The organism is Haloparvum sedimenti (genome assembly GCF_001462205.1).
Taxonomy (GTDB): Archaea; Halobacteriota; Halobacteria; order Halobacteriales; family Haloferacaceae; genus Haloparvum; species Haloparvum sedimenti.
On the sequence record NZ_LKIR01000062.1, the window covers coordinates 13,143 to 69,955 of the forward strand.

The 56,813-nt window shown below is 69.9% G+C and carries 47 protein-coding genes and 1 pseudogene (1 of these 48 only partly in view); 24 read left to right on the forward strand and 24 right to left on the reverse strand.

Features of this window, described 5'->3' with window-relative positions; translation table 11 throughout:
- The 6 genes and pseudogenes from AN233_RS17875 to AN233_RS03600 form a co-directional block, all read right to left on the reverse strand.
- A pseudogene (locus AN233_RS17875) lies at nucleotides 1-171 on the reverse strand (thiamine pyrophosphate-dependent enzyme); the annotation flags it as partial.
- A 3-nt stretch (nucleotides 172-174) separates the two neighbouring features.
- Nucleotides 175-2,070 (reverse strand): 2-oxoacid:acceptor oxidoreductase subunit alpha, encoded by a 1,896-nt coding sequence (locus AN233_RS03580; RefSeq protein ID WP_058365479.1) that lies wholly within the window; start codon nucleotides 2,068-2,070, stop codon nucleotides 175-177.
- A gap of 173 nt (nucleotides 2,071-2,243) precedes the next feature.
- Nucleotides 2,244-3,431 (reverse strand): chorismate synthase, encoded by a 1,188-nt coding sequence (gene aroC / locus AN233_RS03585; RefSeq protein ID WP_058365480.1) that lies wholly within the window; start codon nucleotides 3,429-3,431, stop codon nucleotides 2,244-2,246.
- Nucleotides 3,432-4,152: 721 nt separating this feature from the next.
- Nucleotides 4,153-5,451, reverse strand: coding sequence for a UDP-glucose 6-dehydrogenase AglM (gene aglM / locus AN233_RS03590; protein ID WP_058365481.1), 1,299 nt, complete (start codon nucleotides 5,449-5,451; stop codon nucleotides 4,153-4,155).
- A 90-nt stretch (nucleotides 5,452-5,541) separates the two neighbouring features.
- On the reverse strand, nucleotides 5,542-5,865 hold the full coding sequence (locus AN233_RS03595) for a hypothetical protein (protein ID WP_058365482.1): 324 nt from the start codon (nucleotides 5,863-5,865) through the stop codon (nucleotides 5,542-5,544).
- A gap of 74 nt (nucleotides 5,866-5,939) precedes the next feature.
- Nucleotides 5,940-6,743, reverse strand: coding sequence for an enoyl-CoA hydratase/isomerase family protein (locus AN233_RS03600; protein ID WP_058365483.1), 804 nt, complete (start codon nucleotides 6,741-6,743; stop codon nucleotides 5,940-5,942).
- Between the two features lie 84 nt (nucleotides 6,744-6,827).
- On the opposite strand from AN233_RS03600, the gene AN233_RS03605 reads away from it, so the two are divergent.
- Complete coding sequence (locus tag AN233_RS03605) at nucleotides 6,828-7,292, forward strand: halocyanin domain-containing protein (protein WP_058365484.1); 465 nt, start codon at nucleotides 6,828-6,830, stop codon at nucleotides 7,290-7,292.
- A gap of 131 nt (nucleotides 7,293-7,423) precedes the next feature.
- On the opposite strand, the gene AN233_RS03610 is transcribed toward AN233_RS03605, so the two are convergent.
- Complete coding sequence (locus tag AN233_RS03610; protein WP_058365485.1) at nucleotides 7,424-8,533, reverse strand: mandelate racemase/muconate lactonizing enzyme family protein; 1,110 nt, start codon at nucleotides 8,531-8,533, stop codon at nucleotides 7,424-7,426.
- A gap of 15 nt (nucleotides 8,534-8,548) precedes the next feature.
- Nucleotides 8,549-9,481, reverse strand: coding sequence for a 1,4-dihydroxy-2-naphthoate polyprenyltransferase (locus AN233_RS03615; RefSeq protein WP_058365486.1), 933 nt, complete (start codon nucleotides 9,479-9,481; stop codon nucleotides 8,549-8,551).
- A 60-nt stretch (nucleotides 9,482-9,541) separates the two neighbouring features.
- Here AN233_RS03615 and AN233_RS03620 point away from each other — a divergent pair, with 60 nt between their 5' ends.
- A complete protein-coding gene (locus AN233_RS03620) occupies nucleotides 9,542-10,129 on the forward strand; it encodes a carboxymuconolactone decarboxylase family protein (RefSeq protein ID WP_058365487.1) in 588 nt (195 codons plus the stop codon).
- A 46-nt stretch (nucleotides 10,130-10,175) separates the two neighbouring features.
- Here the strand turns inward: AN233_RS03620 and AN233_RS03625 are convergent, their stop codons facing one another.
- The 3 genes from AN233_RS03625 to AN233_RS17125 form a co-directional block, all read right to left on the reverse strand.
- A complete protein-coding gene (locus AN233_RS03625; protein ID WP_058365488.1) occupies nucleotides 10,176-12,962 on the reverse strand; it encodes a PAS domain S-box protein in 2,787 nt (928 codons plus the stop codon).
- Between the two features lie 376 nt (nucleotides 12,963-13,338).
- On the reverse strand, nucleotides 13,339-14,250 hold the full coding sequence (locus AN233_RS03630) for a 1,4-dihydroxy-2-naphthoyl-CoA synthase (RefSeq protein WP_058365489.1): 912 nt from the start codon (nucleotides 14,248-14,250) through the stop codon (nucleotides 13,339-13,341).
- A gap of 65 nt (nucleotides 14,251-14,315) precedes the next feature.
- Nucleotides 14,316-14,483 carry a hypothetical protein gene (locus AN233_RS17125; RefSeq protein WP_176696633.1) on the reverse strand — a complete coding sequence of 56 codons (168 nt, stop codon included), beginning with the start codon at nucleotides 14,481-14,483 and terminating at the stop codon, nucleotides 14,316-14,318.
- Nucleotides 14,484-14,567: 84 nt separating this feature from the next.
- Between AN233_RS17125 and kynU the strand changes: the two genes are divergently transcribed.
- From kynU to AN233_RS03670, 8 genes are all read left to right on the forward strand, one after another.
- Nucleotides 14,568-16,040, forward strand: coding sequence for a kynureninase (gene kynU / locus AN233_RS03635; protein ID WP_058365490.1), 1,473 nt, complete (start codon nucleotides 14,568-14,570; stop codon nucleotides 16,038-16,040).
- A gap of 371 nt (nucleotides 16,041-16,411) precedes the next feature.
- Nucleotides 16,412-17,323 (forward strand): 4-hydroxy-tetrahydrodipicolinate synthase, encoded by a 912-nt coding sequence (gene dapA / locus AN233_RS03640; RefSeq protein WP_058365491.1) that lies wholly within the window; start codon nucleotides 16,412-16,414, stop codon nucleotides 17,321-17,323.
- Nucleotides 17,320-18,150 carry a 4-hydroxy-tetrahydrodipicolinate reductase gene (dapB, locus tag AN233_RS03645; RefSeq protein ID WP_058365492.1) on the forward strand — a complete coding sequence of 277 codons (831 nt, stop codon included), beginning with the start codon at nucleotides 17,320-17,322 and terminating at the stop codon, nucleotides 18,148-18,150. The genes dapA and dapB overlap by 4 nt, the downstream gene beginning before the upstream one ends.
- Nucleotides 18,151-18,180: 30 nt before the next feature.
- Nucleotides 18,181-19,020 (forward strand): 2,3,4,5-tetrahydropyridine-2,6-dicarboxylate N-succinyltransferase, encoded by an 840-nt coding sequence (locus AN233_RS03650; protein ID WP_058365493.1) that lies wholly within the window; start codon nucleotides 18,181-18,183, stop codon nucleotides 19,018-19,020.
- On the forward strand, nucleotides 19,017-20,459 hold the full coding sequence (lysA, locus tag AN233_RS03655) for a diaminopimelate decarboxylase (protein WP_058365494.1): 1,443 nt from the start codon (nucleotides 19,017-19,019) through the stop codon (nucleotides 20,457-20,459). The genes AN233_RS03650 and lysA overlap by 4 nt, the downstream gene beginning before the upstream one ends.
- On the forward strand, nucleotides 20,456-21,367 hold the full coding sequence (dapF, locus tag AN233_RS03660) for a diaminopimelate epimerase (RefSeq protein ID WP_058365495.1): 912 nt from the start codon (nucleotides 20,456-20,458) through the stop codon (nucleotides 21,365-21,367). Before lysA ends, dapF begins: the two co-directional genes overlap by 4 nt.
- Nucleotides 21,364-22,614, forward strand: coding sequence for a M20/M25/M40 family metallo-hydrolase (locus AN233_RS03665; protein ID WP_080508335.1), 1,251 nt, complete (start codon nucleotides 21,364-21,366; stop codon nucleotides 22,612-22,614). Before dapF ends, AN233_RS03665 begins: the two co-directional genes overlap by 4 nt.
- 116 nt (nucleotides 22,615-22,730) lie before the next feature.
- Nucleotides 22,731-23,390: a cyclase family protein gene (locus AN233_RS03670; protein WP_058365496.1), complete on the forward strand. Its 660-nt coding sequence runs from the start codon at nucleotides 22,731-22,733 to the stop codon at nucleotides 23,388-23,390.
- Between the two features lie 39 nt (nucleotides 23,391-23,429).
- Here the strand turns inward: AN233_RS03670 and AN233_RS03675 are convergent, their stop codons facing one another.
- Entirely contained in the window at nucleotides 23,430-24,383 is a 954-nt protein-coding gene (locus tag AN233_RS03675; RefSeq protein ID WP_058365497.1) for a hypothetical protein, read from the reverse strand.
- Nucleotides 24,380-27,472, reverse strand: coding sequence for a PKD domain-containing protein (locus AN233_RS03680; RefSeq protein ID WP_058365498.1), 3,093 nt, complete (start codon nucleotides 27,470-27,472; stop codon nucleotides 24,380-24,382). Before AN233_RS03680 ends, AN233_RS03675 begins: the two co-directional genes overlap by 4 nt.
- A gap of 149 nt (nucleotides 27,473-27,621) precedes the next feature.
- On the opposite strand from AN233_RS03680, the gene AN233_RS03685 reads away from it, so the two are divergent.
- A complete protein-coding gene (locus AN233_RS03685; protein ID WP_094192400.1) occupies nucleotides 27,622-28,458 on the forward strand; it encodes an SDR family oxidoreductase in 837 nt (278 codons plus the stop codon).
- Between the two features lie 30 nt (nucleotides 28,459-28,488).
- On the opposite strand, the gene nreA is transcribed toward AN233_RS03685, so the two are convergent.
- Nucleotides 28,489-29,748: a DNA repair protein NreA gene (gene nreA, locus AN233_RS03690; protein WP_058365500.1), complete on the reverse strand. Its 1,260-nt coding sequence runs from the start codon at nucleotides 29,746-29,748 to the stop codon at nucleotides 28,489-28,491.
- A gap of 158 nt (nucleotides 29,749-29,906) precedes the next feature.
- Here nreA and metG point away from each other — a divergent pair, with 158 nt between their 5' ends.
- On the forward strand, nucleotides 29,907-32,069 hold the full coding sequence (gene metG, locus AN233_RS03695; protein ID WP_058365501.1) for a methionine--tRNA ligase: 2,163 nt from the start codon (nucleotides 29,907-29,909) through the stop codon (nucleotides 32,067-32,069).
- A 62-nt stretch (nucleotides 32,070-32,131) separates the two neighbouring features.
- On the opposite strand, the gene AN233_RS03700 is transcribed toward metG, so the two are convergent.
- Nucleotides 32,132-33,832, reverse strand: coding sequence for an acyl-CoA mutase large subunit family protein (locus tag AN233_RS03700; RefSeq protein ID WP_058365502.1), 1,701 nt, complete (start codon nucleotides 33,830-33,832; stop codon nucleotides 32,132-32,134).
- Nucleotides 33,833-34,696: 864 nt separating this feature from the next.
- On the opposite strand from AN233_RS03700, the gene AN233_RS03705 reads away from it, so the two are divergent.
- Complete coding sequence (locus tag AN233_RS03705) at nucleotides 34,697-35,806, forward strand: aldo/keto reductase (RefSeq protein ID WP_058365503.1); 1,110 nt, start codon at nucleotides 34,697-34,699, stop codon at nucleotides 35,804-35,806.
- 198 nt (nucleotides 35,807-36,004) lie between these two features.
- Here AN233_RS03705 and AN233_RS17130 read toward each other — a convergent pair whose 3' ends face one another.
- Entirely contained in the window at nucleotides 36,005-36,175 is a 171-nt protein-coding gene (locus AN233_RS17130; RefSeq protein ID WP_176696634.1) for an HVO_0758 family zinc finger protein, read from the reverse strand.
- A 194-nt stretch (nucleotides 36,176-36,369) separates the two neighbouring features.
- Here AN233_RS17130 and AN233_RS03710 point away from each other — a divergent pair, with 194 nt between their 5' ends.
- From AN233_RS03710 to AN233_RS03725, 4 genes are all read left to right on the forward strand, one after another.
- On the forward strand, nucleotides 36,370-37,527 hold the full coding sequence (locus tag AN233_RS03710) for an MFS transporter (protein WP_058365504.1): 1,158 nt from the start codon (nucleotides 36,370-36,372) through the stop codon (nucleotides 37,525-37,527).
- An 86-nt stretch (nucleotides 37,528-37,613) separates the two neighbouring features.
- Nucleotides 37,614-38,711: a hypothetical protein gene (locus AN233_RS03715; RefSeq protein WP_058365505.1), complete on the forward strand. Its 1,098-nt coding sequence runs from the start codon at nucleotides 37,614-37,616 to the stop codon at nucleotides 38,709-38,711.
- Entirely contained in the window at nucleotides 38,708-39,265 is a 558-nt protein-coding gene (locus AN233_RS03720; RefSeq protein ID WP_058365506.1) for a DUF7109 family protein, read from the forward strand. The genes AN233_RS03715 and AN233_RS03720 overlap by 4 nt, the downstream gene beginning before the upstream one ends.
- 117 nt (nucleotides 39,266-39,382) lie before the next feature.
- A complete protein-coding gene (locus AN233_RS03725; protein ID WP_058365507.1) occupies nucleotides 39,383-39,982 on the forward strand; it encodes an NUDIX hydrolase in 600 nt (199 codons plus the stop codon).
- A 466-nt stretch (nucleotides 39,983-40,448) separates the two neighbouring features.
- Here AN233_RS03725 and AN233_RS03730 read toward each other — a convergent pair whose 3' ends face one another.
- Nucleotides 40,449-41,099: an FAD-dependent oxidoreductase gene (locus tag AN233_RS03730; RefSeq protein ID WP_058365508.1), complete on the reverse strand. Its 651-nt coding sequence runs from the start codon at nucleotides 41,097-41,099 to the stop codon at nucleotides 40,449-40,451.
- A 357-nt stretch (nucleotides 41,100-41,456) separates the two neighbouring features.
- On the opposite strand from AN233_RS03730, the gene AN233_RS03735 reads away from it, so the two are divergent.
- The gene (locus tag AN233_RS03735) at nucleotides 41,457-43,214 is read left to right on the forward strand and encodes a 2-oxoacid:acceptor oxidoreductase subunit alpha (protein ID WP_058365509.1); all 1,758 of its coding nucleotides are present in this window, start codon (nucleotides 41,457-41,459) and stop codon (nucleotides 43,212-43,214) included.
- 2 nt (nucleotides 43,215-43,216) lie between these two features.
- A complete protein-coding gene (locus AN233_RS03740) occupies nucleotides 43,217-44,080 on the forward strand; it encodes a 2-oxoacid:ferredoxin oxidoreductase subunit beta (protein ID WP_058365510.1) in 864 nt (287 codons plus the stop codon).
- A gap of 95 nt (nucleotides 44,081-44,175) precedes the next feature.
- Here AN233_RS03740 and AN233_RS03745 read toward each other — a convergent pair whose 3' ends face one another.
- Nucleotides 44,176-44,790, reverse strand: coding sequence for a DUF6517 family protein (locus AN233_RS03745; RefSeq protein ID WP_058365511.1), 615 nt, complete (start codon nucleotides 44,788-44,790; stop codon nucleotides 44,176-44,178).
- A 138-nt stretch (nucleotides 44,791-44,928) separates the two neighbouring features.
- Between AN233_RS03745 and AN233_RS03750 the strand changes: the two genes are divergently transcribed.
- Together AN233_RS03750 and AN233_RS03755 are read left to right on the forward strand one after the other, a co-directional pair.
- Nucleotides 44,929-46,161 (forward strand): digeranylgeranylglycerophospholipid reductase, encoded by a 1,233-nt coding sequence (locus AN233_RS03750; protein WP_058365512.1) that lies wholly within the window; start codon nucleotides 44,929-44,931, stop codon nucleotides 46,159-46,161.
- A gap of 89 nt (nucleotides 46,162-46,250) precedes the next feature.
- Nucleotides 46,251-46,988: a hypothetical protein gene (locus tag AN233_RS03755; RefSeq protein WP_058365513.1), complete on the forward strand. Its 738-nt coding sequence runs from the start codon at nucleotides 46,251-46,253 to the stop codon at nucleotides 46,986-46,988.
- Between the two features lie 50 nt (nucleotides 46,989-47,038).
- Here AN233_RS03755 and AN233_RS03760 read toward each other — a convergent pair whose 3' ends face one another.
- The 4 genes from AN233_RS03760 to lonB all read right to left on the reverse strand — a co-directional run bounded on the left by AN233_RS03760 (nucleotide 47,039) and on the right by lonB (nucleotide 53,403).
- Complete coding sequence (locus AN233_RS03760) at nucleotides 47,039-47,395, reverse strand: four-helix bundle copper-binding protein (protein WP_058365514.1); 357 nt, start codon at nucleotides 47,393-47,395, stop codon at nucleotides 47,039-47,041.
- Between the two features lie 184 nt (nucleotides 47,396-47,579).
- Nucleotides 47,580-50,183 (reverse strand): DNA topoisomerase I, encoded by a 2,604-nt coding sequence (locus AN233_RS03765; RefSeq protein WP_058365515.1) that lies wholly within the window; start codon nucleotides 50,181-50,183, stop codon nucleotides 47,580-47,582.
- A gap of 164 nt (nucleotides 50,184-50,347) precedes the next feature.
- The gene (locus AN233_RS03770; RefSeq protein WP_058365516.1) at nucleotides 50,348-51,121 is read right to left on the reverse strand and encodes a CPBP family intramembrane glutamic endopeptidase; all 774 of its coding nucleotides are present in this window, start codon (nucleotides 51,119-51,121) and stop codon (nucleotides 50,348-50,350) included.
- A gap of 44 nt (nucleotides 51,122-51,165) precedes the next feature.
- Complete coding sequence (gene lonB, locus AN233_RS03775; protein ID WP_058365517.1) at nucleotides 51,166-53,403, reverse strand: ATP-dependent protease LonB; 2,238 nt, start codon at nucleotides 53,401-53,403, stop codon at nucleotides 51,166-51,168.
- 170 nt (nucleotides 53,404-53,573) lie between these two features.
- On the opposite strand from lonB, the gene AN233_RS03780 reads away from it, so the two are divergent.
- Nucleotides 53,574-54,089: a nicotinamide-nucleotide adenylyltransferase gene (locus AN233_RS03780; protein ID WP_058365518.1), complete on the forward strand. Its 516-nt coding sequence runs from the start codon at nucleotides 53,574-53,576 to the stop codon at nucleotides 54,087-54,089.
- 2 nt (nucleotides 54,090-54,091) lie between these two features.
- On the forward strand, nucleotides 54,092-54,904 hold the full coding sequence (locus AN233_RS03785; protein ID WP_058365578.1) for an SAM hydrolase/SAM-dependent halogenase family protein: 813 nt from the start codon (nucleotides 54,092-54,094) through the stop codon (nucleotides 54,902-54,904).
- 63 nt (nucleotides 54,905-54,967) lie between these two features.
- Here the strand turns inward: AN233_RS03785 and AN233_RS03790 are convergent, their stop codons facing one another.
- Entirely contained in the window at nucleotides 54,968-55,471 is a 504-nt protein-coding gene (locus AN233_RS03790; protein WP_058365519.1) for a universal stress protein, read from the reverse strand.
- An 87-nt stretch (nucleotides 55,472-55,558) separates the two neighbouring features.
- Here AN233_RS03790 and AN233_RS03795 point away from each other — a divergent pair, with 87 nt between their 5' ends.
- Nucleotides 55,559-56,380 (forward strand): helix-turn-helix transcriptional regulator, encoded by an 822-nt coding sequence (locus AN233_RS03795; protein ID WP_058365520.1) that lies wholly within the window; start codon nucleotides 55,559-55,561, stop codon nucleotides 56,378-56,380.
- 175 nt (nucleotides 56,381-56,555) lie between these two features.
- Here AN233_RS03795 and AN233_RS03800 read toward each other — a convergent pair whose 3' ends face one another.
- On the reverse strand, nucleotides 56,556-56,813 hold the final stretch of the coding sequence (locus AN233_RS03800; protein WP_245625997.1) for a hypothetical protein. The gene runs 504 nt beyond the window's last position; 258 of the gene's 762 nt are visible here — the last part of the coding sequence; the start codon falls outside the window, past its right edge — the gene reads right to left on this strand; it ends in the stop codon at nucleotides 56,556-56,558.

The window sequence follows — 56,813 nt, forward strand, 5'->3', positions numbered from 1 at the left end:
GAGCAGCGTCTCCTCGGGGGAGCGACCGACCTCCGGGAGCGCCTGCTTCAGCGACTTGAGGACGCTGAAGTCGCCACAGCCCGGACACCACGTGGGCTGCGGCTCCACGCTCGGGGTGTACTCGTCGCGGTCGACCTCTCGCTCCTCGCCGATTGCTGAGAATGCGCTCATGGGTTAGTCACCTGCCGCGGGGACGAAGGTGGTCTCGTTGCCGGGAATCTCCGCGTCGCCGTCGACGACGACGCGCTCGAACCCGTCGACGATCTCGTCGGGCTCGAAGGGGTTCCCGTTGTACTTCAGCAGGCTCGACAGCTGCTCTCCGTAGCGGCCGAGGTTCTTCTGGACGAGCCCGCGGAACTGTCCGGAAGCGGTCATCTCCACGACGAGCACCTCGTCGACGCTCTCGACGAACTCCGCGACCTCGTCGGTCGGGAACGGAAGCATGTCCGAGACGCCGAGCGACTTGACCGAGTGACCGGCCTCGTTGAGTCGGTCGACGGCCTCCTCGACGGTTCCCTGCTGGCTGCCGAACGTCATGATGCCGTACTGGGCCTCGTCGGGGCCGTGATACGTCTGCGTGGACTCCGTGTCCAGGTCCGCGCGGATCGCCTCCAGCTTCTGCGTGCGGCGGTCGATCTGCGCGACGCGGTTGTCCGGGCTCTCCGCGATGTGGCCCGTCGGGTCGTGCTCGTTGCCCGTCGCGAGGTAGCGGCCGCCCTTCTGGCCCGGGACGGACCGCGGGGAGACGCCGTCCTCCGCCTCGTGCTGGAAGCGGTGGAACTTCCCGTCCTCGCTGTGGGGCTGCTCCGCCAGCAGGTCCTCCGAGAGCGTCTTCCCGAGCGTCGGGTTGGGCTCGCGGTCGAAATGGCTCTTGGAGACGCTGACGAGTTCGCCGCCGAGCTTCTGGTCGTACAGCAGGATCGTCGGGATCTGGTACTCGTAGGCAAGCCGGAACGCGAGCCGCGACTGCTCGTACGCCTCCGCGACTGTGCCGGGTGCCAGCACGACGCGCTGGGAGTCACCCTGCGAGGTGTAGAGGACGTGTTCGAGGTCGGACTGCTCCGGCTTCGTCGGCATCCCGGTCGAGGGACCGGCACGCATCGCCTCCACGAGGACGACCGGCGTCTCGGTCATCTCCGCGAGGCCGAGCGGCTCGGACATCAGCGCGAAGCCGCCGCCCGAGGAGCCGGACATCGCCTTCACGCCGGCGTGGGAGGCCCCGACCGCGAGCGCGGCCGCCGCGATCTCGTCTTCCACCTGCTCGGAGATCCCACCCAGTTCGGGCAGGTTCTTCGTCATGATGGTGAACACCTCGGTCCACGGCGTCATGGGGTAGCCGGCGATGAACCGGCACCCCTCGTCGATGGCGCCGTAGGAGATGGCGTCCGAACCGGACATCAGGAGCTGTTCCTCCTCGTGCTCGCCGGTCGGGACGGACACGTCGTGGGCGTCCACGTCGTACTCCTCGCGGACCTGGTCGTACGCGGTCTGCAGGATCTCGAGGTTCGGCTCGAGGATCTTCTCCGGCATCGCGTCGCGCATGAGGTCCTGGACGTGGTCTAAGTCCATCCCGGTCAGCGCGCAGGTCGCGCCGACGCCGGCCGTGTTCCGCATGACCTCGCGGCCCTGCTCTCGCGCGAGGCCCCGCAGGTCGAGCGGGTAGACGTGCCAGTCGTTCTCCTCGGCGCGCTCCTCGAAGTCCGGGATCTCGGAGGCGTCGAGCAGGCCCTCGTCGTAGACGATGACCCCGCCCTCGCGCAGCTCGTCGAGGTTCTCCGAGAGCGGCTTGATCTCCTCGTTCCCGTAGACGGCACCCTCCGAGGGGTTCCGGGCGAAGGAGTCGCCCAGCGCCAGGAGGAAGTTGTAGCCGTCGCCGCGGGACTTCACCTCGTCCGCGGACGCGCGGATCTCCGTGTAGGTGTGGCCGCCACGGATCCGCGACGGATAGTGCCGATGCGTGAACACGTGGAGCCCCGACCGCATCAGGGCTTTTGCGAAGTTCTGGCTGGTCGAAGCGATCCCGTCGCCGGACCCCCCCGAGATTCGCCAGATGAGTTCGTCGGTAGTCATATTGTGCCTGGCCCTCCGTAGGCCTAGTGTCTCAGGGTTTCGCCGCGCCCGTAATAGGGCTTGCTATGGATTCACAATGAACGATTGTGGGGGATTCCGATCTGCACAAAAATTGCGCCGCCGGCCACGGCTTCCGGACTCCCGGATACTCCGCGCGAACGGGCGGGACTCGCCTACTCGCCGTCCGGCCGCTCCGCGTGGTAGTCGGTGTCGTACTCACCCGGTCGGCCGTCCAGCCGGTCCGGGTTGATCCGCCCGGCGAGCAGCATGAAGTCGAGGACGGTGCAGTAGATCATCGCCTCGACGACCGGGACCCCGCGCGGGGGCAACACGGGGTCGTGGCGGCCGACGACCTGAATGTCCTTCTCCTCGCCCGTCTCCCAGTCGACCGTCGTCTGCTCGCTCGGGATGGAGGTGGGGGCGTGCAGCGTCACCTCGCCGTAGATCGGCTCGCCGGTGGTGATACCGCCCTGCAGCCCGCCGTGGGCGTTGCCGACCGGGACCGGGTCGCCCTCCTCGCTCGCGGTCTCGGGGTGTGACTCCCCGTCGTCGAACTCCCAGTCCTCGTTGCGCTCGGTGCCGGGGACCGACGCGGCCTCCCGTCCGAGGCCGAACTCGAAGGCGGTGGTCGCGGGGACCGCCATCAGCGCCGCGCCGAGCCGCGAGGGGAACGAGTCGAACCGCGGCGCGCCGAGCCCGCGAGGGACGCCGCGCGCCTCGAAGTAGATGGAGCCGCCGATGGAGTCGCCCTGCCGCTGGTACTCCTCCGCGAGCTCCTGCATCTCCGCGGCCGCCTCGGGGTCCGCACAGCGCACGTCGTTCTCCTCGCTTTCCTCCAGGAGCTGCTCGAAGCTCACGTCGTCGGTCTCCACGTCGCCGATGCGGTTGACGTGCGCCTTGATTTCCACGTCGTGCTCGGACTGTTCGAGCACCTGCTTCGCGACCGCGCCCGCCGCGACCCAGTTCACCGTCTCGCGCGCCGACGACCGGCCGCCGCCGCCCCAGTTGCGCGTGCCGAACTTCGCGGAGTAGGTGTAGTCGCCGTGCGAGGGCCGCGGTGCGGTGACGTACGGCTCGTACTTGCCCGAGCGCGCGTCCTTGTTCTCGATGGTCATCCCGATCGGCGTGCCCGTGGTGTAGCCGTCCTGGATCCCCGACCGGATCTCGACCGCGTCGGGTTCGCCCCGCGAGGTGGTGATCATCGACTGGCCCGGCTTCCGCCGGTCGAGGTCGCGCTGGATCGCCTCCGTCGAGAGGTCGACGCCCGCGGGACACCCCGACACCGTGACGCCCATCGCGTCCCCGTGGCTCTCCCCGTAGGTGGTCACCTGAAAGAGGCGACCGAACCGGTTGCCGTTCATTACCTCGTCGTTGGGACGCGGGCATTTAGGCGTTGCACTCCGTGCAAGCGGGCGGCCGCGGTCGTGCGCGCACGGTGGCCCGGGCGGACTCGGACGGAACTGCGGCTCCCCTGCTGTGGCGGTTGCGGGCGGTTACGGTGCCATGGCGGTGATTGTGGGGTTGCAGGCAGTTCCAGGCAGTTGCGGAGCGGTGCTGTGCGGTCGGCGCGCGCCGCGGCGACCGCGAAGCGTGTCGCCGCGACCGCGCGAGGGAGGCGGTGGCGCGGCCGCCTGCTGTGCGTTGCGGTTCGCGGCCGCGCCGCCGCCGAGGCTGGGGAGGTGCGAGGCCTGCGGTGCGGTTGCGGTGCCGGGTGGGACTGAAAGGGGCAGTCGGCTCGATCCGGCCCCGACGACGTAAGCACCGCAGCGGGCGTTGCGGAGAGCGAGGAGCGCAGCGAGGCGCGGTCGGTCGAGCCGACTGGGGCTTTCTGGGTGGTGCTGTCTCAAGCAGCAGGATCAGGAATGAACACGGCAGCGTATGAGGGAGAGCCGGCTGGGGCTTTCGGGAAGTCTCCAGCCCGAGCAGCAGGACCAGCAGCAGTCACAGAAAACCCAGACACGTCGCAGGGGAAGTCGGCTGGAACGTTCAACGCGGCCCCACCTCGGTCACGACGCAGCGACCGCTGACGGGGCTCGCCGTCACGATCACCGCGGTCCCCGCATCGATCAGTCCCGAATCACGCTACCACGTCAGCCCCTCGTAGGTGATGCCGTCGCGGCGCTCGACGATCCGGCGGCCGTCGACGACGACGGACTCGGCCATAGCGTCGAACTCGTCGTCGAGGGCGGCGAACTCGTCCCAGTCGGTGACGACGACCGCGCCGGCGGCGTCCTCGAGCGCCGCCGCGGCGGAGTCGGCGTAGGAGACCTCGCCGTCCGAGAACCGCTCGCGCATGTTCGCGGTCGCGACGGGGTCGTAGGCGACCACCTCCGCACCGCGGGCGAGCAGGCCCTCGATGACGGGGATCGCCCGCGAGTTCCGCACGTCGTCGGTGCCGGGCTTGAACGCGAGTCCGAGCACCGCGACGCGTCGCCCGCTCACGTCGACGTGGTCGTCCAGCAGGTCGAGCAGGCGCTCCGGCTGGCGGTCGTTCACCGCGGTCGCGGCCTCCAACATCGCGGGGTCGTAGCCGGCCGCCTTCGCGGCCGCCGTGATGGCCGCCACGTCCTTCGGGAAGCAGCTTCCGCCCCAGCCGACTCCCGACCGGAGGAACCGCGACCCGATGCGGTCGTCGAGGCCGACGGCGTCCATCACCTCGTAGGCGTCGACGCCGAACTCCTTGCAGACGTTGCCGAGGTCGTTCGCCAGCGACACCTTCGCCGCGAGGAAGGCGTTGTTGGCGTACTTGATCAGCACGGCCGTCTTCGGGTCGGTTCGGACCACGTCGGGGTCCTCGCTCGCGATAAGCGGCTCGTAGACCGCCTCCAACCGCTCCAGCGCCCAGGTGCCGTCCGTCCCGAAGACGACCTTGTCCGGCTGCTGGAAGTCCTCGACGGCGGTCCCCTCACGCAGGAACTCGGGGTTCGTCGCGACGCCGACGCGGTCGGCGGCCTCGCCCGCGCCCGCGAGGACGGCCTCGCGGACTTCCTCGACGCCGGGCGGCGTGACGGTGCTCTTGACGACGACGAGGTGGCGCTCGTCGGGACCGAGCCTCGCGAGCGCCTCGCCGACCATCTCCCCGGCCGCGGTCAGCCCTCCCAGATCGATACTGCCGTCCGCGCGCGAAGGCGTGCCGATGGCGAGGAACGTCACCTCGGCCGCGGCGAGGTCGTCGTAGGACGTCGTCGCGCGCAGGCGGTCGCCGACGTGTTCCGCCAGCAGCTCGTCGAGTCCGGGCTCGTGGATCGGCGCGCTGCCGTCGTTGATCGCCGCGACGACCGCCTCGTCGATGTCGATCGCGGTCACGTCGTGGCCCATCTCGGCCAGGCAGGCCGCGAGCGTCGTCCCGACGTAGCCGCTCCCGACGACGTTGATCTGCATACGCGAGGAAACCGCGCCGGGCCTCAAGAGTGTTGCTCGACGGAACGGGACGCGAACACGCCGTGGCCGGTCGCTTCGTGAACCGCGCCCTCAAAACGGCAGCAGGTCCCGCAGCCGCGCGATCGGACCACCGCCCTGCCGGCGCCGGCGCTCGAAGACGGGATGCAGTTCGTCGAGCAGTTCGGTCCGCGTCTCGAACCGGTCGGCGTCGGCCTCCGCGAGCGCCGCGTCGAGCGTGAGGGTGTGCCCCGACGCGTCGTACGGGACCTCCGCGTTCCTGACCGCGGCGCGGACCTCCTCGGCCGTCGCGGGGAACTGGAGGTCCGTCTCGTCGAGGCGGGCGTCCAGCGCCGCGATCCCGAACTCGATCGCGTCCGGTTCCTCGGTACCCCCGGTCGGCGGTCTGGCTGCCATCGGGGAAGCGTGTGGCCTCCGGCCTCAAAAATCCGGCCCCGTCGGCTCTCCGACGCCGCCCGCTCGCGAGCCCCTTAGCGCCCCTCGAACTCGGGCTCCCGCTGCTCGACGAACGCCGCGATGCCCTCGGCGTGGTCGTCGGAGTCGAGTACCGCCGCCTGTGCGGCGGCCTCGTTCTCGATGGCGGCGTCGAGGCTCCCGTCCGGCCCGTGTCTGAGCAGGCGCTTCGAGGTGCGGAGGGCGACGCTCGGTCCCTCGGCGATCTCCGCGACGAAGGCCTCCGCCTCCGTCTCGAACTCGTCGTCGGGATAGACGTGGTTCGCGAGCCCCAGGTCGAGCGCGCGTTCGCCGGCGACGAGTTCGCCGGTGAAGACGAGCTCCCGGGCGACGTTGTCGCCGACGAGCCGCGGCAGGAGGTACGAGGTGCCCGAGTCGACCGCGAGGCCGACGTTTCTGAACCCGAAGCCGATCGACGCGGATTCGGAGAGGAGCTGGATGTCGCAGGCGATCGCGAGATTTCCGCCCGCGCCGAACGCGGGGCCGTCGACCTTCGCGACGGTGGGGAACTCACACTCCGCGACGCGCCGGACCGCCCGGCCGGTGTCGCGGACGACGTGGCGGACCGCGTCCTCCAGCGGCTCGTCGCCCTCGTGGCGGTCGACCATCATCGACACGTCGCCGCCGGCACAGAAGGCCGCCCCCTCGCCCTCCAGCACGACGACGCGCGCGTCGGACCCCTCCACGGCGTTCACCGCGTCGACGATCCCGCGGGCCATGTCCACGCTCAGGGCGTTCCGGCGCTCGGGCGCGGTCAGTACGACCCGGGCGATCCCGCCCTCACGCTCCAGCCGCACCGTGTCGATGTCGAGTTCGGTCATGGTCCGGACCTTTCGCGGCCGGCATATAGCCGTTTCCCGCCGGCGGAGCGCGGTGCTTTACCGTCCCCTCCACCAAGACCGACCATGGACGAGACGACGCGACGGCGGGTGCTCGCGGGTGCGGCCGGTCTCGGCGCGGTCGCGACCGCGGGCTGTCTGGGCGGTTCGGACGGCGGAGACGACGAGGCCGAGGAGCTGTACGGCGACTGGTTCTCGGGCGTCGGGAACTTCGATGGCACCGAGAACGTGCTGGGGCAGGACGCCATCCGGATCGCGGTCGGCGCGGCCGGCGGGCTGGCGTTCGCACCGCCAGCGGTCCGGGTCCGAACCGGAACCCGGGTCGTCTGGGAGTGGACCGGCGAGGGCGGCACCCACGACGTGACCGAGGAGAACGGCGTCTTCGAGTCCGACTCCTACCGCGACTCCGGCAGCACCTTCGAGCACACCTTCGAGGAGACGGGCGTCTACCGGTACGTCTGTACCCCCCATCAGGCGAGCGGAATGCGCGGCGCCGTACACGTCGTGGACGAGGAGTACGAGGCCGAGTAGTCGAGCACCCGAGACGACAGATTTCTGTCGGCGGTATTCGGTGGTGGATTTCTGTCGGCGGTATTCGGTGGTGGATTTCTGTCGGCGGTATTCCGTCGGCGAGTTCCGTTCCCGGCCTCCGTCGCGCCCGTTCAGAACACGAGGTCGTCGAACGCCTCGCCGGCGACGCCCGGGTCCTCCGGGACCCCGATCGCCCCGCCGGCCGCGGGCGCCGGGTCAAGTGCCAGGTCCTCGGCGAGCAGGTCCGCGGTCGCGAGCCCGCAGGCGGACACGTCGGGGATCGCGGCCGCCACGTGGACCGCTGCGGTCCTGGCGACGACCGCGTCGACGGTCGTGGTGACGACCGGCTCGACGCCCGCGTCCCGGGCGCGGACCGCCGCCGACAGCGCGCGGTCCGGTCCTCCCAGCGCCATGGGCTTGAGCACGACCGCGTCCGCGGCGCCCGCCGACAGCACCGCGTCGAGACCGGCCGCGGCCAGCGACTCGTCGAGCGCGACGCCCACGTCGAACCCCTCCCGGAGCGCAGCGTGCCCGGCGAGGTCTTCCGGCGGGAGGGGTTGCTCGACGGACGCGAGGTCGATCTCGGGAGCGGCGGTCGCCGCGAGCGCGCGTTCCGCCGTCTCTCGGTCCCATGCGCCGTTGGCGTCGGCACGGAGGGCGACGCGAGGAGGAACGGCCTCGCCCGCGGTCTCCGCGGCGTCGTCGACCGTCTTTCTGACGGCGCGCAGGCGTTCGAGATCCGCACCGAGGTCGCGAGCGCCGACTTTCACCTTCACCGTTCGGAACCCCGCCTCGACCGCCTCGCGGGCCGCGGCCGCGGTCGTCGCCGGGTCGCTGTCACCGACGGTGGCGTTGACCGGGACCGCGTCCGTGGGTGCGGGCAGGCCCTGACTCGCGGCGAGGCGGTCGGCGAGGGACTCACCTGCCGCCCGCGCGTCGGCGTCGAGGCGTGCGAGCGATACCGCGTGACGCGCCGCGGGCGCGTCCGAAAAGCGCTCGGCGTCGAGGTCGGGCGGGCTCGCGTCCGGGCTCGCCCGCTCGGCCGCGGCCTCCAGCGCACGCTCGCACGCCGCGAGCGACTCGGTCCATCCCGGGAGCGGCGTCGCCTCGCCCACGCCGCGGGACGGGACCGCGTCCGCCTCCGGCTCGACGCCGACGACGAACCCCTCGCGCTCCGCGATCTCACCCCGGGCGGTCCCGAGCGGACGTGCGAGCGGAAGCGAGAAGCGCCGTGCGTGCATGATCAGGCGATCACCTCACACCGCCAGCCCGACCGCGAACAGGCCCGCGTAAGCCGCGAGCAGCTTTCCGGTCGCCTCCAGCGCCGGGTTGAGCGCCTCGCCGCCCGTCTCGGTCAGGACCGTCCGGCTCACGCTCGCCGCGAGCGGGAGCGTGAGAAGCGGTGCGAGCACCGGGAGGTCGTAGCCGTCCCGGAGTATGAACCAGACGGGCGTCAGGTACGCGAGCGCGAGCAGGGCGAGGAACTGGGCGCGGGAGAAGCGGTAACCGAACCGGACCGCGAGCGTCCGCTTGCCGGTCTCGGCGTCCTCCTCCAGGTCGCGCACGTTGTTCACCACGAGGATGTTCGTGGAGATCGCCGCGACCGGGAGGCTGGCGACGACCGCCGCGAGGGTGACGGTCCCCTCAGGGATCCCGGTGGGGAACGGGCCGGCGAGGAGAGCCGCCGCCTGCACGTAGTAGGTGCCCGTCACCGCGACGACGCCGAAGAAGACGAAGACGAACAGGTCCCCGAGGCCGTGGTAGCCGAGGGGGTAGGGACCGCCGGTGTATGCGACGCCCGCGGCGACCGACAGGAGGCCGATCACGAGGATCGGGATTCCGCCGACGTAGACGAGGTAGGTCCCCACGAGGATCGCGGCCGCGAACGTCAGCCACATCGCCCGCTTCACCGCCGGCGGCTCGATGATCCCCGCGGCCGTGACGCGGGTGAACCCCTCCCGGTCCTCGGTGTCCGCGCCCTGCACGGCGTCGTAGTAGTCGTTCGCGAAGTTCGTCCCGACCTGGATCAGCGCGGCCCCCACGAACGCGAACAGCGCGGGCAGCGGGGCGAACACGCCGTCCGAGACCGCGAGGCCGACGCCGACCGCGACCGGCGCGGCCGCCGCGGGGAGCGTCTGCGGGCGGGCCGCCATGACCCACGCCCGCGTCCGCGACACCTCAGTGCTCATTGGCGGTGGTTGGCCCGAGTGCCCCCTTAAGGTTACCATCGGGGCCGCCGTATCGCCGGCATGGCTCGCGTACCCTACGTCGACCCCGCGGACGTGCCCGCGGAGCACCGCGACCTGCTGAACTCCCGCCTGCAGGGGAAGCCCCTGAACCTCTACCGCGCGCTGGGCAACGCGCCCGCCGTCCTCGTGGGCTTCAGGGGCCATCTCGAGGCGCTCTGGTCGGAGACGGGACTCACCGAGCGCGAGCGCGAGCTCGTCATCCTCGCGAGCGCGGCCGCGGTCGGGAGCCGGTACGAGTGGCACCAGCACGTCAACATCGCCCGCGACGCGGGGATCGACGACGAGGCCATCTACGCCGTCACCGCGTTCGCGCGCGAGGACCCCGAGACGCTCGCGGACGCCGACGCGCTCGCGGACGCGGGGCTTGACGCCGACGAGCGCGCGCTGGTGGCGTACGTTCGTGCGGTCGTTCGCGGGGAGACGGACGACGCGCTCCACGCGGCGCTCGCGGAACACTACCCAACGGACACCGTCGTCGGCGTCGCGGTCATCGCTGGCACGTACACCGGTCTCGCGCACGTCATTGACGCGTTGAAGCTGGACCTGGAAGCGGACGAGGAGCCTCTCTCCGGGTGGGACCCGCGGTGAGGGTCGGAGCCGCCACACGCGATTAGCACACTCCCGTGGGTCCGACCTACGCGTCGCCGGCCGTGTCGACCCCGGTCACCTCGACGCGCGCGCCGCCGCTCTCGCCTTCGACCAGCCTGACCCCCCAGTCGTGGGCCTCCGCGATCCCCTGGACGATGGAGAGGCCGAACCCGGTGCCGTCGGAACTCGTGGAGTGGCCCGCCTCGAAGACCGTCCCGCGGTCCGTCTCCGGGACGCCGACTCCGTCGTCCTCGACGTAGAAGCCGTCCGGCAGGTCGCCCACCGTCACCGTCACGTGGGGTCCCCCGTGCTCGACCGCGTTGGCCATCAGGTTCTCGAGGAGCTGCTGGAGCCGGCTCCGGTCGGCCCGGACCGTCCGATCGGTTTCGACGACACACGCGGCCGCATTCGTCTCGCCGACGTTCTCCCAGCAGCCCGCGGCGAGCGCGGCGAGGTCGACCGACTCCGGATCCCCGACCGCTTCCCCGTTCCGTGCGAGCGTCAGGAGGTCGTCGATCAGCTCGCCCATCCGGTCCAGCGCCCGCGAGACCGGCGGGAGGTGCTCGTTGTCGGTCTCCTCGAGCGCGAGGTCGAGACGCCCCTGTGCAACCGTGAGGGGGTTCCGGAGGTCATGGCTGACGACGTGGGCGAACTCCTCGAGCCGCTCGTTCTGGCGCTTCAGCTCGTCGCGGCGCTGTCGGAGTTCGTGCTCGCGTTCCAGTTCGTCGAAGGCCGTCTCCGTGGCGGTCGCGAGGATGCGCGCGAGGAACTCGTCGGTGGCGTCGAACGCGTTCGGCTCCGTCTCCCCCACGGAGATCGTTCCGTGATCGCCGATCGGGAGGACCATCAGGCTCCGGAGGCCGGTCCCGCGGTCGACCGCCCCCACGCCGTCCTCGATGTCGTCGTAGACGCCGACCGTGCCCGCTTCGTAGCACTTCCAGTTGAGGCTGCCCGACTCCGGCGTGAACACCTCACGCTCCGGGAGCGTGTCGCTCACGGAGTCCGACTCCGCGATCGGGACTAGGCCGTTCGCCTCGGGATCGTAGAGCCGGACTACCGTCGCGGAGAACCCGAGGATCTCCTCGGCGGCGGCGACGGCGCAGTCCGCGATCGCGTCCCGCGACTCGGCCCGGATCAGGTCCCGGGTCGCGTCGTGGAGCTGTCCGAGCCGGTCCTCGCGGGTTCGCAGCGTCTCCTCCCGCGTCACGCGCTCGAGCGCGGTCTCGAGGTGGTTCGCGAGGATCTCGACCAGGAAGCGGTCCGTCTCGGTGAACGCGTACGCCTCGGGCGAGGAGATGATGAACAGCCCGCGGTCGCCGATCGGATGCAGTAGCACGCTCTCGGCGGGCGTCTCCTCGTCGAGTCGGGGCGAGGCGGACGCTTCGGGGAGATAGATAGATTCCTCGCCCTCGAACGCTTCCCAGGCGAGGGCGGCGCGGCTCCCGCCCGGCGACCCGCGATCGTAGGAGGGAGGGTCCTCGAACATGTCCGGAACGGAGTCGCCGAGTGCGACCGGTTCGAGCACCGTTCCCGCCTCGTTCAGGAGGTGGACGCCGCTCAGCGTCGCGCCGATCAGCTCGTCCGCGGCCTCGTTCGCCAGTCGCGCCGTCTCCGCCGTGGACTGCGTGTGGTTGAGCTCTCGCGTCCACTCGCGAAGCTGTTCCAGCTTCCGCTCGCGGCGCTTCCGGTCGGCGATGTTCCGGCTGTTCACGATGAACCGCTCCTCGCCGTCGAGGTCGAGCCGGCGAACGTGGACCTCGACCGGGAACGTCGAGCCGTCGCGGCGCTCGTAGACGGTCTCCAGTTCCAGCCGATCGCCGACGGGGATGTCCCGCCAGATCTCGTCGGTGTCTTCCGGGTCGATCCGGCGGTCGAGGTCCGCAACGGTCATGTCGGTGAGCTCGGCCTCGTCGTATCCCGTCTCCCGACAGAGGCGGGGGTTCGCGTCGAGGATGTTTCCCTCGACGTCGTGGACGTCGATCATGTCCGGGGAGTCCTCGAACAGCGCCTCGAGCCGGGCGGTCGTCCGCTGGAGGCGTTCCTCGCGCCGCTTGCGGTCGGTGATGTCGGTGATGAACCCCTCCAGCGCGACGAGTTCGCCGTCGTCATAGACGCCGCGTCCGCGCTCCCAGGCCCATCTGGTCGCTCCATCGGCGGTGACGATCCGGTAGGTCACCTCGAAGCTCCCGTCCGTGTCGAGGGCGTCCTGCACCGCCGCCCACATCTCCTCGCGGTCGTCCGGATGGAGCACGTCGGTCCCCCACTTGACCTCGTTCCGCTCCAGCGTCGCCGCGGAGTAGCCGGTGAGCGCCTCCACTTCGCCTCCAACGGTCATCATGGGCCAGTCGGGCTCGTTCCGGCAGCGGTAGATCATCCCGGGGAGGTTGCTGATCAGGGTCTCCAGCCGGCGCGTCCGCTCGGACAGCTTACGGCGGGCCTGCGTGGCGTCGACGGCGTTGTCGATCCGGTTCGCGAGCAGTTCGTACTGTTCGGTCGCGGTCCCCTTCTGGAGGTAGTCGGTCACGCCGGCGGAGATTGCCTCTCCGGCGACCTCCTCGGACCCCTTTCCGGTGAAGAGGATGAACGGCAGGTCGGGGTGGTCCTCGCGGACGGCTCGGAGCAACTCGATGCCGTTCAGTCCGGGCATCTCGTAGTCCGAGACGACGCAGTCGAACGCGGACGCGGACAGCAGCTCCAGCGCCTCCTCGGCGTCCGCCGCGGATCGCACCCGGATCCGGTCGTCCTCGCGCTCGAGGAACGCCCCCGCCATCTCCGCGAACTCGGGGTCGTCCTCGACGTGGAGCACGCGGATCGACGCGTCCTGATCGCTCATTCATCCGACGTTTCGAAGCGCGCCAGCATAAGTGTGTGACACAATCGTACGCGCACGGTGCGGGGAAAAACCGGTGGCAGCCTGCGAGGCACCCTCTCCGGTCACGATGCGGTGCTGTGGCGGTGTGGCGGTTGCGGTGCTGTGGCGGTGTGGCGGTTGCGGTGCTGTGGCGGTGTGGCGGTTGCGGTGCTGTGGCGGTGTGGCGGTTGCGGTGCTGTGGCGGTGCTGTTTCTGTCGAGATTTTTGTACCGCGGCGGCGCGAGGGCGCGCAGCGCCCGCAGCGCCGACCGCGGCCCCTTTTTGATCGACATTTTTCAAGGAGCGGTGAGCGCGGCGCTCTGCGCCGCGCGAACCCGACGCAGAAAAAGGTCGAGGTTCAGTAGTGCCAGGGGTAGTCGTCGAACTCGGGGTCCCGCTTCTCGAGGAAGGCGTCGCGGCCCTCCTGGGCCTCCTCGGTCATGTACGCGAGGCGCGTGGCCTCGCCGGCGAACACCTGCTGGCCGACCATGCCGTCGTCGGTCATGTTGAACGCGTACTTCAGCATCCGCATCGCGGTCGGGGACTTGCTCGTCATCTCGTCGACCCACTCCAGGGCCACGTCCTCCAGCTCCTCGTGGGGGATCGCCTCGTTGGCCATGCCCATGTCGACCGCCTCCTCGGCGGAGTAGGTCTTGCCGCGGAAGAACACCTCGCGGGCCTTCTTCTGTCCGACCTGCTTGGCGAGGTACGCGGAGCCGAAGCCGCCGTCGAAGGAGGCCACGTCGGGGTCCGTCTGGAGGAACTTCGCGTGCTCGTCGCTCGCGAGCGTGAGGTCACAGACGACGTGCAGCGAGTGGCCGCCGCCGACCGCCCAGCCGGGGACGACCGCGACCACGGGCTTGGGCATGAAGCGGATCAGCCGCTGGACTTCGAGGATGTGGAGCCGGCCGGCGCGCGCTTGGCGGACCAGTTCGTCGTCCTCGTCGCCCGCCTCGTCGTCGTCGCGGTACTCGTACCCGGAGCCGCCGCGGACGGACTGGTCGCCGCCGGCGCAGAAGGCCCAGCCGCCGTCCTTCTCCGAGGGGCCGTTGCCGGTCAGGAGGACGCAGCCCACGTCCGCCTGCTTGCGGGCGTGGTCGAGCGCGGCGTACAGCTCGTCGACGGTGCCGGGCCGGAAGGCGTTGCGCACGTCAGGGCGGTCGAAGGCGATGCGGACGGCGGGGACGTCGACCCCGCGGTGGTAGGTCACGTCGTCGAACTCGTCGGTCACTTCCTCCCACGCGTCGGGGTCGAACAGCTCCGAGACCATACCCGCGCTTGCACGGGGGCGCTCATAAATGACCGCGGGTCGCGACGCGGCGTGGTCGACGAGAACTACGCCCCGTCTTCGCGCTCCTCGACCGCCTCGCGCAGCGTCGCGACGTGGGTCTCCACCAGTTCGAGCGTGGCGTCCGCGTCGGCGTACCCTTGATCGTACTCCTCCTTCGCGCGCTCGTACTCGGTCAGAAACGTCTCGACCGCGTCGTCGAGGTTCTCGGACATGGGGAGGACTCCGTCCGCCGCCGGCTTATAAGGACCGACGACCGCCTCCGGAACCCCTAATGTCCCGCGACCGCCCCCTCGCGCATGGACGATTCGGAGCCGAGCGCGGACGGACCGGAGACGACCGCGGGTGACCGCGCACCCGATCATCCGTACGCCGGCGCGGCGGATCCGGGACCGGAGCCGGCCGCGACCGCGCGCGAGTTGGACGCGGCCGACCCGCTCGCGGGGTTCGCGGACCGGTTTCACCTTCCGGAGGACGCGCTGTACATGGACGGCAACTCGCTGGGGCCGGCCGCCGACGCCGCGCTGGCGAGCCTCGACCGCGTCGTCGACGAGTGGCGGGAGCTGTTGATCGGCGGCTGGACCGACGCCGAGCCGCCGTGGTTCGAGTACGCCGAGCGCGTCGGCGACGCGATGGCGCCGCTCGTGGGCGCCGCACCCGAGGAGGTCGTCGTCGGCAACTCGATCACCGTCAACGTCCACACGCTCGTCGGGACGTTTCTGGACGAGCTGCTGGCCGGGAACGGCCCCGATATCGAGGGCCACGCGGCCGCGGATGGGACGTGGGGATCGGGTTCCGGGGACGCGGTCGGCGGAGACGCGGTCGGCGGAGGCGACGCCGCCCGCCCCGCGCCCGCGGTGCTGGTCAACGAGCTCGACTTCCCCTCGGACCACTACGCGGTCCGCGCGGCCCTGCGGACTCGAGGGATCGACCCCGACGAGAAGTGCCGCGTCGTGGAGAGCCGCGACGGGCGCACGATCGACCCCGCGGACGTGGAGGCGGCGCTGGAGCGACACGACGACGTGGGGATCGTCTACATGCCGACCGCGCTCTACCGCTCCGGACAGCTGTTCGACGTGTCGCGGATCGCGGCGGCGGCCCACTCCCACGGCGCTTACGCCGGCTTCGACGCGGCTCACACCGCGGGCGTCGTTCCCCACGAGTTCTCGGCGGCGGGCGTCGACTTCGCGACGTGGTGCACCTACAAGTACCTCAACGCCGGTCCCGGATCCATCGCCGGGCTCTACGTCGCCGAGCGTCACCACGGCCTCACCCCGGCGCTGGCGGGGTGGTGGGGTCACGAGAAGGCGACTCAGTTCGAGATGAACATGACCTACACGCCCGCCGACTCCGCCGGCGCGTGGCAGATCGGGACGCCGCCGATCCTCGCGACGGCGCCGCTGGACGGTGCGCTCAAAGTCGTCCGGGAGGCGGGGATCGACTGCGTCCGCGCGAAGTCGCTGGCGCTGACGGACTTCCTCGCCGCGCTCGTGGACGCGCGGCTGCCGGCGGTATCGGTTGGAACTCCCCGCGACCACGACGCCCGCGGCGGTCACCTCGCGCTGGAACACACCGACGCGGAGCAGCTGAGCCTCGCGCTGAAGGACCGCGGCGTCGTGGTCGACTTCCGGCCGCCGAACGTGGTTCGGGTCTGTCCCGCGCCGCTTTACACGAGCTTCGGGGACGTGGTGGAGGTCGTCGCCACCCTCGAAGCGATACTCACGGACGACGCTCACGAGGCGTTCGACCCGACCGGCGACGGCGTCACCTGATCCCGGACGGCGAGGCCGGTCCACGACCTCCGAGGGAGGACCCCGACACCCGCCGCGGCCCTCCCTGCCGAAGTAGTTCGGCCGCGGACGCAACGTATAAGACGCTCTCGGCCGCACGGGCGAACGTGACACAGACCGCGTCCACGACCTGCTCCGCGGCTCCCGAAGCGGCGCGGCTCTTCTCGAAAAAACGCGCGTGACGCGTCCGCAGGCGGGAGTGGCGACCCCGTCACGGACGACCCCCGGCACCGGGCAGCACCCGGACGCGCTCGTGCGCGTGCTTCGTTCCGACTCGCGACCGACACCCGACAGTCGACACCCACCCGCGGCACCATCCGCGGGACCCCACACGACACACACCGACACACCCCATGACCGACATCACGCTCGACGGCGTCTTCCCCGCGATGACGACGCCGTTCACGGACGACGGCATCGACCACGACCAGCTTGCGGCCAACGCGCAGTACCTCGAAGCGGCGGGCGTCGACGGACTCGTTCCCGTCGGCTCCACCGGCGAATCGGCGACGATGACCCACGACGAACACGTCGAGGTGATCGAGACCGTCGCGGCCGCGGTCGAGGACGTGCCCGTCATCGCCGGCACCGGATCGAACAACACCGCGGAGGCGCTCTCGCTCTCCCAGCGCGCGGCCGATGCCGGCGCGGACGGACTCCTGCTCATCTCGCCGTACTACAACAAGCCCGAACCCGCGGGCTTCCTCGAACACTACCGCACGGTGGCTGACGCGGTGGACCTCCCGCAGATCGTCTACAACGTCCCCTCGCGGACGGGGCAGTCCATCCCCGCGGACGTGACCGTCGAACTCGCCGACCACCCCAACGTCGCGGGCTACAAGGCGGCCTCCGGCGACCTCAACCTGATCTCCGAGGTCGTCGAGCGCACGCGAGAGAAGGAGTTCTCGGTCCTCTCGGGCGACGACGGGCTCACCCTCCCCATCCTCTCGGTCGGCGGCCGCGGCACCATCAGCGTCGTCGCCAACGTCGAACCGGAGCGCACCTGCGCGATGGTCGGCGCAGCGCTGGCGGGCGACTACGATCGCGCCCGCGAGCTCCACCACGAGCTCGGGCCGCTGACGCGCGCGCTGTTCACGGAGACGAACCCCATTCCGGTGAAGGAGGCGATGCACCTCCGCGGGATGGGCTCGCCGAGAGTCCGCCCGCCGCTCACGCGGCTCTCGGAGGAGCACCGCGAGGAACTGGCCGACCTGCTCGCGGAGTACGAGGGCGGCGAACCGGACGTCGCGGAGGCGACGCGATGAGCGGGCGCGGCTCGGACGCGGGCGACGCTGACGGTGCGGACGACGCCGAACCGGTCCGCATCGCCGTCACCGGCGCGGGCGGACGAATGGGCGGCGAGGTGATCGAGGCGGCGACCGAGCGCGCGGACGTGCGCGTCGTCCTCGCGGTGAACCGCTCCGAGACGGAGCCGATCGCGGGCGTGGCGGTCGACCCTGCCGAGGACCTCGACCGACTGCTCGCGGACGCGGACCCGGACGTGCTGGTCGACTTCACCGGTCCCGACTCCGCGGCCGACTACGCCGAGGCGGCCGCCGAGGCGGGCGTCGCGGTCGTCACCGGCACCACGGGCTTCGACTCCTCGGGGACGCGACGGCTCCGCGAGGCGAGCGAGGCGGTTCCGCTGTTGAAGGCGTCGAACTTCTCGCGGGGGGTGCTGGCGCTCCGCCGGGCCGTCCGCGAGGCGGTGCGTGCGGTCCCGAGCTACGATGTCGAGCTGACCGAGACGCATCACAACGGCAAGCGCGACGCCCCCTCCGGCACCGCGAAGACGCTCCTCGACGATATCGAGGATGAGCGCGACGACCTCGACGCGCGGACACACGGTCGCGAGGGCGAGGCGCCGCGTGACCCCACAGAAATCGGCGTCCACGCCCGCCGAGCGGGCGACGTGACCGGCGAGCACGAGGTGCTGCTGGCGGGCAACCGCGAGACGCTGGAGCTGACCCATCGGGCGGGCGACCGCGCCGTGTTCGCGATCGGCGCGCTCGACGCGGCCGTCTGGCTCGCCGACCAGCCCTCCGGCCGCTACGAGTTCGCGGACGCGGTCGATGCCGCAACCGACGAGTAAAAACGACCCACTCCCTTCACACGACACAACATGACGCTCGAAACCGACATCGAGGACCTCTGGCGGCGCTACGACCAGGGACTGACCGCGACCGACACGACGGCGGACGACGAGGCGACGCTGGACGCGTTCCTCGACGCGCTGGAGGCCGGCGAGGTCCGCGCGGCCGAGAAGACCGGCGACGACGTGACCTCCTGGACGGCCAACGAGTGGGTCAAGCGAGGCATCCTGCTCAACTTCGGCCTCCGGCAGACCGAGGCGCGCGAGTACGGCGGCGTCACCTACCACGACGTGCTCCCGCTGCGCGACACCGCCGATCTGGCGGAGCGCGGAACGAGAAACACGCCGGACGGAACCGCGATCCGGCGCGGCGCCTACCTCGGCAGCGACTGCATCATGATGAGTCCCTCGTTCGTCAACATGGGCGCGTACGTCGGTGACGGCACGCTCGTCGACTCGTGTGACACGGTCGGCTCCTGTGCCCAGCTCGGCGAGGGCGTCAAGCTCGGCGCGAACACGCTGATCGGCGGCGTGCTCGAGCCGGTCGAGGACGCCCCCGTGGTCGTCGAGGACAACGTCTCGCTCGGCGCTGGCTGTCGGGTCACCTCCGGCTTCCGCGTGGGAGAGAACTCCGTCGTCGGCGAGAACACCCTGCTGACGCCGCGCATCCCGGTGTACGACCTCGTGGAGGAGGAGGTCCTCTACGGCCACCTGCCGTCGGACCGCCGCGCGTTCACCCGGATGGTGGAGTCCTCGGTCGGCGACCACGACCTCTTCGAGGGCGGCGCGTACAAGCCCGCGGTCGTCGCGACCGACGTGGAGGAGCGCACCCTCGAGGCCACCGAGCGGGAGGAGGCGCTCCGGGAATGAGCGACGCCACCGCCGGGGACGCCGCGACGGACGCCGCCTCCGCGCCCGCCTCCGATCTCGGCCCCGACGTACGTCGAGTCGCGGACTGGGACGCGGACCGGCTCCGCGACCTCGCCGCGACGCACGACACGCCGCTGTACGCCATCGACCTCGACCGCGTGCGGGAGAACTGCGCGCGGCTTCGCGCCGCGTTTCCCGACGCGGACGTTCGCTACGCCGTGAAGGCCCACACTGGACGGGCCGTCCTCGAGACGGTCCGCGAGGCGGGCCTCGACGCCGAGTGCGCCTCCGCCGGGGAGCTCCACCGCGCGCTCGCGGCCGGCTTCGCGGGCGACCGGCTCCACTACACCGCGGTCAACCCGCCGGCCCGCGACCTCGACTACGTCGTCGACGAGGCGTGGACCGACAACCCCGACCTGACGGTCACCGCGGGCGCGGTCGACACCCTCGACCGCCTCGCGGAGCGCGGGTACGACGGCCGCGTCTGCGTCCGCGTCAACCCGGGCGTCGGCGCGGGCCACCACGAGAAGGTCCGCACCGGCGCGAACGCGAAGTTCGGCGTCCCGTACGACCGCGCGGCGGAGGTCGTCCGCGACGCGACGGAGCGGTTCGAGGTCGTGGGCATCCACGCCCACGCCGGCTCCGGTATCGACCCGAGCCAACTCGACAGCCACCGCGAACTCGTCTCTCGGATGGGGGAGCTGGCGCGGACGCTGACCGCGCCGAGCGCGGACGACGCCGACGGGACCGGCGACGCGGCCGCCCCCGTCGACCTGGAGTACGTCGATGTCGGCGGCGGCTTCGGCGTCCCCTACGAGGAGGACGCGCCGGCGCTGGACCTGGACGCGGTGGCGGCCGCGACCCGCGAGGCGCTCGGCGAGGTCCCCCGACCGCCCGCCGCGGGGGGCGGTTCCGGCGAGGGCGAAACCGCCGGCCTCGCGGTCGAGCCCGGTCGCTACGTCGTCGCGGACGCGGGCGTCCTGCTGACGCGCGTCAACACGGTGAAGCCGACGCCGGAGACGGTCGTCGCGGGCGTTGACGCCGGCATGACCGACCTGCTCCGCCCGGCGATGTACGACGCCTACCATCCCATCCGCAACCTCGGCGGAGGATCGTCGGCGGCGGCCGACGCGGACCCAATGGACCGCGAGACGGTCGGCGTCACCGTCACCGGCCCGATCTGCGAGAGCGCCGACGTGTTCTGCGAGAACCGACCGCTCCCGGAGCCCGAGCGCGACGACCTGCTGGCGCTGGGCATTGCGGGCGCGTACGGCTACGAGATGGCGAATCAGTACAACTCCCGGCCGCGGCCCGCGGAGGTCGCGCTCGGAGGGGAAGACGCGAACGGCGGGGACGCGAGCGACGCCGAACCGGACGCCGACGCCCGCGTCGTCCGCCGCCGCGAGACGCTCGCTGACCTGACGGAGGTGGAGGCGTGAGCCGCGCGACGAGCGCCGTGGAGTTCACGAAGTACCACGGCACGGGCAACGACTTCCTCGTCGTCGACGCCACCGATCCGGTCCCGGACCGGGCCGCCTTCGCTCGCACGCACTGCGACCGCGAGACGGGCGTGAGCGTCGGGGAGTCGTCGCGGAACGGCGGCACGAGCGCAGCGACCGGGCGTCGGGGCGCCGATGGCGTGCTCTTTCTGGACGTGACCGAGCGCTACTCCCCGGCTCGCGTCGTGATGACGCTGGTCCAGCCGGACGGCTCGACCGCCTCGATGTGCGGCAACGGCGCGCGGTGTGCGGCCGCGTGGGCCCAGGAGCGCACCGGCGAGACGGAGTTCATGATCGACACGCAGGCGGGGACCAGACACGCGCACGTGAGCCCGGACGACGACTACGTCGAGATCGAGATGGGGACGCCCGCGTTCGACCCCAAGCGCGTCCCGGTCGAGCACGACGGCCCGCTGATCGAGACCGAGGTCGAGGGGCTGACCGTCACCGCCGTGAACACGGGCGTCCCGCATGCGGTCGCGTTCGTCGAGGACGTGGACGCACACGACCTCGCGGCGGTCGCGGAGCCGGTCCGTCACGCGGCGATCTTCCCCGAGGGCACGAACGTCAACCTCGCGTCGCCGGCCGGCGAGACGGAGGAGGGGGTCCCGGTGTTCGCGCAGCGCACGTTCGAGCGCGGCGTCGAGGACGAGACGCGATCCTGCGGGACCGGCGGCGTGGCCATCGGCGCGGCCGCGGTCCACACGGGCCGCGTCGACGGCGAGGAGGTCCACACCACCCCGCCCGGCGGTCGGCTGGAAGTGACGGTCCCGGACGACGCCCCGGCGTGGCTGGCCGGTCCCGTCGAGGTGGAGTACGAAGGGACGCTCCCCGCCGATCCGCGATGACCGGACCTCCGGACGGAGTCGGACCGGTCGACGTGGCCGACCTCGACGCGTCTCCTCCGACCGATCCCGAGGCCTACGACCCCGTCTCGTTCCTCGTCGAAATGGTGCGGCTTCCGTGCCACGAGGACGTGACGGATGCACGAGACCTGCTGGTCGCGACGCTCGCGGAACACGGCGTCGACGCCGCGGTTGACGACGCCGGAAACGTCCTCGCCACGCGAACGCCCCCTGGAGAGTCTGCGGACGCCGACCCCCACGTCGTCCTGAACACGCACCTCGACACGGTCTCGCCCGACGTGCCCTTCGAGCGCGACCGTGACGCGGTCGTTGAGGACGAGGCGGGCGTGGACGTGATCCGCGGGCGGGGCGCCTGCGACGCGAAAGGACCGCTCGCGGCGCTGGTGGGAGGGTTTCTGTCCGCCGATGTCGACCGCGGTCGGCTCACGCTCGCGATCACGCCCGACGAAGAGGTGCTCTCGCTCGGTGCCGCGGCGCTGACGGGGAAGCTGTCGGGCACCGCGGACGCGCTCGACGGCGACCTGTTTCTGGTCGGGGAGCCGACCGGGCTGGATGTCTGCACCGCCGCCAAGGGGCGCTTCGAGGGGACGGTCGAACTCGCCGGCGAGAACGCCCACGCCGCCGAGTTCGCGGGCGTCAACGCCGTCGCGGCCGCGGAGGACGCGCTCGCGGCGATCCGGACCTTCGACGCGGACGCCGAGGCGCACCCACAGCTCGGCCCGCCGAAGCTCACGCCGACCGCCATCGAGGGCGGCGGCGCGACGAACCAGGTGCCGGACCGGTGTGCGGTGACGGTCGACCGGCGGAGCGTGCCCCCCGAATCCGTGGGTGGGTTCCGAGACGAGCTCGAAGCGGACGTGCGCGCGGCGGTCGACGACGCCGTGGGCGTCGCGGTGTCGCTAACCGAGCGCGACTCGCCGTTCCTGGAGGCGTTCGCCACCGACCCCGACCACCGACTCCCTCGGACGCTCCGGCAGGCCGTCGACGGCACTCGGCCCGCGGGCGCCGCCGCCGAGCGCGGCGCGGAGGCTCGCCCCTTCTCCGCGGCGACCGAAGCCTCGTACTTCGCGCCCGCCCCGACGGTCGTCTTCGGCCCCGGCGACCTCGCTGACGGCGACGGTGCGGTCGCGCACGCCGAGCGCGAGTACGTCCGCGTCCGCGAGGTCGAGTGGGCGACCGCGGCGGTCGAACGCGCGCTCTCGGCCCTGCTGGGACCGGTGGAGGCGTAGTCGGGTTTTACGACCGGCCGTGCTTCTGCCTTTTTTGTCACCGGCCGTGCTGAGGCCGTTTTTCTGCCGCGGCGTCGCGTGACCGCACTTTTGAGACCCCCCGCCGATGGACGACCATGTACCGCGACCTCTCGCACCCCCTCCGGACGGGCGCGCCGACCTACCCCGGCGACCCGGACGTGTCGGTCGAGCCGGCCGCGACCCACGAGGCGGACGGTTACTCGGTTCACTCGGTCGAGCTCGGCAGCCACGCCGGCACCCACGTCGACGCGCCGCGACACACCGAACCCGACGGCGCGACGCTCGACGACGGCGGGGTCGGCGAGTGGGTGTTCGACGCGCGCCTCCTCGACCTGACGCCGTGTGAGGCCCGGGAGGGGATCGAACCGGCCGCGTTCCCCGACGACCTCGACCCCGAGATCGACCTGCTCGTCGTCCGCACCGGCTGGGCCAATGCGTGGGGAACCGACGCCTACCGCGACCACCCGTTTCTGACCCCCGCGTTCGCGGAGCGATGCGTCGACGCGGGCGTCGGTGTCGGTATCGACGCGTTCGGTCCCGACCCGACCGCGCCCGCGGAGCCGACCGACCACGAGCCCGGCGACGAGCCGACTGGCTTCCCCGCCCACCACGCGCTGCTCGGCGCGGACCGGCCGATAGTCGAGAACCTGCGGAACCTCGCCGGCCTGCCCGACCGGTTCACCGTCTACGCTTTCCCGCTCCCGCTCGCGGAGGGCGACGGCGCCCCGGCACGAGTGGTCGCGGAGACACGGTAGGCGGTCGGGCTCTGGCTCCGGTCACCGCCTCCGATGCGGTCAGTATCGCCGGCGTGCGCCGACCGCGAGGATGCAGCCGATCGCGAGCGTCCCGGCGCCGAGGAACCCCGCCGCCAGCAGCGCGTCCCCGGAGAGGGACCCGCCGCCCGGGACGCCGACGCCGTCATCGTCGTCCGAACCCGTTCCCGACGGTTCGTAGTGGTAGTTCGGGTGAATGGGCTCGTACGTCCGGTTCTTCACGGTGAGGTTGCCCTCGGGTTCGCCCGCGAACTCGACCATGTCGAGGCTGTCGTTCATGTCCGAGTAGTCGTTCGTGTACAGCCGAACTTCCCCGCGGACGACCGCGTCCGGCGGCTCGTTCAACTCGATGACCGCGGTCCCCGTCTCGTTGGGCCTCGCCTCCGGCCGTCCGACCGCGTTCCCGGTCTCCTCCGTCGAGACGACGACGTGCTGGCGATGCGCGTGCGGAGTCGGGTTCTCGACCGTGACGTGGAGTTCCGTCCGCGGATCCGCGGCCGTCCCGTTCGCCACGAGGTCGACGTTCGTTATCTGCGGGAGCGGCATGTCGTCCGCGTCCGCGGCCGTGGGCGTGGCGTTGTAGGTGTGCTGGATGGTTGGGCCGAAGGTTCCGACTTTTACCGTTTGCTGATGTTCGGAGGGGTCCTGCATAACCGCGAGATCGAAGGTCCAATACCCGGTTTCCCCCGGTTGGAGGTCCTCGCCGACATGCCGGATCGTCGTTCTGACGACCTGAAGTGCGAATGACGCCTCCCGGGTTTGTCTATTGAGGTTCAGTGACGAGACCTCCAACGTCATGTTCGAGTAGAAGTCAGCGGTGATCTGGAAGCCCCGTTCCGTTTGTATCGTCTCCGAGTGGACGATCTCTCCTCCCTCGTTGGCTCCGTTCCCTTCATCCGCCAGTCCAGGTGCTGCCATTGTACCGATCGTTCCGATCAGTAACATCCCGATGAGCAGCACTCGTCCGTCGATCATTTCACACCACATCCCGCGCCACGGCAATCGTCTCGCTCCGCCGGATCGCGGTTTCTGAAGCGCTCTATCATCTCTCGCTCCGAGACAAATCCTTCTTCGACTATCGTTTGTTTGAACACATCGACCTTTCGGATGTTTCTTTCGACCGCGTCGGTACCGGGCGAGTAGTACACGGTGTCACCTTCGACCGTTAGTTCGGACTGAGTGACCGTCTCCGGATCAGCTACTTCATCCGTCGTCTCCGAACGCGTTCCGACCTGTTTTCGCAACGTCCACGTGGTCGACGTGGTTGTTCGACCGACTCGGTACTCATCACTCCTGACGTGGTTGTCCACCACCAGACGGTCGGAGGTCTCCATGTAGTCTCGCCACTCCGAGATGCTCGGTCGAACGACAACCTGCTTACTCGCCACGTACGTGTACTCGGTGACCGTCGTGGTCTCCGTTTCTTTGTGCTGGTACTCCGTCTCAGTCACTCGGTCACGAACCTTGACCGAGCGGGAAGATCCACTCCGACGATCCCAGGGACTGTAAGCGTGTGACGACCAGTACGTCCCCCCATACCTGCTTCGATACTGATATTCTGTCCGATACTCCGCGGACTGGATCGTTCGCGTCCGCTGCCGGCCGGTGTATCCAGAGGAGATCGACGATCGCCACTCGTACGATGTCGTCACTTTTTGCCGCCTCGTCGAGGTTCGTCCCGACTTATGCCACCCGTCAGATCGGCGGACGAAATGGCGTCGCATGAGTGAACTATCGAACTCTTTACTCTTCGTTTCAATAATTGCATCCTGTTCGTGGTGGCGCTGGATCGTGTAGACCGTGTTCTGCTTCGTCTCGGTTACTGAGTATCCACGATCCTGACTCGCGCTCTTCAGATGCTCGGACGAGACAGACACCTCGTCGTACACCGGGGATTCCACCTCGTAGCGCGAATCCGTCACGTCGATGTTGTAATAGAACTTTCCAGTTCTGCTGAGTGTCGGGAGAGGTAATCTGAAGCTCCGTTCCGTTTGCTCTGGATGTTCTGCATTATACACGCGTAGGGCAACGGGATCGTTTAGATAGGATCCCAGAGTAGTTTCGATGTCCCCGATCCAGCGGTTTTCCTGTTCTGCCGGGTCTTTTGTCGTCTCGACCTGACCAGGGCCATTGATCAGTTCAAATCGAACGTCCGCTTTTTCGAAGTTCTCTTCCTTCAAATAGAATTGTTCTGTTTTGAAGCTCAGACCGAGTGTCTCGTAGGGATCGTACTCCGTTTGACTGTGCGTAATCAGGTCGATTGTCGGCGAATAGTACTCGTCCAGCGTCGTCGTTTTTCTGACCTCTTGGTCGTGTCCGTCAGTGATCGAGAGGGTGATCGTGCTTTTGACGTTTTTTACGCTAGATGAGAATACGGGGCTTTCCTCGACGAGGTCAGGTAACCACGTGAATGCGAGTTCCGTCCCGTCCGGGTCGAATGAATCACTAGCGTCGATTACGATCCGGGGAACGTGGTTGTTCTTTTCGTGCTCAACGTGGACATTCAACCTTGCTTCGGGTTTACTTTCGACGACGTCAATGTATGTCACATCATTATCGACGACGAGATTCTGCCGCCGATCAAGGAGCAGAAGCTCCTCCTCGACCTGGTAGAGATATGGTGATGTGTAGGCGACGTTGATGGTCTTAACGAGGGTTTCATTCGATATTTCTTTTGTATCGACATTCAATTCTTTCTCATTTTCTCTTTGGTATCTGGTCTCCATCCCGACCCCCTCAATCGGGTAGCCGTTCAGGTCCACGGTCACCTTCATCGTCGCGGTGTAGCGTTCGGGGTCGATTCGCTCGTGGTAGGAGTCGACCGGCGTGTTCAGGACCTCGATCGACTCGATATGCGGGATGCCGGCGACTTCGACGGTCTCCGTGACGCGAACGGTTTGCCCGTAGGTGTCGGTCGCGACCGCGGTCACCTCGTATTCGGTGTTGTCCTGGAGCCCGTCCGCGCGGAACTCCGACTCGTGGCGCCGGACGCCTCGCCGCGTCGCGCGCTCGACCAGTTCGCCGTCGATGAACACCTCCACGGAGCGGAGCGCGTTCAGGTCGTCCTCCGCGACGACTGCGCCGCTGATGGTCCCGTCATAGCCGTCGAGGTCGCGGAGCCGGAGGTCGACCGGCGGCTTCGCGACCACCTCGCGGGTCCCGTCCGCGAACGTCGCCACGCGCTTGCTCCCGTCGCGGTACTCGACGAGCGCGGAGAGCCGGTGGCGGCCGGGCTCCCACGTTCGGCGGAGCGTCTCGCCGGTCGCGACCGGCTCGCCGTCGACGCGCCAGGTGACCGCGGCGACGGCCGCGCCACCGCCGGAGTCGACCGAATACGTCGCAGTGAGCGGTTCCTCCTCGAACACCTCCTGTGGACCGTGGATCGTCGGGTCCTCTGTCGCCGCGGTACCGCCGTACCAGCCGGAGCGGTCGTTCGCCTCCTCCGGCTCCGTAACCGAGACCGTCCGGTCGTCGCTCGCCGACTGGTCGGCGGCGTCGAGAACCGTCACGTCGACGGTTCGGGGATCGAGCGTGGTGATGGTGCGGTTCAGGGTGGCTTCGGCTCCCGGCCGGTGCTCGGTCTCGACGACCTCCCCGTCGACTCGCCAGACGACGCGGTCGATGGGCGCGTCGCCCGGCTCGATCGCGGCCGTGAAGGCGGCGGTGTCGCCGACCGACACCGCCGACGGGCCCTCGAGCGCGACCGCGGGCGGGTCCCCCTCGGAGACGCGGACGTGGAGCGTGTCGCTGGCCGTCCGCCCCGCGTCGTCGGTCACGGTGAGCGTCACGTCGTAGGTCCCTATCGCGGCCGCCTCGAAGGCCGGCGTTCGGCCGGTCGGCGTCGCGACCGTGGTACCGTTCGGAGCCATAACCTCCCACTCGTAGGCGACGATCTCACCGTCCGGCGCGTGCGATCCGCCACCGTCGAGGTACACGGTCGTCCCCTGTGAGACCGACTGGTCCAGACCGGCGTCGGCCAGTGGCGCTTCGGCGTCGGCCGCTCCCGCGAGCGGAACGCCGAGAAACAGACACACGAATAGCAGTGCGAGCGCGTACCGTCTCATTCAGTCGAGGAATCATAATCTCTCTTTCTGAGTTAAGTGTTCGGATCTATGGGTCGAATTATCTCTGATAATTTTGTGTTTAATGTCCTCGGAACGCGGATCGATGGAGAAGCCCGACAGTTATACCCTCCGCGCCCGACGCCGGAAACGTGCAGAAGACCGTACTCATCACCGGCTGTTCCTCGGGTATCGGCCGCGCGACGGCGCGGGCGTTCAACGACGAGGGCTGGACGGTGTACGCGACCGCACGGAACCCCGCGGACGCACAGACGCTCGGGGACGAGGGCTGCGAGCTCGCGACGCTCGACGTGACGGACCAGGCGGACGTCGACCGCGTCGTGGACCGGATCCTCGACGAGGAGGGGGCCATCGATTGTCTGGTCAACAACGCCGGATACGGCCAGTTCGGCCCGCTGGAGGACGTGCCGACGGAGAAGGTCCACGAGCAGTTCGACGTGAACGTGTACGGTCCTCATCGGCTCATCAGGGCCGTCCTCCCGCACATGCGCCGCGAGCGCGAGGGGACGATCGTCAACCTCTCGTCGGTCGCCGGACGCGTCGCGTTCCCCGGCGGGGGCGTCTACAGCGGTTCGAAGTTCGCGGTCGAGGCGATGTCCGACGCGCTGCGCGGCGAGGTATCCGAGTACGGCATCGACGTGGTCGTCGTCGAGCCCGGTCCGGTTCGGACGAAGTTCAGTGACCGCGCGGAGCGTGAGGCTGAGGACGACGAGGACGGGGTGGACCGGTCCGGCGCGTACGAGGACCTCTACGATGTCTTCGACGACGCGCAGCTGATCGGCGGGGACGGCCCGGGCTCCGTCGAGCCCGAACTCGTCGCGGCCGAGATCCTCAACGCGGCGAGCGCCACGAAGCCGCCCGCACGGGTCCAGCCCGGGACGGCCGCCCGGGTCGGCGTGCTGGCGCGGTTCCTCCCCGACGCGGTACGCGACAAGGGGTACGAACTGCTCGCGAAGCTGACGCGGTGAGCGGGGCCGTTCCGGGAGACGCGGGCTGGGTCAGCCGAGGAAGTCCGCGATGTTCGTCTGCAGCCCCGCGGCCATCGTCGACTTGCGCCGGAGTCGCGAGAGGGGGACCGGGAGGTGGTCCGCGACCCCGCGGACGGCCTCACCGAACGTCTCCGCTTCCCCGAACTCCCCCTCGAAGGCGTTCCTGACGGCCTCGCGGACCTGCCAGACGCCGACGGGGCCCCAGTATGCGTCGGAGACGTGTCTGAGGACGAGAACCTTCGCCTGCCGACCGCGGTCGGAGAGGTGCTCCAGCACGCCGAGCCGCGCGGCGTAGTACGCGCCCGCGGTCTCGTCGACGTAGCCCGTCCGCCCCTCGCGGCCCTCGTGGGCGGCGGCGAGGTAGATGCCGGCCTCCGGGTCGGGGTTCCAGACGGAACCGGGGGCCTTCATCTCGACGAGTTCGTACTCCCACTCGCCGGGGGCCAGTACCACCCAGAAGGCGTTCCCGAGGTACTCGTTGCGGTGGACCTCGACCGAGTCGACCGAGGGCGCGTCCCGGATCGTTCCGCGGAGGTACTGGCCGACCGTGTCGTCGACCGCGGTGATCGACCAGCGCGTCGGGACGAGCCGCCGGTTCTCCCCCTGTCCGAGCGCGCCCGCCGAGAGGATGGAGTTGATCTCGTACACGTCGAACCCCCGGCGGTAGAGGTACGTCATCGCCCCCTGCGCGCGCCAGTCGTCGTCCTCCAGCGTCTTCTCGACCGGCCGCGGGACGTGCGGGTTCTCGCCGAGCGACGCGTCGCGAGCGCGGGCACGCGGTCCGACCGGCGCGCCCACGTCGTCGATGTCCACGTCCAGATCCGGCTTCGAGTCGAGCCCGATCTCCACGTCGACGGGTCGGTCCGCGATGGCGACCTCGCGCTGGGTACCGAGCCAGCCATCCCACGCGTCGTGGACGTTGTCGACCTCGGCGGTCCGGTTTGAGTTGAGGAGCCCGGAGCGACGCTCGAACACGTCGCCGATGGAGACTCCCTCGTCGTACCAGTCGCCGGAGGTGCGGAACCGCTCGGCTTGCTCCTCGCGGCCGACCGGCGACAGGATGCCCGTCGAGACGTTCGGGTAGTTCGAGCGCCCGACGAAGATGGACGGCGAGACGGAGCCGACCAGCGAGTCGCCGGAGAGCGCGTCGTCGAACCGGTCCTGAAACGTCTCGAGGTGGTCGAGCACGCCGTAGTCCTTCTCTTGGGCGAGGCGGCGGCGCTCGGCGCGCTCGTTCCGCTCGAACTCCACGAACTCGTCGAGCCGCATTCTGTTTCGGCTACGGCGGCAATGGGTTTGAACGTTGCCCGCGCGGGTTCGCGTGTGGGTGCGTGCGGCGACCCGAGAAACGGCCGGTTTCGACCGCGGCGAGGGACGCGCGGAACCAGCGGGCTTTTGCCCCGCTTGCCCGAGGACACACACGAGCAATGAGCCACGAGGACTTCCCCACCGACGACCCCGCGGTGGTGACCTGCGGGCTGCCGTACGCCAACGGCGACCTGCACGTCGGTCACCTCCGCACCTACGTGGGCGGCGACGTGTACGCCCGCGCGCTGCGCACACTGGGCCAGCAGACCGCGTTCGTCTCCGGCTCGGACATGCACGGCACGCCCGTCGCGGTCAACGCGGAGCAGGAGGGCGTCTCCCCCGAGGAGTTCGCGCTCGGCTGGCACGAGGAGTACGAGGCGACGTTCCCGAAGTTCAACGTCGCGTTCGACAACTACGGCCACACCCACGACGAGACCAACACCGAGCTCACCCAGGAGCTGGTCCGCGACCTCGACGAGGCTGGCCACGTCTACGAGAAGGAGATCATGGTCGCGTACGACCCCGAGGACGACCAGTACCTCCCCGACCGCTACGTCGAGGGGACCTGTCCGTACTGCGGCGCCCACGCCCGCGGAGACGAGTGCGACGAGGGGTGCCAGCGCCACCTCGAGCCCGGCGAGATCGAGGACCCCGTCTCCACCATCACCGGCAACCCTGCCGAGTACCACGAGCGGACCCACAAGTTCTTCGAGGTGTCCGCCTTTTCCGACTACCTCTCCGACTTTCTCGACCGCCTTGAGGGGACCTCGAACGCGCGGAACCAGCCCCGCGAGTGGATCGAGCAGGGGCTCCAGGACTGGTGTATCACCCGCGACATGGACTGGGGGATCGACTACCCCGACGCGGAGGGCGAGGAGTCCGACCTCGTGCTGTACGTCTGGGTCGACGCGCCGATCGAGTACATCGCCTCCACGAAGCAGTACTCCGAGCGCGTGGGCAGCGGGGTCTTCGACTGGGAGGCGGTGTGGGGCGCGGGCGAGCACGCCGCGACCGCCGCGGACGCCACCGACCCCGACGCGGTCGACCCCGACGAGGTCGGCGGCGAGGTCGTCCACGTCATCGGCCGCGACATCATCCAGCACCACACGGTATTCTGGCCCGCGATGCTCCGCGGGACGGGCCACGTCGAGCCGCGTGCCGTGATGGCCTCGGGCTTCGTGACGCTGGGGGGTAAGGGCTTCTCGACGAGTCGCGACCGCGCCGTCTGGGCCGACGAGTACATCGACGAGGGGTTCCACCCCGACCTGCTGCGCTACTACCTCGCCACCAACGGCGGGTTCCAGCAGGACGTCGACTTCTCGTGGGAGCGCTTCCGCGAGCGCGTCAACAACGAGCTGGTGGGGACGGTCGGCAACTTCCTCTACCGCTCGCTTTTGTTCGCGCACCGCAACTACGAGGGAGCTCCCGAGGACGTCGAGGGGCCGAGCGACGAGGTCGAGAGCCGGATCGACGGCGCGGTCGCCGACTTCACCGACGCCGTTAACGACTACTCGGTCCGCGACGCGGGCGACGCGGTCACCCATCTCGCGGCGTTCGGCAACGAGTACATCCAGCGCAACGAGCCGTGGAGCCTCGTCGACGACGACCCCGAGCGCGCGAAGCAGGTCGTCTACGACTGCGTCCAGATCGCGAAGGCGATCGCCGTCCTCTTCGAGCCGGTCGCCCCCGAGAAGTGCGAGCGCCTCTGGGCCCAGCTCGGCGAGGACGGCTCCGTCCACGACGCGACGCGTGCCGACGCGCTGGCGGCGCCCGCGGGGGCGTTCCCGGAGCCAGCCGCCCTGTTCGAGAAGATCGAGGAGGAGCGCGTCGAGGAGCTGAACGCGAAGCTCGAGGAGCGCGTGGCCGACGCGACCGAGGACAACGAGAACGAGGAGACGGCGGACGCAGCCGATGAGGATTCCGACACCGACGACGCCATGACCGACTTCGACCCCATCACCGACGACCGCATCGACTTCGAGACGTTCGAGGAGCTCGACATCCGGGTCGGCCGGATCGAGAGCGCGGAGGGCATCGAGGGCGCGGACAAGCTCGCGAAGCTCACCGTCGACATCGGCGTGGAGACGCGCCAGATCGTCGCCGGGATCAAGCAGCTCCACGACCTCGACGCCATCGAGGGCGAGAAGGTGGTCGTCCTCGCGAACCTCGAGAAGGCGGAGCTGTTCGGCGTCGAGTCGAACGGCATGGTGCTGGCGGCCGGCGAAGAGGCCGACCTGCTGACGACCCACGGCGACGCCGAGCCGGGCGAGCGGATCCGGTAGACGCCGGACCGGGAACGCCGGACCGCGGGGCGCGGTCGAAGCCGGAGCGCCGACCCCGCGAGTTAGGCCATCCCGATCGTCTCGCGGTACTGGCCGTGCTGTTTCTCGAAGACCGCCATGATCTCGCCCATCGTGGCGTACGCCTTCACCGCGTCGACGATGTACGGCATCACGTTCTCCTCGCTCTCGACCGCGTCCGCGAGCGCGTCGAGCGTCGCCTCGACCTCGTCGTCGTCGCGGTCCTCCTTGACCGACTCCAGCCGAGCGAGCTGGCGATCGCGGGTCGTCTCGTCGACGTGGAGCAGGTCCGGCTTGGTGTCCTGGTCGACCTCGTACTTGTTGACGCCGACGACCGTCTCCTCGCCCTCGTCGACGCGCTCCTGGTACTCGTAGGATGCCTCCTGAATCTCGCCGTGGAAGTAGCCCTCCTCGATCCCCGCCAGGACGCCGTCGCGGACGGAGCCGTCGCCCATCTCCCTGATCTCCTCGATGTAGGCCATCGCCTTCTCCTCGGTCTCTTCGGTGAGGCTTTCGACCGCGAACGAGCCCGCGAGGGGGTCGACGATGTCGGCTGCGCCCGACTCGTCGGCGATGATCTGCTGGGTTCGGAGCGCGACGCGGACCGCCTGCTCGGAGGGGAGCGCCAGCGCCTCGTCGTAGGAGTTGGTGTGGAGGCTCTGGGTCCCGCCGAGGACGCCCGCCAGCGCCTGAATCGTCACGCGGACGACGTTGTTGAGCGGCTGCTGGGCGGTCAGCGACTGGCCCGCGGTCTGGGTGTGGAACTTCAGCCGCTTGGCGTCGGGGTTCTCGGCGTCGTACCACTCGTCCATCACGCGGGCGTAGATGCGGCGGGCCGCGCGGAACTTCGCCACCTCCTCGAAGATCGAGTTGTGCGAGTTGAAGAAGAAGGAGAGCTGCGGTCCGAACTCGTCCACGTCGAGCCCGCGGTCCAGACAGTCCTCGACGTACGCGAACCCGTCCGCGAGCGTGAACGCCAGCTCCTGAACCGCGGTCGAGCCCGCCTCGCGGATGTGGTAGCCGGAGACCGAGATCGGGTTGAACTTCGGCGTCTCCTCGATCGCGAACTCGATGGTGTCGGTGACGAGATCGAGGGACGGCTCCGGTGGGATCACCCACTCCTTCTGCGCGATGAACTCCTTGAGCATGTCGTTCTGGAGGGTTCCCCGGACCTCCTCGCGCGGGACGCCCTGCTGGTCGGCGAGCGCGACGTACATCGCGTAGATGACCGGCGCGCTCGGGTTGATCGTGAATGACGTGGACACCTCGCCGACGTCGATGCCGTCGAACAGCACCTCCATGTCGCGGAGGGTGTCGACTGCGACGCCCTCCTTGCCCACCTCGCCGAGCGACATCGGGTCGTCGGAGTCGAGCCCCATCAGCGAGGGCATGTCGAACGCCGTCGACAGCCCGGTCTGGCCGTTCTCGATCAGGTAGTGGAACCGCTCGTTCGTCTCCTCGGCGGTGCCGAACCCGGCGAACTGCCGCATCGTCCACGTCCGACCGCGGTACATCGTCGGGTACGGCCCCCGCGTGAACGGCTCCTCGCCCGGGAAGCCCAGCTCCTCCTCGTAGTCGATGTCCGCCACGTCCTCGGGGGTGTAGATCCGGTCGACCTCGAGGTTCGAGACGGTCGCGAAGCGGTCCTCGCGCTCCCCGAACCGCTCCAGCACGGGGTCGAGCGTCTCCGCCTCCCACTCCTCCCGTGCCTCCCGGATCGACGCGAGGTCCTCCTCGTCGTACATGCCCGGAGGTTTCGCCGGACAGTTCTTAAGCGTTTTTCACACGTTTCGGTGACGGCGAGACTTGCGGCGATATGCGGATCGGGGTGGATGAGTCGCCGAAAAGGCTGATTGGAACGTTCCTGACCGCTCGCGATACGTTTGTTCTGGATCAGTCAAGCGTCCTGCTGCACTTACTGCCGACGACACCCAGAAAGCACCCGACCGCTCGCTTTAGGTTTGCTCTGAATCAGTCAAGCGCTCTGCTGCGCTTGCCGCTAACACCCAGAAAGCCCTCGACCGGTCGCGGGTTCTCAGCAGGATATCCGCGCTCTCCACAACGCCCGCGCGGATAGAGCCTGTCTGAGAACCCGCGACCGGCCTCGCCCTTTCAGTCCGCCAGGGGGTGATTTGTGGAGTCAGTTGTTGAGGCTGATTGCTTGGTGATTCGTCACACCGGCTGTCGAGTCAAGCGTGGCCTCACTCCTCCCCAACCTCAGCCGACCGCGGCCTTCGCGTTTCTCCGGCTGCGGTCGGGTTCCGCCGGAAATCGGAGATTTCCGAGCAGCCGGCGTGCAGTAGCGCGCCGGCGAGGGAGGTCGCGGGCCGGCCGCCTGCGGTGCGGTGGGTGGGATTGAAAGGGGCAGGCGGCTCGATCCGGCCCCGACGCCGTAAGCACCGCAGCGGGCTGTGCGGAGAGCGAGGAGCGCAGCGAGGCGCGGCCGGTCGAGCCGCCTGGGGCTTTCTGGGAGTTAGCGTTCCGAGTAGCAGGATCTGCAACCGAGACGAACACGGGCCCGTCTGAGGGAGAACCAGCCACGAACTCGCCCTGCTCACCACCCACTGAAGTTGTAAGCATCTTTTACACGCCGCCCACCAACGCCACCTATGGCGACACGCGAGGCGACCTGGCGCTACCGCGAGCGGTTCGGGGACGCGTTCGGGCGCACCTTCTTCCGGCGGTTCGGACCCGGCGTCGTCTCCAGCGTCGGGATCGGGACGTACCTCGGCGAGCCGACCGACGCGGTCGACGAGCGCTACCGGGCGGCGATCCGGCTCGCGCTGGAGTCGGGCGTCAACGTCGTCGACACGGCGGTCAACTACCGCTGCGGCCGCTCCGAGCGCGCGGTCGGCGACGCGCTCGCGGCCGCGGACGTCGACCGCGACGCGGTGCTGGTGGCCACGAAGGGCGGCTTCGTCCCCTTCGACGGCACTCGACCCGAGGACCCGGCCGCGTACGTCCGCAAAGAGTTCCTCGACGCGGGAGTCGTGGACCGCGAGGACCTCGCGCGCGGGAGCCACGCTATCGCGCCCGGCTTCCTCGACGCGATGCTCGACCGATCGCTGTCGGCGCTCCGGCTCGACGCGGTCGACTGCTACTACGTCCACAACCCCGAGACGCAACTCGCCATCCGCTCGAGGGCCGAGGTCTACGACGCGCTGGAGGCGGCCTTCGAGCTGCTGGAGCGCCGGCGGCTCGCGGGCGACCTCGGCCGGTACGGCGTGGCGACGTGGGAGGCGTTCCGGGTGCCGGAAGGTCACGAGTCGTACCTCTCGCTGCCGGCCGTGATCGAGCGGGCGGAGCGAGCCGCTGAGACGGTCGGCGCTGACGACTGCGGCTTCGAGGCGGTCCAGCTCCCGTTCAACGTCGCGATGGCGGACGCGTTCACGCGCGCGAACCAGCCGCGACCGGACGGCCCCGCGGGGGAGGCCGACGAACGCGTCTCGACGCTGGAGTGCGCCCACGAGGCCGGAGTCGGCGTGTTCACGAGCGCGAGCATCGGCCAGGGGGAGCTGTCCACCTCGCTACCGGACTACGTGGCGGACCGACTGGCGGGCGACACGCCCGCCCAGCGCGCGCTCAACTTCGCGCGGAGCGCGCCGGGCGTGACCTGCTCGCTGGTGGGTGCGAGCGGCCGCGACCACGTCCGCGAGAACGTCGCGGCGGGAACGTTCGACCCGCTGGGGGCGAACGCCTTCGACGCGGTCTTCGAGTGAGGGGAACGCGGCCGGGCCGGGGACGGGGGGCGGCTCGCCTGGACCCCGGTGCGCTCGGCGAATGTGGTTCGAGAAACGTGGGAAAAATGGGCCCGAACAGTGATTCTGACAAAAAACGACCTGACAAAAAACGAGCCCAACAAAAGTGCGCGTAGAAGCGTGCGTCCGAAAAAGCGCGCTCGGGGGAGTGGGGACGCCTCAGCGGAGTTCCTTGAACTCGGCCTCGCACTCCGGACAGATCCGCACCGAGTACACCTTCTCGGGGTCGTTCTGCTTCTTGAGCACCTTCTCGCAGGCCGCGCAGTTGAGCCGCTCGTAGGTGTCCTTGAACAGGTCCCCGTCGCGTAGCCCCTTCCGAGTCGACTTCATACGCGGGAGTTGGACGCCGGGCGTGTTAAAGACCCCGCCGCGGGCGCGTGGATACGTGGCGGTCGGGAATGTGGCCGTCGTCGCAGTCGCCGCGAGGTCACCGGACGGTCGACACGCGGTCGGCGGACGGTCACCGCACGTTCGTTGCCGTCCCCTTTCGGAACGCTTGAAACGGCCGACGTGTTACGGCGACTGTGTCTCGCGCCAAGCTGTTCGGGTCGCTGTGCGGGTTGGTGTTCCTCGTCAACTTCGCGCGGGTGATCTTCGCCCCGCTCGTCGGCGAGTTCATCGACGAGTTCGCGATCCGGGAGGGGACGGCCGGCCTCGTCGTCACGCTGGCGTGGGTCGGCTCCGCGGCGCCGCGGTTCCCGACCGGCTGGCTGCTCACGAAGGTGCCGCGCCACCACGTCGTGCTCGCGTCCGGCGCCATGCTCTCGCTCGGCGCCGTCTTCCTGGGGTTCACCGACGGCGTCGCGTGGCTGATGGTCGGCGCGTTCGCGGTCGGCACCGCCTCCGGCGTCTACTTCGTCTCCGCGAACCCCTTCATCTCGGAGCTGTTCCCCGACCGCGTCGGCCGCGTGATGGGGATCCACGGCATGGCGAGTCAGGTCGCGGCGGTCGTCGTCGCCCCCGTCGCAACCGTCGCGCTGTGGTACGACTGGCGCTACGCGTTCTTCGGGCTGGGCGTCCTCGCAGCCCTCCTAACCGCCCTGACGTACGTGCTCGCGCGCCGCGCGGACCTCCCCGACGTGGACGTGGCTGCGACCGGCTTCCTCGCCGCGGCCCGCTCCGAATGGCACATCATCGTCGCCGGCGTCGCGCTGATGGGGATCACGAGCTTCGTCTGGCAGGGGCTGTTCAACTTCTACGAGCTCTACATGGTCGCGAAGGGGCTGCCGCAGGCGACGGCCAGAAACCTCCTGACGGTCATCTTCGCCGCCGGCGTCCCTGCGTTCTTCATTTCGGGCTCCCTCGTCGACCGCTTCCCGCGCGTGCAGTTCCTGCTCGCTGTCATCGCCTCGTTCGTCTGCTCGGTGTTCCTGATCGTCGCCGCCTCCGGGCTCTGGCCGCTCGTCGCCGCCACGACGCTGGCCGGCTTCACCATCCACGCGATGTTCCCCGCGGCGGACGCGTACATCCTCGACACGCTCCCGGACACGACGCGCGCGACCGCGTACGCCGTCTTCTCCGGCGGCATGATGCTCACGCAGGCGCTCGGATCCTCGGCGGTCGGGGCGCTCGTCGAGCGGGGAATCGCCTACGACACGGTGTTTACGGTCTTTGCGGCCGGACTCGCGGTGCTCGTCGTCGTCTTCGCGGGACTGGACCGCGCCGGGCGGATCCCCGGGTGAGGGGTCGGCAACGCGGCCACGGATCGACGACCGCTGTTCCTCCGCGACCCGCGGCCTTTTGAGTCGGCCGGCCCTCCCTTCGGTCGATGGAGTACGTCCAGGAGCGCGTGACGACCCTCCACGCGCTGACGGACCGGACGCCGGACGCGCCGACCGACCGCGCGGCGGTGGTGGTGCCGATGACGGAACGCGAGTACGGCGGGCTGGCGGCCGAGCGCGTGCTGACCGCGCTAGAGGCGGTCGACCCGGCCCGCGTGGTCGTGCCGCTGCGCGCGACCCCCGAACACGCCGGACCGTTCCACGAGTGGCTGAGCGAGTTCGACCTTCCCGTGGAGACGCTCTGGTGTGACGGACCGCGACTGGCGACGCTGCTCGCCGAGCACGGTCTCGACGGCGAGCGCGGGAAGGGACGCGACGTGTGGCTCGGGCTCGGCCGCGCGATCACCGAGGAGTTCGTCGTCGTCCACGACGCGGACACGCGCAGCTACAGCCCGGCGTACGTCCCGCGTCTGTTGTTCCCGCTCGCGCACGGCCACGCCTTCTCGAAGGGCTACTACGCCCGCGTCGAGGACGGGAAGCTCTACGGACGCCTGTTCCGGCTGCTGTACCGGCCGCTCGTGCGAGCGCTCGCGGACGCACACGACGCGCCGATCGTGGACTATCTGGACGCGTTCCGGTACGCGCTCGCGGGCGAGTTCGCGGCGACGAGCGACCTGGTGGCCGGGCTGCGGATCCCCCGCGGCTGGGGCCTGGAGGTCGGGACGCTCGGCGACGCGTTCGCGCAGGCCGGCTTTTCCGGCTCGGCGCAGGTCGACCTCGGACGCTACGAGCACGACCACCGCTCCGTCCGCGGGCCGACCGGGCTCGCCGACATGAGCGATGCGGTCACGGGGGCCGTCCTCCGAGCGCTCGCGGATCACGGCGTCGAGCCGGACCTCGACGCGCTGCCGGGCCGGTACCGGGAGGCGGCCGAGCGGATCGTGACCGGCTACGCCACCGACGCCGCGTTCAACGGGCTCGAGTACGACCGCGAGGCCGAGTTGGCGCAAGTCGAGACGTACGCCGACTCCGTGACCGCGCCCGGAGCGGACACCCGGCTCCCGGCGTGGGCCGAAACGGGGCTCTCGCCCGACGCGGTCCGCGAGGCGGCGCGGGCCGACCTCTCGGAGGTGCTCGGCTCGTGACCGACTTCGGTGACCCGGCTGAGGGGCCCTCGGCCGCCAGCATCGCGGCTCGCGACGAGATCGCCGGCGTCGTCGACCTGTTCGGCGCCCTCACGCGCGCCGAGCTGCGGAAGGCGCTCTCGGAGCTGGCGTTCAAGCGGGGCGCCGACGTGGACGAGGCGGCGGTCGACGCGGCGGTCGACGCCGCGATCCGCGAGTACGCGCTGGTTCCGGTCGACGCGTCGCCGGACGGGGGCGGGACCGTCCCCGCGGTGAGCGACGACGACCTCCTCGCGGTCGGGCCGGCCGCGTTCCCGACGCTGCCCGAACGGGCGGAGGACCTCCCGCACATTCTCGACGTGCCCGACCGCGACCCCGACCGCGCGGCGCTCGGGCGCGCCGTGGCGAGCCGGCTCCGCGCGGAGGCCGACGCCCTCCTCGACGCGTCGGGGTCCCGCGGGGGCGACCGCGCCGAGACCCTGCTCGACGTCTGCTACGACCTCGACGTGTGGGCGCCCGTAGAGACCGACGACGTGCGCGACCGGTTGACCGAGGCGCTGGCCGACGCCGAGTGACGGCGACGCGAGCGGCGCCGGTCGCCGCGGCCGGGCGGCCGCCCGACACAGTCGCAGGATCCCGGCCGGGACTGCACGGAGGACAAGACTAACGCCGGCCGGGACCCAGATCCGGGCATGGACCTGTCCGGGCTCCGGCACCGCACGCCGGTCGCGGTCACCGACGCCGCGCGCGAAGCGGCGGTCCTCGCGCCCCTCCTCCGACGGGACGACGAGCCCCACCTGCTGTTCACCAAGCGCGCCGACCACCTCGGCGAGCATCCCGGGCAGATGAGCTTCCCCGGCGGCGGTCGCGAGCCCTCCGACGCTGACCTCCGCGCGACCGCGCTCCGGGAGGCCAACGAGGAGATCGGCCTCCGCCCCGAGGAGACCGAGATCCACGGCGCCCTCGACGACATCACCACGGTCACCGACTACGCCGTCCGCCCGTTCGTCGCGACGGTCCCCGACCGCGAGTACGTCCCCGACGAGAGCGAGGTCGCGGAGGTGGTGGTCCTCCCGGTCGCCGCGCTCACCGACCTCGCCAACTACGAATCGGAGCGCCGCGACCACCCGGAGTACGGCGACCACCGCGTCCACTTCTTCCGCGTCGACGGCTACACCGTCTGGGGCGCCACCGGCCGCATGCTCGTCCAGCTGCTGGAGCTGACGACCGACTGGACCATGCCGCCGCAGGTCGACCGCGTCGTCGACCCCGACGCCGACTTTCCGGTCTGAGTGCCCGCAGGGCGACGCGGCGCGGCTGCCTCAGTCGGGCTGCACTCACGGCGGGAATTCCGCGCGATCCCGGAAAAACGCTCGGCCGGCGGCGGTGCTGTGCGGGGCAGTGCGGTTGCGGTGCCGTGCCGTCGGCGCGCGCCGCGGCGACCGCTTCGCGTGTCGCCGCGACCGCGCGAGGGAGGGCCGGCCGCGGCCGCGCTGCGTTGCTGTGCGGTTCCGCGGCCGCGGCCGACCCGAGGCTGGGGAGGTGTGAGGCTGCTGTGCGGTGCGGGGCGGTGGCTGGGGCGGTGGCTGGGACGGTGGCCGAGGCACTCTGGTGGTGCCGTCCAGAGCAGCGGGATCTGCCGAGACAGAAAAACCGCCGCACAGAGATCCAACGGGGCGCACCGGGAGTCTCGCGTCCCAGCGGTTCGATCCCCGACCGGGACGGAAACGGCGAACACGGCGCCGCGGCGAGCGTCGCCTAGCCGAAGTTCTCGACCTTCGCCGCGTCGGGGTCGCCGCCGGCGGCCTCGATCGCGTCGCCCGCGGCCGCCACGAACGGCGCGAAGCCGAAGACGAACACCTGCTCGTCGTCGGCGCCGGTGACCGCCTCCTCGACCGCCTCGTCGAACGCCTCGGTCTCATCGGTTCCCACGACGTGGACGGACGCGCCGTTCTCCTGCAGGTCGTTGAGGCGGGCGCCGTGAGCCGGCGCGTCATCGCGGTAGACGACCGCGGCCTCGTTGCCGTCCGCGAGCGCGCGCTCGCCGATCGCGACCGCGGGCCCGATGCCCGGTCCGCCCGCGAGCACCACGACGCGCGCCTCGCCCTCGTAGTGGTCGTCGCCGTAGGGTCCCGAGATCTCCACCTCGTCGCCCGCGCTCAGGCCGGCGAGGTACTCCGAGAAGGGACCGCCCTCCGAGGGGTCGACCTCGATGGTGACCTCGAACTCCTCGTCCACGTCCGGCGAGGAGAGGGTGTAGAAGCGTGCGTACCCCTCTCCCTCGACCGTCGCGGAGATCTTCACGAACTGTCCCGGCTCCGCCGTAAAGCCGTCCGGGGTCGCGAACCGCACCGCGACCGTGTCCGGGCCGACCGACGCCGACGCGGTGACTGTGACCGTCGTGTCCATACCGGCGTCTCGGCCGTGCGCCGAATGAGGGTTGTGCTTCGGGCGAGGGTGGCCCGGAACTGGGACGGGACCCGGCTTCGTGCCGCACCGGGATTCGACAAGTGACGAATTCGGGTACAGAAATTGCCGAAACGAGCCGCGGATACGGGCGATCTTCACGACAGTTGCCGATGACTACTGTGGTTCGTCGGGTCGACTCTCCGAATTCGGTGGACATACACGAAATTAGCTGCGTTTAGAAACAGTATTGCTGAACATTCGTTTTCTATATACTCCTATCTGGGACGGTTTTTAGATAATGCCCCGGTTCATGCTTTCAGAAGCCTTTTGATTGGTCCGGATGAAGCCAGAGACAGCATGGCTGCGGACTTCAACTGGGCCATCGGCGGGGAAGCCGGCGATGGCATCGACTCGACGGGGAAGATCTTCGCGCAAGCGCTCTCCCGAGCGGGTCGACACGTATTCACGTCGAAGGACTTCGCGTCCCGGATTCGCGGCGGCTACACCGCGTATAAGGTTCGCACGTCCGTCGACAAGGTACAGAGCGTCGTCGATCGACTGGACGTGCTGATCGCGTTGACGCCCCGGACCATCGAGGAGAACCTCGACGAGCTCCACGACGGTTCGGTGATCATCTACGACGGCGAGCGGACGACGATGCAGGACGTCGAGATCCCCGGCGAGATGGTGGGGCTCGACGTGCCGCTCAAGCGGCTGGCCGAGGAGGCCGGCGGGGCCATCATGCGAAACGTCGTCGCGCTCGGTGCCGCCTGCGAGGTGACGAACTTCCCCATCGAGAACCTCGACTCCGCGCTGGAGAAGCGGTTCAAGGACAAGGGCCAGCAGCTCGTCGACAACAACATGGAGGCGGCCCGCGCGGGCCAGTCGTACGTCGAGGAGGAGTACGACCACGCGTTCGACTACGACCTCGACACGACCGACGAGGACTACGTCCTGCTCAACGGCGACCAGGCGATCGGCATGGGCGCCATCGCGGCCGGGTGCCGGTTCTACGCCGGCTACCCCATCACGCCCGCGACGGACGTGATGACCTACCTGAAGGGCCGCATCGAGCAGTTCGGCGGGCACGTCATTCAGGCTGAAGACGAACTCTCCGCGATCAACATGGCGCTCGGGGCCGCCCGCGGGGGCGCCCGCTCGATGACCGCGACCTCCGGCCCGGGGATCGACCTGATGACCGAAACGTTCGGGCTGATCGCGACCTCGGAGACGCCGCTGGTCATCTGTAACGTGATGCGCTCGGGTCCCTCGACGGGGATGCCGACGAAGCAGGAACAGGGCGACCTGAACCACATGCTGTACGGCGGTCACGGCGAGATCCCGCGGTTCGTGCTCGCGCCGACCACCATCGCGGAGTGTTTCTGGAAGACCGTCGAGGCGTTCAACCTCGCCGAGAAGTACCAGATCCCCGTGTACCTCACCGCGGACCTCTCGATGGCGGTGACCGAGCAGACGTTCACGCCGGACACCTTCGACATGGACGAGGTCGAGATCGACCGCGGCTTCGTCGTCGACGAGGCCGACATCGACGGGCACCTCTCCGAATCGGGCGGGTTCCAGCCGCACGAGATCACCGAGGACGGCATCTCGCCGCGCGCGTTCCCCGGCACGTCGGGCGGCGCGCACATGTCCACCGGGCTGGAGCACGACGAGCAGGGCCGGCGGACCGAGGACACCGACATGCGCGTCGAGCAGGTCGACAAGCGCAACCGAAAGGTCGAGACGGCAAAGGAGCGCGAGGACTGGAGCCCGCGCGAGTTCGGCGACCCCGAGGCCGACAACCTCGTCATCACCTGGGGCTCGAACGAGGGCGCGCTCGCGGAGGCGCTGGAGTTCCTCGACGACGAGGGCATCGACCTGCGCGTGCTCTCGGTGCCGTACATCTTCCCGCGGCCGGACCTGTCGGACGCGGTCGAGGCCGCCGAGAACGTCGTCGTCGTGGAGTGTAACGAGACGGGACAGTTCGCGGACATCGTCGAGCACGACGTGCTCGAACGGGTCGACCGCGTCAACAAGTACACCGGCGTGCGGTTCAACGCGGACGAACTCGCCGCCGAGATCGAGGCGACCCTCGCGGAGGGAGCGGAGGCGTAACCATGAGCTCAGAGATCCGATTCACCGACTTCAAGTCCGACAAGCAGCCGACGTGGTGCCCGGGGTGCGGCGACTTCGGCACGATGAACGGCATGATGAAGGCGCTCGCGGAGACGGGCAACGACCCCGACAACACCTTCGTCGTGGCGGGCATCGGCTGCTCCGGCAAGATCGGCACGTACATGCACAGCTACGCGCTCCACGGCGTTCACGGACGCGCGCTGCCCGTCGGCACGGGCGTGAAGATCGCCCGCCCCGACATCGAGGTGATGGTCGCGGGCGGGGACGGCGACGGCTACTCCATCGGCGCGGGCCACTTCGTTCACGCCGTGCGGCGCAACGTCGACATGACGTACGTCGTGATGGACAACCGCATCTACGGGCTCACGAAGGGGCAGGCCTCGCCGACCTCGCGCGAGGACTTCGAGACCGCCACCACGCCGGAGGGGCCGAAGCAGCCGCCGGTTAACCCCCACGCACTGGCGCTCGCTTCCGGCGCGACCTTCATCGCGCAGTCGTTCTCCTCGGACGCGCTCCGTCACCAGGAGATCGTTCAGGAAGCCGTCGAACACGACGGGTTCGGCTTCGTGAACGTCTACTCGCCGTGTGTCACCTTCAACGACGTGGACACCTACGACTACTTCCGCGACAGCCTCGTGGACCTCAAGGAGGAGGACCACGACCCGACCGACCGCGAGGCGGCCAAGGACGTCATCCTCGACCAGAACAAGGAGTACCAGGGCGTCGTCTACAAGGACGAGGACTCGGTGCCGTACCACGAGCAGCACGGCGTCGACGAGGACATGTCGATCATCCCCGACGGCGCGCCCGAGGGCGCGACCGACCTCGTTCGCGAGTTCTACTGAGCCGCCGTCCGCAGCTTTTTCGTCGGCGTCGATATTCGCATCGGCGAGCGACGCGGTTTCTGCGCCGTCAGTGACCGCTCAGAACCCGCGCGGCGTCACTCCGAGCCCTGGTGTTCGACCGTCTCCATCAGGTCAAGCAGCGTCGCCTTCTCGTCGACCGCGGCCGGGTGGAGGCCGACGAGGACCACCACGTCGCCCTCGTGGGCGACGGTCGCGAGGTGGATCCGAAGCGGGACCTCCTCTCCGTCGACCTGCGTGGTCGTCGCGAAGGTCGTCACCTCGGTCTCCGTGTCGAGAACGGTCCGCGTCTCGGAGCCGACGACCTCCACGTCGCTGGCGTTGAGGTCGGCCGAATCGCCGGCACGGTCGAGGACGCGCTGGACGAGTTCCTCGTTCGAGAGCCGCACGACGGGGTTGACCGACTGGCCGGCGACCGTCGCGTCGGGCGTCGACGCGACCGTGAGCGAGGCCTGCCGCTCGCTGCTGGCGTAGGTGGCGACCCACGAGGTGGCGGTGACGTCGGCGCTCACCCCGGCCACCTCGATGGATTCGTTGATCGTGAACGGTTCCGGTTCCGAAGCCTCGTAGCCCGCCTCGGAGAGCGCGTCGTCGGGCACGCTCGCGGGCGAGGACTCGAAGCTGTACGCGCCGCCCGTACAGCCGGCGAGCAGCACGACGACCGCGAGAGCGGCGACGATCCTGGTTCGCATACGGTCAGGAAGGCGCTGCATTACTTATAAACTTGGCGTGCCGACGACGCGACCGGAGCGACCGCCGCGAAACCCGTCGACTCGCGGAGGACAGGACTCTTCAGCAATACTGATAAATCGCGGGCATCACCTTCGGCTATGAGCGACCGTTTCGACGTGGTCATCGCCGGAGCCGGCCCCGCGGGTGCACAGTGTGCCCGCGACCTCGCGGCGCGGGACTACGACGTCCTCGTGCTCGAGACGGAGCCGGAGTCCGAGTTCCCGCGTCAGAGCAACAAATCGACCGCGGGGACGTTCCCCTCCATGATGGCGTCGTTCGGCGTGCCCGACGACGTGGTGATGCAGTTCACCGACGACGTGGTGTTGGAGTCGCCCAACCGCCACTACGTCCAGCACCAACCGGGCGCAGTACTGGAGTTCGCGGATTTCAAACAGTGGCTCGTCGCGGACGGCCGCGAGAAGGGCGCCGAGTACCGCTTCGACTCGCGCGTCTCCGCGCCGATCACGGAGAACGGCGACGTGGTCGGCGTCCGCTACGACGGCGACGAGGAGGTCCGCGCGGAGATCGTGGTCGACGCGACCGGTCCGGCGGCGCCGCTGGCCAAGAAGCTCGACGTCGTGGATCTGAAGCGGGAGAACCAGGCGATCGGCATCGAGTGGGAGATGGAGGGGATCGACGTGAACCACCCCGACTACGCGGACCTCCGCGACGCGATGATGCTCCGGCTCGATCACGACCTCGCGCCCGGCGGGTACTCGTGGATCTTCCACACCGGCGGCGACACCGCGAAGGTCGGCCTCTGCTACATCCAGAACGACAGACACCGCCAGACCGCCGAGGAGGGGACCACCATCGACGGCTACCTCGAGAAGTGGCTCGACCGCGACCCGCGCTTCCGGAACGCCGAGAAGCTGGACGGAAAGGTCCACCGCGGCTCGGCGCACATCCAGCTCCCGACCGGCATGAGCACGGACTCGTTCATGGCCATCGGCGACACCGTCCCGAGCATCGACCCCCTGTGGGGCGAGGGGATCCACAAGGGGATGCAGTCGGGCCGCGCGGCCGCCGCGACCGCGGACCGCTGTCTAACGGGCGAGACCGACACCTCCGCGGCCGCGATGGAGACGTACGACGACCTCTGGCACGCAGAGGTCGCGCCGAACGCCCGCAAGCGGCTGCTGATGACGGAGCTGTTGTACCTCGCGCCCAACGAGCGCTACGACCGCCTGATGGCGGACCTTGAGGGCACGGACGACGACGTGCTCGCGGCCGTCAACGGCGGGAACCCCGCGGCCCTGCGGCACCTGATCCACCTCGACGACCTCCCGCTTTTGGTCTCGTTCGCGAAGCAGCGCTGGCGCGGGAACTGACGACCCGGTGACGTGACCGCCGTCGTGCGCCCCGGTCGGTCCAGCGGAAGGCACAAAGTTCACGTCACCCCGGGCGCGAGTAGCGGGCGATGGAACGACGGTCACCGGGCCTGCTCGACGCGATCCGGATCGACGTGTTGCGGCTCCACGAGACGTGGATGGAGCTGCTGTTTCCCCGCCAGCTCGACGCGAGCCACGTCCTCGGCAAGTGGAAACCCGAGACGGCCCCGCAGAAGGTCGGCTACTACCTCTGGGCGGTGCTGGGCGCGCTCCCCGTGCTGCTCGGCTATCCGCTCCTGCTCGTCGGGTTCGCGACGCGCCACTACGCCGCGCGGCTCGACTCCGCGGTGACGCGGATCGGCGTCCTCGGCGCGGTCGGCACCGCGGCGGTCGTCTGGGGCGCGCTGACGGTCGTCACGCGTGTCCAACTCTCCACCGAGGCGTTCCTCGCGGTCGGCGCCGCGAGCGTCGTCGCGGTCGTCGCGGCGGGCCTCGCCGCGCTGTTCGCGAAGGTCGGCGGCCGGATCACGAGCGTCCTGCTCGCGTACCCCGCGGCGATGACGGCGCTGTTCCTGCCCCCGGTCGTCGCGGCGCTGTTCACGCCCTCGCTCGGGAACGTGATCTTCCCGAACAGCACGGAGCTGGCGATCTGGCTCCTCGACAGCGTGCTCGCGGTCGGCGGGATCAACGAGTGGCTCCGCGCCAACTTCACGCTCGAGGGCACCGGCTACGTGCTGATGTGGCTCGCGCTGTCCGTGCCGGCCGGCTGGCTGCTGGGCCTGCTCGTCGCGCTCGCGGACCTGATCCGGCCGCGGGCGGACGGCTGAAGGGACGGCGGTCGCGACCGTCCATCAGGCCATCCCGATCGGATTCTCGCTTACGCGTCCGCCATCCCTCGGCAGCTCTCGGCGCATTCCTGCAGGACCTCGGCACAGACCTGACAGTGGGTGGCGTCGTGTTTTCCACACTCCTCCGCACAGGCCTCGCACGCCTCCGCGCAGGCGGCTGCGAGCGTGGAGCTGTACTGCGACCGACGGGCCATGAACCGAGCGTGCAGCGACGTGAGGTCGGCGACGTCTCGACAGAGGCGGGCGCACCGCTCCATGTCGGGGTCGCCGAGACACTCGTCGGCGCACCATTCGGACGCCTCTGCGGCCTCGTTGCAGTTCTCGATGCACTCGCGCTGGTCATCGCTCAGACCCTCGATCCTGTCGACCGTTTCCGTGAGAGACATTGCGCCTCGGGATTCGGTCGGGACGGGAGAGAGTGCGACGCCTGCATATCCAAGGGCATTATCCAGGGACCAGCCGCCACGGCTCTCCCGAGGGGCCGCCAACCGCGCGAAAGCCGCGGCTTCAGGCCGTATCAACACCGACCCCCTCGTCGAACGGCTGCGGCAGCAGCGAAAGCGTCCGATCTCAGTCCGCCTTCGCCTGCCAGTCCCGAACCGTGTCCACGCCGACCCCGTCCACGTCCGCGGCCAGGTCGTCCGGGTCGGCCTCCTTGAGGTCCGAGACCGACTCGACGCCCGCGCCCTCGAGCTTCTCGGCCGTCTTCTCGCCGATGCCCTCGACGGCCTCTAACTCGGAGCCGTTCTGTCGGGCCTGATACTCGCGGTAGTTGCAGATCGGGCAGCCGAGCTCCCACGGCTCGTCGCCGGAGTGGACGCGCAGGTGCGGGAGGTCGTGCTCCTCGCAGGTCTCGTCGGTCACCTCGATCTCGCCGCGCCGCGGCAGCGGGAGCGAGTAGTCGCAGTCCGGGTAGCGCGTACAGCCGACCAGTCGGGAGCCGGACCGGAGCTGTTTGATCGCCAGCTCGCCGCCCTCCTCCTCGCCGCACTCCGGACAGACGCCGATCACCTCGTCGTCCTGCTCGTCCGCCTCGTCGGCCTTACACTGCGGGCAGCCGTGGACGAACGTCTTGCGCCCGGCGAGCATCTTCACGTGCGCGAGCCCGTGCTCCTCGCACTCCTCGTCGAGGATCAGGGGCTTCCCCGTGGAGGGGAGCGGGAGTGTGTACTCGCAGTCGGGATAGCCGTCACAGCCGACGAAGTAGGAGCCGTGCCGGGACTTTCGGACCAGCAGATCCTCGCCGCACTCCGGGCAGGGGCCGAGCGTCTTGTCGGCCTTCAGCGAGTCGCGGAGGTGGTCCCCGACCTCCTCGCGGGACTCCGTCAGCTCCGCGAACACCGTCTCCAGAAGCTCGCGGGACTCCTCGGTCACCTCCTCGTAGGTGGTCTCGCCGTCCGCGATGGCGCGCATGTCCGCCTCCAGCTGGGCGGTCATCTCCTCGGAGACGACGCGGTCCGCGAACTGCTCGGCGGCCTCGACGACCGCCTCCGCGAGCCGCGTCGGCCGCGGCGGGTCGTTCTCGATGTAGCCGCGGTCGTACAGTTTTTCGAGCGTACCGTGCCGAGTCGCCTTCGTCCCGATGCCCAACTCCTCCATCTTCTCGATGAGCCGCGACTGGCCGTAGCGCCGCGGCGGCTGGGTCTCCTTCGCCTCGAGCGTCCGCTCGTCGAGGGCGAGCGTCTCGCCCTCCGCCACGTCCGGGACGGCCGTCTCGCTGGAGGACAGGTACGGATACACGTCGTGGTAGCCGGCCTCCACCAGCCGCTTGCCGTTGGCCTTCATTCGGAGGCCGCCGTCGGCGGCGAGCGAGGGCTCGACCGCGTCCGGTTCGTCGGCCTGCGCGGGGTCGCGCAGCGCGGCGCGGGGGTCCGCCTCGGCGGCGATCTCGGTCGCCGCGCCGTTCGCGAGCGCGACGACGCGGAGGTGCTCCCACTCGGCCGAATCGGCGACGGTGGCGAAGAATCGCCGGACGATCAGCTCGTACACCTCCCACTCGTCGTCCGAGAGGTCCGCGGCCGACGGGAGCTCGCCGGTCGGGTGGATCGGCGGGTGGTCGGTCGTCTCCTCGTCGCCCTCGGTGGGCTCGATCTCCTCCTGTTCGAGCAGGCCCTTCGCCTCGTCCGAGAAGCCGGAGTTCAGGAACGCCTCCAGCAGTTCGCGGGGGTCCAGGTCCTCGGGGTAGACGGTGTTGTCCGTCCGCGGGTAGGTGACGTAGCCGGCGGTGTAGAGGTCCTCCGCGATGGACATCGCGCGCTGGGCGGTGTAGCCGAGCGAGCCCGCGGCGCGGATGAACTGTGTCGTGTTGAACGGCGCCGGCGGGTCGTCGGTCCGGGTGCGGCGGCTGACGGAGTCGACGGTCGCGCCCTCGGCCGCCCGGAGCGCCTCGTCGAGCGTGTCGGCGGTTGCCTCGTCCCAGACGCGCTCCGACTCGTTGTCGTGCGCGTTCTTGTAGAAGTACTGTGCCGAGAAGGGGTCCCCGCCGTCCTTCGTGAGGTCGCCGTACAGCTCCCAGTAGTCCTCGGGGTCGAACGCCTGGATCTCCCGCTCGCGGTCGACGATGAGCTTCAGCGTCGGCCCCTGCACCCGGCCGACGGAGATGAAGTCGTCGCCGAGCTGGCGGGCCGACAGCGAGAGGAACCGCGTGAGCGCCGCGCCCCACACGAGGTCGATCACCTGCCGAGCCTCGCCGGCCGCGGCCAAGTCGAAGTCGAGGTCGTCGGGGTTCTCGAAGGCGTTCTTCACCTCGTTGTCGGTGATCGAGGAGAAGCGCACGCGGTCGACCGGCGCGTCCTCGTTCACCTCGCGGACCAGCTCGTAGGCCTCCTTGCCGATCAGTTCGCCCTCCCGGTCGTAGTCCGTCGCGATGACGACCCGGGAGGCGTTGCGCGCGAGGCGCCGCAGGGCCGCGACGATGCTCTCCTGGGTCGGCTCCTTGGTCGTCGGCGCGTCGATCAGCTCGACCGGCTCCACGTCGCGCCAGTCGTTGTACTCCGCGGGGAAGTCGACGCCGACGACGTGGCCCGACAGGCCGATGCAGCGCTTGCCGCCCCACTTGTAGACGTTGACGCCGTTCATCCGGTCGGCCTCCGCGGACTCCCCGCTCAGGATGTCCGCGATGCGCCGCGCGGCGTTGTCCTTCTCCGTGATGATCAGCTCCGGACCCCGACTCATTGCGTCCCGCTACGCCGCTCCCCCGCCTAAACCTTTCGTGCCGGAACCGCCGAAAACCGCAAGCACACGCGGGGACGGGCGCGTCCGGGCGCGACGCAGCCGCGCACTCGCCTCGCGCCGGCCCGCGTGCGCGAGGTGGATGGCGAATGGCGAGGCGTCGTCGCCTACTCGGGTCTCTCGGCGGACGAGAGGGGGTTCCGACCGACCCCCTCGCGAACGCCGAACTCCAGCGCGTCCACGACGTAGTGGGCGACGACGACCGCGAGCAGGCTCCCGGTGGCGACGAACAGCGCGCCGAGCACGGCGCCGAGCAACGCGGCGACCGCCACGCCGAGCGCGCCCTGCGCGCCGTGCCCGAGCCCGAAGGCGACCGACGAGACCGCGACGAGGAGCCACGGGTCGAGGCCCAGCCCGAGCGCCAGCGCGCCCACGAGCGCGCCCCTGAAGACGGCCTCCTCGGTCGCGGCGATGACGGGGACGACGACGCCCAGGAGGAGTCCCCACTCGCCCCGCGTCGTGGGCGCCATCGCCTCGCGGAGCCGCGTCGACGGGCTGTACCCGGCCCGGCGCGCGAGCGCGGCCGCGGCCTCGTTACCGAGGTACAGAAGGGTGCCCGCGACGACGCCGACCGCGAGGAGGCGAGGCGTCGCGACCGCCGCCGCGAGGCCGAACGCCGCGGCGGGCACCTCGGTCCACCACGCGAGCGCGGCCAGCACCCCGAGCGCGAGCGCCTGCGAGACCGCCACGTTCGCCAGGAGCGCGCGCGTGGTGAGGACCGGACGCGGTGGATCGGCGGCGGTCTCGGAGCTCCTGTGCTCAGGCTCGTCGACCCCGACGATCTGGACGCGGTCGAGCGTTCGCCGCGACCGGTGCGTCAGAAACAGCAGGACCGCGGTCAACAGGCCGGCGCCGGCGGCGAAGGCGGTCCAGTCGGTCATGAGGTGATGAGTCGGTGAGAAACGTCGGAAAACGGGACCCGGCGCTACTGCGGGCTGGGGTTCGAGGAGCCGGCGACGCCCCCCTCCTTCAGCGCGGAGCCGGTGATCGACTTGAGGCGAGCGACCAGCGAGTCCTTGTCGGGTTCGCCCTCCAGGGCGATGTCGAGGACCTCGCTGATGTGCGAGACCGGGATGATCTCGATCATCTCGCGGTACTCGTCCTCGATCATCACGTCCTGCTCGTTGGCCTTCGGGATGATCACCCGGTCGCAGCCGGCCTTCGCGGCCGCCTCGATCTTGTGGGTGACGCCGCCGACCGGGAGCACGTCGCCGCGGACCGACAGCGAGCCGGTCATCGCGAGGCTCTGGTCGACGCCGATGTCCTCCAGCGCGGAGATGACGGCGGTCGCGACCGTGATGGACGCGGAGTCGCCGTCGACGCCCTGCTGGCCCGTCTGGATGAACTGGATGTGGATGTCCTTCTCGGAGATGTTCTCGTCGGAGAACTTCTTGATGATCGCCGAGACGTTCTGGACGGACTCCTCGGCCATCTCCTTCAGCTGCCCGGTGGCGATCACCTGGCCGCCGCTCTGCGTGGGGGTGACCTCCGCCATCACGGGGAGCATGATGCCCGAGTCCTCGCCCATGACGGCGAGCCCGTTGACGCGGCCGGTGACGTACCCCTCCGAGACCTGCAGCTCGTAGTCCTTGCGGCGCTCGATGTAGTCGTCCGCGAGCTGCTGCTCGATGGAGCGGGAGCGGCCCTTCGCCGACAGCACGTGCTCGCGGGTGGTGTAGTCGGCGTCCTCGCCGCGGGCGATGTCGCCGGCGACGCGGACCAGCCCACCGAGGTTCCGGAACAGGAGCGTGAGGTGCCCCTTCCGGCCGGAGCGGCGCTTCGCCTCGAGGATGACCTCCTCGACGGCCTCCGCGGTGAACTCCGGCAGGCGGCCGTCCTTCGCGACCTCCTGGGCGATGAACCGGACGTACTGCCGGCGCATCTTCGGGGTGTCCTCGATGGTGTCCTCCATGTACACCTCGTAGCCGTACCCCTTGATCCGGGAGCGCAGCGCCGGGTGCATGTTCTCCATCGCGTCGAGGTTCCCGGCCGCGATCATGACGAAGTCCGTCGGGACGGGCTCGGTCTGGACCATCGCGCCCGAGGAGCGCTCGGACTGGCCCGTGATCGAGAACTCGCCCTCCTGGATCGCCGTCATGAGGTGCTGCTGGCTGCGGATGTCGAGCGTGTTGATCTCGTCGACGAACAGCACGCCCTTGTTCGCCTGGTGGATGGCGCCGGCCTCGACGCGGTCGTGGCTCGGCGTCTCCATCCCGCCGGACTGGAACGGGTCGTGGCGCACGTCGCCCAGCAGCGCGCCGGCGTGGGCGCCGGTGGCGTCCTCGAACGGCGCGGTCTGGGTGTCCGCGTTGTTCACCAGCAGGTTCGGCACCATCGCGTCCGAGCCGCGGTTCATGTAGCGGAACGCGAGGTAGATGATCCCGGCCGCGAGGATGCCGAGCAGGATCTGGCTGGTGATGATCAGCGCGTAGCCGAGCACCACCGCGATGATGATCCACATCAGGAAGCTCCGCATCTGGTTGCGCTTGCGGGCCTCCTCCTTGTGGGCCTCGACGATCTGTTCGCCCTTGCCGGCGGGGACCGTCCGGACCTTCGGCTTGTTGCCGTCGTCCGGATTGTGGTAGACCAAGACGTCCTGAAGCTCCTCCTTCGGGAGCATCTCGGCCATCGCCTTCGCGAGCATCGACTTCCCCGTCCCCGGGGAGCCGATCATCATCACGTGGCGGCGCTGCTTGGCCGCCTTGATGATCACGTCGCGGGCGTGTTCCTGCCCGATGACCTGGTCGACGAGCCGGTCCGGGATCTCGATCTCCGACGTGGAGTCGATCTTGAGCCCGCCCAGCAGGTCGTCCTCGTCCGGGTCGTCCTCGATCTCGGCGCCCTCGACCTCGACGGTGCTGCCGAGTTCGTCGATACCCCCGTCGTCGTCGACCGGGCTCTCGTCGACCGGACCCTCACCGACCGGGTCCTCGTCGACGCCGTCCTCGGCCGCGCCGCCGCTCCCGAGCGAACCGTCCCGGCTCGCGGGTGCGGTCGGATCGTCGCCGGTGTCCGCTTCGCCGGTGTCCGGCGGATCCTCCGCCGGCGGGACGGCGTCGTCCCCGTCCCGACCGTCGGCGGCGTCCGAGTCGGGGTGCTCGTCGCTCACGGGCGCGTCGTCCCCCTCGCGGCCCCCCTCGGTCGTGTCCTTTTCGTTGCTCATAGAATCGAGTGTCGCTACTGAAAACGTGGCGACGGCGATTGATATACTTTCTCCCCGAGTGCGCGAGGGCTACCGGGACGTAGACGGCTTCGTCACCAGTTCTATCGGCCGAAAACGCTATCGCGGGCGACCCGCCGTATTTATAAATCGCCCGCGTCCAACTGCCGCGTATGCGGGGGTTCTACATCGGACGCTTTCAGCCGTTCCACGACGGCCACCGCCACATGGTCGAGGAGATCGCCACGGAGGTCGACGAGCTCGTCCTCGGGATCGGCTCCGCGGGCGACTCCCACTCCACGCGCAACCCCTTCACCGCCGGCGAGCGCGTGATGATGGTGACCAAGGCGGTCGAGGAGCTGGACCTGACCACCTACGTCGTCCCCATCGAGGACCTCGACCGCAACTCCGTCTGGGTGAGCCACGTCGAGAGCATGACCCCGAAGTTCGAGGTGGCCTACTCCAACAACCCCCTCGTCGTCAGGCTGTTCGAGGAGGCGGGCGTGGAGGTCCGCGGCTCCCCCATGTTCAACCGGGACGTGCTGGAAGGGACCGAACTCCGCGAGCGGATGATCCACGGCCGCGACTGGGAGTCGCTCGTCCCCGAGGCCGTCGTGAACGTGATCGAGGAAGTCGGCGGCGTCGCGCGCATCCAGCGCGTGGCCGAGACCGACACCAACGGGGAGTGACCGTGATCACGCTCGCCTCCGACTTCGGTCCCCCGTACCCCGCCGCGATGCGCGGCGTCGTCCGGCGCCGCACCGACGCCGAGCTCCTCGACGTGAGCCACGACCTCCCGCGCGGCGACGTGCGCGCGGGCGCCTTCTGGCTCCGCTTCCTCCTCCCGGAGTTCCCACCAGCCGTCCACTGTGCGGTCGTCGACCCGGGCGTCGGCACCGACCGCGCCGCCGTCGTCGTCCGCGCCGGCGATCACGCGGTCGTCGCGCCGGACAACGGGCTCGCGATCCCAGCGGCTCGACGCCTCGCCGCCGGTAGACGGGGCGGTCCCGTCGACGCTCCCGCCGAGGACGACCCGGGGATAGCGGTGTTCGCCATCGACGCCCCCGAACCGGACTCCGCGACGTTCCACGGTCGGGACGTGTTCGCGCCCGCGGCCGCGGACGTCCACGACGCCGGCGTCGACGATCTCGCGGCCGTCGACCGGATCGCCCCCGCCGAGGACTACGTGGACCTCTCGCTGCCGACCGCGACCGTGGACAGAAACGCGGCGGGCGAACCGGTGTCGGCGGTCGGCGAGGTGATGGTCATCGACACCTTCGGCAACGTCATCACCAACGTTCCGGGCGCGGTGTTGGACGGCGTCGAGTCGGTCGAGGTGAACGGCGAGCGCGTCCCGGTCGGCGAGACGTTCGCGGACGTCGACCGCGGCGAGCGCCTCGTCACGGTCGGGAGCCACGGCTACGTGGAGTGTGACGTAAACGACGGCCGCGGCGACGAGCGCTTCGGGCTCGGGTCGCGGTCCCCCATCCAGCTCGTGTTCTGACCGGCCGCAGTCGGCCGCACCGCAGTCGGCCGCACTACCGGCAACCGCGGTCCGTGCGCCCCGCTATCGCTCGGCGTCCGCGGCGGTTCCCTCCGCGGGTTTCTTCTCGTCCGCGTCGGCGCCCTCGCGGACGAACACGACCGGACACTCGGCGCTCATCATCACCTGGTGGGAGGTGCTGCCGAAGACGGCCTTCCCCGTGGAGGAGCGCTTTCGACCGCCGACGAACAGCATGTCGGCGTCCCGGTCGTCGACGACGCCGAGGATGCCCTCCACGGTCGGCTCGACCGTACTCTCGACTTCGTGGCTCACGTCGGCGTCCCCGAGGGCGTCCGTGAGACAGACGACGCTCTCCAGCCGCTCGGCCACCTTATCGGGCTCGGGCGGGTCCTCCGGGTCGTAGCCCGCCTCCGTGACGCCCTGCCGGAAGGCGCGCTCGGAGAAGGCGTGGTACAGCACCACGTCGGCGCCGCTCGGCTCGGCGACATCAGTCACCGTCTCGGTCAGCTGGCGGATGCGCGACTCCTCGGTCGGACCGATGGCGACCACGAGGGTTTGGAGGCTCATACCCGTTCTTCGTGACGCCGGCGTAAATGGGTCCGGATGCCGGCGACGGCAACGTATTTTGTCCCGGTGGTCCAACTGTCGGCCGATATGGACGACGCCCCGCACCGCGACGCCCGCTACCTCGCGGGCTCACCGGTCCGGATCGCGGTGTTGCGCGAACTCGACGCGGAGCCGCGACGCCCCGCGGCGCTGACCGAGCGCGTGGACGCGACGCGTACGACGGTCCAGCGGATCCTCGCCGGCTTCCGCGAGCGCGACTGGGTCCGCAAGGCGGACGCGCGGTACCGGCTCACCGCGACCGGGGACCGCGTGCGGGCCGCCTACGAGGACCTGCTCGCCGAGGCAGATCGCGCCCGCGAGGTCGGGCCCCTCGTCGCGAACGTCGACGCCTTCGAGGCGGGGCTTCCGCCGGCCGCGCTGGAGGTCGGCGAGGTGACCGTCGCGGACGACCGCGACCCGTTCGCTCCGGTCGACCGCTTCCTCGACGTGTTTGCGGACGCCGCCGGCGGTCACGTCCGGGCCGTCTCCCCCATCGTCAGCCGCGCGTTCAACGAGTCGGCCGTCGAACTGCTGGACGCGGGAACGACGATCGACCTCATCATCGACCGGGCGGTGTTGGCAGCTTCCGAGAGCGATTTCGAACCGGCGCTGCGGCGGGCGATCGAGGACGGCTCCGTCTCCGTGTACGTCCACCCCGAGCCGGTCGAGACCGGGCTTTGCGCGTTCGCGGACACGGCCTGCCTCGCGGCCTACGACGACGGAAACAACATGCGCGCGCTGCTGTCGTCCGACGCCGCCGTGGTCCGAAACTGGGTCGACGACCGGATCGACGACGCGCTGGAGCGCTCCCGACCGCTCGCGACCGTCTTGGGTGGCGAGGAGACGACGACCGACGACCCGACGCCTTGAGCGCACGGCGTCGGAGACACCGCTGAGCGTCCGTGCGACCGCGGAGAACGGTGGGTCGGTGTGGGGGACCGAGCGGCCAGCGGAGGGCCGAATGCGGGCACCGGAACCGCTACCGGACCGGTCGCCGCTTCGCGGACGACTGGCGATAAATGGTCGCCGGCCGCCGTACCTATACTTACTTGCGGTCGCTCGTCTTCGGCTCCGATACAGTTACAGGATCTGTAACACCCGGTTCGCCGTCCCGTCCGTCCTCGCTCTCGTCCCCGAATGCGTCTTCATTCACGTCCCCGAGTGCGTCCTCGAGGCCCCACTCGGCGGCGCGTTCGGCCGCCTCCTCGCGGGCCTGCTCGCGGATAGCGGCGACGCGGTCGTCGTCCGCCAGAAACGCGGCGACCGCGCTCCCTCCGCCGGCGGACTCCTCGCGCCGCTCCGC

Bases quoted from the DNA above. Each gene is read 5' to 3' on its own strand.
- dapA (WP_058365491.1), top strand. From the start codon at position 16,412: ATGACCGACATCACGCTCGACGGCGTCTTCCCCGCGATGACGACGCCG.
- AN233_RS03755 (WP_058365513.1), top strand. From the start codon at position 46,251: ATGGAACGACGGTCACCGGGCCTGCTCGACGCGATCCGGATCGACGTG.
- AN233_RS03705 (WP_058365503.1), top strand. From the start codon at position 34,697: ATGGCGACACGCGAGGCGACCTGGCGCTACCGCGAGCGGTTCGGGGAC.
- AN233_RS03760 (WP_058365514.1), bottom strand. From the start codon at position 47,395: ATGTCTCTCACGGAAACGGTCGACAGGATCGAGGGTCTGAGCGATGAC.
- AN233_RS03750 (WP_058365512.1), top strand. From the start codon at position 44,929: ATGAGCGACCGTTTCGACGTGGTCATCGCCGGAGCCGGCCCCGCGGGT.
- AN233_RS17130 (WP_176696634.1), bottom strand. From the start codon at position 36,175: ATGAAGTCGACTCGGAAGGGGCTACGCGACGGGGACCTGTTCAAGGAC.
- aroC (WP_058365480.1), bottom strand. From the start codon at position 3,431: ATGAACGGCAACCGGTTCGGTCGCCTCTTTCAGGTGACCACCTACGGG.
- kynU (WP_058365490.1), top strand. From the start codon at position 14,568: ATGGACGATTCGGAGCCGAGCGCGGACGGACCGGAGACGACCGCGGGT.
- AN233_RS03670 (WP_058365496.1), top strand. From the start codon at position 22,731: ATGTACCGCGACCTCTCGCACCCCCTCCGGACGGGCGCGCCGACCTAC.
- AN233_RS03735 (WP_058365509.1), top strand. From the start codon at position 41,457: ATGGCTGCGGACTTCAACTGGGCCATCGGCGGGGAAGCCGGCGATGGC.
- AN233_RS03630 (WP_058365489.1), bottom strand. From the start codon at position 14,250: ATGGTCTCGGAGCTGTTCGACCCCGACGCGTGGGAGGAAGTGACCGAC.
- AN233_RS03765 (WP_058365515.1), bottom strand. From the start codon at position 50,183: ATGAGTCGGGGTCCGGAGCTGATCATCACGGAGAAGGACAACGCCGCG.
- AN233_RS03615 (WP_058365486.1), bottom strand. From the start codon at position 9,481: ATGAGCACTGAGGTGTCGCGGACGCGGGCGTGGGTCATGGCGGCCCGC.
- lysA (WP_058365494.1), top strand. From the start codon at position 19,017: ATGAGCGACGCCACCGCCGGGGACGCCGCGACGGACGCCGCCTCCGCG.
- AN233_RS03680 (WP_058365498.1), bottom strand. From the start codon at position 27,472: ATGAGACGGTACGCGCTCGCACTGCTATTCGTGTGTCTGTTTCTCGGC.
- AN233_RS03730 (WP_058365508.1), bottom strand. From the start codon at position 41,099: ATGGACACGACGGTCACAGTCACCGCGTCGGCGTCGGTCGGCCCGGAC.
- AN233_RS03595 (WP_058365482.1), bottom strand. From the start codon at position 5,865: ATGGCAGCCAGACCGCCGACCGGGGGTACCGAGGAACCGGACGCGATC.
- metG (WP_058365501.1), top strand. From the start codon at position 29,907: ATGAGCCACGAGGACTTCCCCACCGACGACCCCGCGGTGGTGACCTGC.
- lonB (WP_058365517.1), bottom strand. From the start codon at position 53,403: ATGAGCAACGAAAAGGACACGACCGAGGGGGGCCGCGAGGGGGACGAC.
- AN233_RS03740 (WP_058365510.1), top strand. From the start codon at position 43,217: ATGAGCTCAGAGATCCGATTCACCGACTTCAAGTCCGACAAGCAGCCG.
- AN233_RS03745 (WP_058365511.1), bottom strand. From the start codon at position 44,790: ATGCGAACCAGGATCGTCGCCGCTCTCGCGGTCGTCGTGCTGCTCGCC.
- AN233_RS03770 (WP_058365516.1), bottom strand. From the start codon at position 51,121: ATGACCGACTGGACCGCCTTCGCCGCCGGCGCCGGCCTGTTGACCGCG.
- AN233_RS03665 (WP_080508335.1), top strand. From the start codon at position 21,364: ATGACCGGACCTCCGGACGGAGTCGGACCGGTCGACGTGGCCGACCTC.
- nreA (WP_058365500.1), bottom strand. From the start codon at position 29,748: ATGCGGCTCGACGAGTTCGTGGAGTTCGAGCGGAACGAGCGCGCCGAG.
- AN233_RS03620 (WP_058365487.1), top strand. From the start codon at position 9,542: ATGGCTCGCGTACCCTACGTCGACCCCGCGGACGTGCCCGCGGAGCAC.
- AN233_RS03610 (WP_058365485.1), bottom strand. From the start codon at position 8,533: ATGCACGCACGGCGCTTCTCGCTTCCGCTCGCACGTCCGCTCGGGACC.
- AN233_RS03790 (WP_058365519.1), bottom strand. From the start codon at position 55,471: ATGAGCCTCCAAACCCTCGTGGTCGCCATCGGTCCGACCGAGGAGTCG.
- AN233_RS03700 (WP_058365502.1), bottom strand. From the start codon at position 33,832: ATGTACGACGAGGAGGACCTCGCGTCGATCCGGGAGGCACGGGAGGAG.
- AN233_RS03650 (WP_058365493.1), top strand. From the start codon at position 18,181: ATGACGCTCGAAACCGACATCGAGGACCTCTGGCGGCGCTACGACCAG.
- AN233_RS03605 (WP_058365484.1), top strand. From the start codon at position 6,828: ATGGACGAGACGACGCGACGGCGGGTGCTCGCGGGTGCGGCCGGTCTC.
- AN233_RS17125 (WP_176696633.1), bottom strand. From the start codon at position 14,483: ATGTCCGAGAACCTCGACGACGCGGTCGAGACGTTTCTGACCGAGTAC.
- AN233_RS03795 (WP_058365520.1), top strand. From the start codon at position 55,559: ATGGACGACGCCCCGCACCGCGACGCCCGCTACCTCGCGGGCTCACCG.
- AN233_RS03780 (WP_058365518.1), top strand. From the start codon at position 53,574: ATGCGGGGGTTCTACATCGGACGCTTTCAGCCGTTCCACGACGGCCAC.
- dapB (WP_058365492.1), top strand. From the start codon at position 17,320: ATGAGCGGGCGCGGCTCGGACGCGGGCGACGCTGACGGTGCGGACGAC.
- AN233_RS03600 (WP_058365483.1), bottom strand. From the start codon at position 6,743: ATGACCGAACTCGACATCGACACGGTGCGGCTGGAGCGTGAGGGCGGG.
- AN233_RS03580 (WP_058365479.1), bottom strand. From the start codon at position 2,070: ATGACTACCGACGAACTCATCTGGCGAATCTCGGGGGGGTCCGGCGAC.
- AN233_RS03715 (WP_058365505.1), top strand. From the start codon at position 37,614: ATGGAGTACGTCCAGGAGCGCGTGACGACCCTCCACGCGCTGACGGAC.
- AN233_RS03675 (WP_058365497.1), bottom strand. From the start codon at position 24,383: ATGATCGACGGACGAGTGCTGCTCATCGGGATGTTACTGATCGGAACG.
- AN233_RS03625 (WP_058365488.1), bottom strand. From the start codon at position 12,962: ATGAGCGATCAGGACGCGTCGATCCGCGTGCTCCACGTCGAGGACGAC.
- aglM (WP_058365481.1), bottom strand. From the start codon at position 5,451: ATGCAGATCAACGTCGTCGGGAGCGGCTACGTCGGGACGACGCTCGCG.
- AN233_RS03725 (WP_058365507.1), top strand. From the start codon at position 39,383: ATGGACCTGTCCGGGCTCCGGCACCGCACGCCGGTCGCGGTCACCGAC.